The organism is Streptomyces sp. KLMMK (assembly GCF_036961605.1).
GTDB classification, from domain to species: Bacteria; Actinomycetota; Actinomycetes; order Streptomycetales; family Streptomycetaceae; genus Streptomyces; species Streptomyces telluris.
In genome coordinates, this window is sequence record NZ_JBAMDC010000026.1 from 1 (window position 1) to 48,554 (window position 48,554).

Here is a 48,554-nt window from a genome sequence, read left to right on the forward strand (position 1 = left end):
GCGCAAGCCGCGCCGCCAAGGGGCTGCGCGCGAGGAGGCGGGCGAGATGTCGCGCCGGGTGCTCGACCGGACCGGGGACCATCGCCTGGAGCAGGGCGTTGCCGTCGCCGAGCGGGGTGAGGTGGAGCCAGGCGTCGTCGGTGCGCTCCAGGCGGGCGGTGGTGTCGTCCTGCACGGCCACGCAGGGGGCTTCCCCGGCCAGCAGGTGCCGTCGCCCGGCCGTCCTGTACACGCTCTCCCGGGCAGGCGGGGCGGCGGTGACGGTCCACTGCGGGACGGCCGCGTCAGACGGAACGGGCAGCACCGGCACGGCGTCCGGGTAACGGTCCGCGAGGCGGGCCAGCAGCCGCCGGGCGAGCCGGGCGCCGTCCACGACCGCCGCCGGCTGCGGCAGGGGCGGGCCGGAGTCGCGATCGGGGGTCCAGCGGGCGTGCCGGTGGGTGAGGCGGTGGCTGTCGGCGGCCGGCCCGTCCGCCGCCTCGGTGCCCCACAGTGCGTGGAGCAGCGCGAGGGTGTCGTCGCCCAGCAGCAGCGGGCGGGGTCCGCCGGCCGGGCGGGGCCGGAGCCGGACCGGGTGGCCGCGCGCCGCGAGCAGCCAGGCGCAGGTCAGTTCGGCGAGTCCGGATCCGGCGATCGCGACGGTGGCCGGCCTCACGGGGTCCTCACAGGATGAGGTCGGCGATCAGGGCCTCGGTGGTGGCCCGGTGGCGGGTCATCATGCCGCGCAGGTCGGCGCCGTCGAGCGAGGCGATGGTCTCTTGCAGCTGCCGGGCGGCCCGGGCGGCGGCGAGGGTGGCCCGGCCGTCGGCGATCGCGGTGACGACGCCGGGCTGGGGGGTCTGGAAGCGGGGGGAGACCCTGCGGGAGGCGAGGAGGTGGTTGACCTCGTGGAGGTTGGTCATGGCCCGCCGGGCGTGTTCGATCAGCACGCCTCCGGCGCGGTCGCCCAGCGCCAGGGTCTCCTTCATCGTGCCGAGCAGCACGGCGTAGTTGAGGTCCGCGAGTTGCAGGAGCCGCTGGTCCAGTGGGTCCGGGGTCTTGTCGAGCCTGCGCAGGTACTCGTCCTCGGAGAACTCCTCCAGGTGCCCCTTGATCGCTTCGAACCGCTCGAAGTGGTTCACGCCCTCGTCGATGATGAGTTTGATCAGGTGGGAGAGCCGGTCGGACTGCGGGAACAGGTCGGGGCGTTTGACGATGGTGTGGTGGAGGCGGACGTACATGCCGTCGATGCCGTCCGGATTGAGGTCGGCGCTGGTGCTCTCCACCTTGATGAACCAGTCCAGTTGGGCGGCCGTCAGCGGCTTCAGCTCGAAGACCTGCCCGGACTGGGGCTGGATGGGCATGCCGGGCGGCGGTGGGTCGAGCTTGTGCGGCCTGCCGAGCACGCCGAGGATCTCGTTGACCCATCTCAGGTGGCGCATCTCGTCCACCGCGACCGAGAACACCTCGGCCGCGGCGGCGTGGAACTGCGCGATGGGCGACCGGGGGTTCGTGCCGGGGGCGAGTGTGGTCGGGGCGTTCAGCGAGTAGTGCGCGTACAGGTATTCCAGGCACAGGGCGTGCTCGACGCCGGCCAGCCGCTCGAGTTCCTCGATCACCTTCTCGCGGGTCATCTCGTTGAGGTCGAACGGGGTGCCCGGGCCCAGGCTGTCGTCCTCGCGGCCGTTGAGGACGACGGGGAGCACGTTCCAGTTGGTGATCAGTGCGGGGTGGTCGAGTTCGTCGTCCTCCCGTTCGGCGTAGTTCGGGGTGTCCAGCTTGGGCGGGGGCAGGGTGCGGTCCGAGCGCTGGAAGTTGAGGGGGTGGAACCGGCCGTCGGGGCTGGCCGAGATGTCGGGTTTGGAAGCGGCCCAGTAGTAGCAGCCGCATTCGCGGAAGTCGTACTGCCAAGGAGCGCACAGGCTGCGGGTGAGGTCTCCGGGCAGGTAGACCTCGGGGTCGATGACTCCGTCGGGATCCAGGTAGCCGGCCCGGTCGGCGATCAGGACGGCCGCTTCCACCCTCCCGTCGGTGTCGCGCTGCACGGTGGTGTCGTTCCGCATGCGCCAGGCGTTGAGGCCGTCGGGCACGATGTTCGCGCCCGGGGACCGGCTGCCCGGGGTGGGTCCGAGCAGGATGGCGATCCGGCCCGGCAGCAGGTCGTGGACGCGGCGCCAGAGGGCGAGACCGCTGCGGTCGGTGGCGTGGAACACGGGGGCCTGCGACTCCGACTGATCCACTGCGGTCCGCCCGCACACCGCCCACAGGTGGAGCCGCCACGGGTCGTCCGTGACGCCCGCGCCGAGGTCGGCGGCGGTGAGGTCCAGTACGGACGGGGCGCCCTCGGTGACCCCGGTCAGCCGCGATCCCAGGCCGTGGTGGAAGTCGAACAGCAGGCCGGGGAAGAAGGCCTTCTCCAGGTTGCGCTGGTCGAATTCGAGACCCGGGAAGCAATTGTCCACCCCGCTCTCCGGACGGGAGCCGGACGGGTTTCCCGGGACCGCGTAATCGGCCCGGGCGGTGAGGTTGCGGGGGAAGACCTTCCCCTCGGGTACGGGGAGGTCCACGCTGCCGGGGATCGGGTTGTTCACGGTCGGCTCCTTCGTCCGGGTGGGGTCGCAGGCACGGTCAGCGGGCAAGCCCGGCAGGATCGCCGGGCAGGTCGGAGGGAGTCGTCCGGCGGAAGAAATCCGGTGCGCTCTCGGCGAGTTCGACGTACGCACGCAGGCAGAAGGCCAGCCAGCCGCGGATGTAGTCGCAGCCGGGACGGCCTCGCCGGGCGACCTCGTGGTAGCAACCGCCGCCGCACAGGTACCGCGCCCAGCAGGACCGGCAGGGTTCCGCCCGGTCCACGTGGCGGGCCGCGAGGTGCCCGGCCCGCGCGGCCCGGTCGGATCCCCCGGCGACGGAGCCCATCCGGAACGCCGGGTCGTCCACGAGCCGGTGGCAGGCGTACAGGCCGCCCTCCGCGGAGGCACTGAGGTAGCCGGCCCCGGCGCCGCAGGGGTAGGGGCGGTGACCGCCCGTGTGGAGTTCGTACATCGCGGTCTGGAAGTTACCGAAGGGGTACGGCCGGCCCGCGGCGAGCGCGGCCAGCGCCGCCTCGCCGCATTCGGTCATCTGCTCCAGGAACCCGGCGAAGGCGCTCGCGCCGATCTCGTAGGCCGGGTCGGGGGCGCTGACCACCGCGGCGAAGCCGACCTCGTCGAAGCCGAGGCCGATCCCGTGCTCCAGGACCTCCTTCAGCCGCCCGGTGTACGGGGTCACGCTGACCCGGGCCGACAGGTGGCGCGGCCGCCCGTGCGCGTTCAGCACGTCCAGCCCGGCGCGCAGCCGGTCGTACGCGCTGCCCCCGCCGGGCGCCGTGCGCAACGCGTCGTGGCCGGCCCGGTCGCCGTCGAGACTGACGGCCACGGTGAACGGATGCGCGGCGAACAGCTCGGCGTCCTCCGGCCGGACGGTGGTGAGGTTGGTGGTGAGCGCGAAGCGGACCGCGTGCCCGGTGTCGGCACCGGCCCGGGTCGCGTAGCCGGCCACTTCGTGGATCAGTTCGCGGGCGAGGAGCGGTTCGCCTCCCATGAAACCGACGACGACCGAGGCTCCGGGTGCGGCTTCGGCGAGGAGCCGTTCCACGGCGGCGAAGGCGGTCGCGCGGGGCATGGCGCGGGCGGAGCCGCCGAACCGGCCCTCGTCCGCGTAGCAATGCCCGCAGCTGAGGTTGCAGGCCTGCATCACATTGAGCGAGAGGGAGGCGAGCGGGGGCACCGCGGCGGGGGTGCCGTCGATACGAGGGGCGGGGAATCCCGGCCCGCCCCACAGGGGCAGGCCCAGTTCGGCGGCGAGGGCGGTGTCCGCCGCCGGGTCGTGAGCCGCCGCGCCCGCGGCTGCCGTCCATGCCTCCAGCCGGGCGGCGGCGGCCTCGGGCAGGTCGTAGATCCGGCTTCCGTCAGCCACGAACAGGTGGGCTCCGTGGGAGCTGCGGAAGACCCTGGTCTCGGCGGGGAGGCCGGGAGGAGCGCTGCCCGGGCCCGGCTCCGGATCCCGCTCCGGTTCCGGATCCGGAGGGCGGCGGCCGATCTGCAGGAGGACGCTCACGATCCCTCCTGCACGTTGGCGCGCACGGAGCGGGCCCACGCCACGAGCAGGTCGTACTGGCGGCGCGTCACATGCATGGGGAAGGCGTCGGATCCGCGGACGGCCACGGGCATGCGGCGGTCGTACCAGGGGTCCTCGGCGGCCGGCGGCCTGACGAACTGCTGGATGAAGTCGGGCTGCTCGCGGATGAGGTCCTCCAGGACCTCCAGGGCCGGGAAGCGGCGGTGCTTGCGCCGGCCGCGCTCGGTGAGCGCGAGGGTGACCCCGGCCAGGGGCACCGGTGTGGGGAAGGTACGGGCGCGCGCCTCGGCGACCGAACTCCCCTCGTCCTGGGCGGTGCCGATGTTCTCGCTGGTGGCGCGCTGATTCTGGGCGTCCACGTTGACGGAGTCCATGGCCTCCAGGGCGCGTTCGAACAGGTCGCGCACCTCCAGCGCGGTGAGCTGCTGGTTGTCCCCGGTCACGTATGCGGGGTCGCGGACCTCGGCGCGCTTGACCCGGTCGGTCAGGCCGTCGGCCAGGGAGGTGAAGGGCCTGCGGTCGGGGGCGAAGTCGGGCGGGGTGACGACGACGCGGGCCCGGGCGGTGAGCTCGCCGACGGTGACGGTGACCAAGCCGTCGCACACGTCGTCCACGAGCCCGAAGCTGATTCGGCCGTCCTGCCTGGACGCCCCGGCGTAGAGCTCGGACGGCGCGGTCCGCGGGTCGTCGCTGCCATCGGCCCTGAACTCGCACCAGCGGGAGTCCGGGGAGAGAAACAACCGCTCGGCGGGGAGCGGGTACCGGGTGGTGCGCTCGCGCAGGTTCGTGGGGCCGTAGACCAATCCGGCGGCGGGGGTGAAGCGCAGCCGCAGTCCGGGGAAGGCGGCGCTCGGCCGCGGAATCTGGACAGAGCCGAGCGGGACGTGCCGTTCGGGGGGCACCAGAGGCCGAGCCGCCGTCCGGGGGGAGCGTCCTTCCAAGGGTCTCTTCCGGTGCTGGTTCCCGGCGACCTCCACTGTGGCGTCGATGCGGTCGTCCTCGGCCCGGGTGCACTGGTGCGCCTTGAGATTGGCGACCTCCACCTTCCACCGCACGTCGGCGAGGGTGAGGTCCAAGGCGTCCAGCACCTCGGTGGTGATCGGGCCGTCGTCGCGCACCCCGTCGATGACCCACGAGCCGTGCAGCTCGAAGAAGGGGCAGATGGGCCGGAAACCGCGCTCGTCCTTGAACCGGACCCGGTTGCCCTGGGGCGCGCGTTCCGTCAGGGTGCCGTCGGCGGCGACGACGAGCGAGGGCGCGGGCAGGGCCACGGTCTTGCCGGTGCCCCGGGGGGTCAGGTCGTTGGGCCCGTAGCGGTAGTTCTCGCAGGGTTCGGGGGACGGACCCAGCCGGGCGAAGGCCAGCGGCGGGTAGAGCCACATCTTTTCGATCACCGTGCGTCTCCGTTTCCATGGGGGTCCATCGGGGAGGGGGTGGTGTGCACCAGAAGACGTCGGCTCCCGGACAGGGAGCGGCGTCCCGCACAGGCGGGACGACGTAGTGCGCCGCCGGCCCGTACAAGCACGGCCAGGCCGGGGGCGGCGTCGCCGCTCAGGTCCGCCCGGCCGCGAAGTCATCCGCGACCACCGGGTTCCGGCGGCCGAGGACACCGGGAGTGAGCTCGTCGGTGAATCCGGGGGCGGAGAACGATGAGGGCATGTCGGCACCTCCCGGCGGGTCGCGGGACCCGCAGGTGACGTAGGGCACGAACGAGATCGCCACGCACCGTATCGAACAGAATGCGCCACACCGTCACGGGGCGCGCCCGGGACCGCCTGCCGGACGTCCAGGCGTATCTCCGCCCATACCACCTCCCGAACCGGCGGATGCGCCGGTGCCGAGGCCGGCGGACCTGGTCGAGGCTTCACCCCATCGGCACAGCGTGGGATTGAGCCGGTCCAGTGACCACCGCCCCCGGTCGTCGTGGAAGCCGGGCCGGGTACTGCTGCACGCGGGCCGGCGGACCGACCGGCCTGCCCTCGACCCGCCCTCAGCCTGCCTGCCACCGGCCGCTCGTTCGACCGGCAACCGCGGCGGCCTGGCTTCCCGGCGTGTGGCAGCCTGCTCCCCGCCGGCATCCAGGCAGGCCTCGCCTCAGGCTCTTCGGATCTTCGGTGTCACCTCCCCGGTGTCACCTTCTCGGTGTCTCCTCCTGGGATTCGGCCAGCAGCCTCAGGGCCTGTTGCTTGAGTTCGGGGTCGGCCTTCGCGGCGTTGCCGGCGTCGAAGGGCGGGTGCGGGTCGTACTCGACGGCCAGTTGTATCGCCTTCGCCGTGTTCTCCCCGGCGATCAGGGATGCCAGGTAGAGCGCCATGTCCAGTCCTGCCGACACCCCGGCCGCCGTGACGATCTTTCCCGAGCGGACATAGCGTTCGGGCACGTAGGTGACGTCGTAATGGGTCCGGAGATAGTCGGCGGAGGCCCAGTACGTCGTTGCCTGCCGGCCGTCGAGCAGCCCTGCTGCCGCGAGGACGAGCGAGCCGGTGCACACGGAGGTCGTCCACTGGCTGCGCCGGTCGATCCTGCGAATCCAGCGCAGCAGTTCCTGGTTCTCCATCGCCGCGACCGTCCCGCGATTGCCCGCTCCGGGAACGAGCAGAACGTCGAGGTGGTCGATGTCGGCGATGCACCGATCGGCCATGACGGCTACGTCTCGGGTGTCGGTGCGGACAGGCCCTCGCCGCTGGGCGATCATCGTGACAGTGGCGCCCGGCAGCCGGGAAAGGACCTCTGCGGGGCCGGTCGGATCCAGCAAGCTGTAGCCGTCGTACAACAGGATGCCGATGTCCAGGGCCGTGCCGGCTGCCGGCGTGAGCGGCGCGGCCTGGGCCGCCTGCGCGGTTCCGGTTCCGGTTCCGGTGCCTGCCGCACCCACCGTGGCGAGCGTGGCTGTGCCCACGGCCCCGCGGAGCAGATGTCTGCGTGTCGTCATATGGCTCATGGCAGGGAAGTCTTGTGCCCTGAGGCGACGCGTGCCCGCGGCATGTCCGGCATCTTGCGAATCGTGTCCCCGCCCAGCCCGTAGTGGTCCAAGAAGGCCTGGCGCAGCGTCTGCGGTGACTTGAACCCGCAGCGCCGGGCTATGGAGGCCAGTGACAGGCGGCTCGATCGCACCAGATGCGCGGCCGCCTCCGTGCGGGCCTCGCGTACCGCCCGGGCCGGTGTCGTACCGAGGTGCTCGGTGAAGAGCCGCGTCAGGTGCCGGGTGCTCACACCTGCCCGTGCTGCCAGCGTGCCCGGGGTCAGGTCCTCGGCCAGGTGCGCGGCGATATAGCCGGCGAGGTCCCGCACCAACCGGTCGCCGGGCGGCGGTGCAGCCAGGAACATGCTGATCTGAGCCTGGTCAGCGGGCCGGTGGAGATACGAGACCAGCTCCCGGGCCACCGCACGGGCCAGCGTCGGCCCGTGATCGTCCTCGATCAGCGAGAGCGTGAGATCGAGCGCGCTCGTGACCCCGGCCGCGGTGTAGACGTTCCCGTCACGGATGTAAAGGGGCCCCACGTCCACGGCCACATCAGGGTGCCGGGCGGCGAGCTGCTCACCGTACCCCCAGTGCGTCGTGACCCGCCGGTGGTCCACCAGCCCCGCCGCGGCCAGCACGTACGTTCCGGTGCAGACGGAGGCGACGCGACGGCTGCGCCCGGCCAGCCGCCGGACCTGTGCCAGCAACCGCTCGTCCGCCGACGCCTCCTCGAAACCCACGCCACCGACGACGATCAGCGTGTCCAGCCGCCCCGTCACCGTCTCCAGACCATGCCCGGCCCCCAGCACGATGCCCGCCGAACTGCGGGCCGCGCGACGCCCCAGTGTGCCCAGCTCTATGACATACGGCGGGCTTGCTCCATACCGGTTGGCGATGTCCAACGCGCCGCTGGGGCAAGCGATGTCGAGAATCTGCGCGTCGTCGTAGGCAACGATGAGGATGCGCCGCTGATCGTCCATGGCGCCCATCCCACCACGCACCTGAAACGGCCGCGGTCTCGCGCTCAGCAGCCGCGGCAACCCCGGGCCCGCCCCCGCAGTGAGGTGCGGCCGGGGCCCCGTCGTTCTCAGAACCAGTGCAGGCAGTGCGGGAAGCGCTCAGCGCGGAAGAGGGCGTCGGCGAGGGCGGCCGCGCCCGGGCGGTGGGCCCGGATGTGTCCGGCGCGCACGAGCGTGCTCGGAGCGGTGCCGCCGAGGTAGACCGAGCCCAGGTCGCTCACGTCGAGGGACAGGTCGGGCTCCCGGTCCGTAGGGACGCAGCCGGCCTTGCCGTCCCGGACGGTCAGCAGGTAGCGGCCGTGCTCGCCGAGGAAGGGGTCCTCGACGTCGAGGACGAGCTCGCCGTCCGTGAACCAGCCGCGCGCGGTCAGCGCACGCGGGACGTCCAGCAGCCGCACCCAGAGCCAGTCGGTGTCGCCGCTCACCTCGCCTGCGCGGAAGTCCGCGAGCTGCCAGCGCAGCGGGTGCCCGGGCGGGACGTGCTTGAACACGACCTGGGAGACCAGGTCGTGTCCGAGGACGAACCGGGCCAGGGCCGTGAAGACGGCGTCGTCGGTGGCGATGGTCTCGTCGACGGTCAAGGTCCGGGGTTCGCCGACCGAGTAGCTGGCGTACCCGTCCGGGACACCGTCGGCGTCACGGTGCACGGCGATGTAGCGCGGCGCCGGCGAGATCGGGGGCTGCCCGGCGCGCAGGGCCCACCAGCGGTGCGGCCGGGACAGCGCGCCCGGCTGCGCGCGGCGGTACCGGTCGTAGACCTCCTCCAGAATCTCTCCGCACTCGGCACGACGCAGCACCTCGACCGAGTCGTTGTCCGGGCCGGTCGCCGGGGCGCCGGCCACTCCGCGTGCCCGGGGCTCGGCGAGGGTGGCCCGGTGACGCGGCACCGTCAGCTGCGCCGTGTAGGTCGCCGGCCCGTAGCCGAACCTGCCGTAGATCGTGGCTTCAGAGGCCAGCAGCACGGAGAGGAACTCCCCGCGTGCCCGCATTTCGGCCAGCTGATGCCGCATCATGGCGGTGAGCACGCCTTGGCGCCGGTGCGAGGGCAGGACGCCGACGGCGGTCACCCCGGCCGCCGGGACGAGGATCTCACCGGGCAGGGTGAGCTCGAAGGAGTGCGCGGCGGCGGTGCCGACGGGCCGCCCGTCCGCCGTCGAGGCGAGCAGGCAGCGGTCCGCTTCGAGCGCCGACCACCAGGCCCCGCCGCCGTCGGCCGGGGTTTCCGGGAAGCGTCCGAACGCGGCATGGAGTGTGCCGACGAAGACGTCACGGTCCTCATCGGTCGTGGAACGAATCTGCATTGCCGCCGCTGCCTCCTCGGAATACCGGCACCACGACTCATGGTGCCCGGCGACAGTGCAGCGTTTGCCTCATGCCGGAGCAAGCGAATGACGACCCGGCCGGCGGCCGGTCACAGCACGGACTCGCTACTGATATCGCGATGGCACCGTAGCTCGCACATGGCGGCTTGCATGTCGCGGCTTGCACGTGGCGGCTTGCATGTGGCGGAGGGATCAGATCGGTAGCCCGATGAGCCCCCATCTGCGCCGGTCGGCTTCTGCGACGACCTCGGCCCATCCGTGGAGCAGCGTGATGAATTCCTCGAACCTGCCGACCCAATTCCCGGGAGCGGCTGCGTGGATGTTGAACGGTTCGCGCAGCGCTTCGAGCCGGGGCCCGACTGCGCTCCACGCCTGTGCCAGGGCCGGCACATCAGGGGGCGGGCAGTAGACCAACATGGCGTCGTACCAGGGCTCGGCACCGCCGTCGCCCGGGTCGTCGTCTGCGCCGGGCGGGACGTCATCCGCGCCGGGCGGGACCCGGAGCAGCCCGGCGAGGAAGGTGTCCAGTGCGCTGCGCAGGTCGTCCGGGACGTGCTCCCGCATGGCTTCCCACCGCTCGCCCGCCCAGAAGTGCGGCTTGAAGGACCCGAGGGTGCCGGCGAACTCGTACCGTGCACACCAGGACGGGAACGATCCGCCGGCGGGAGGCAGCCAGGCCCAGCCCTCCTCGAGCGCCCCGTCATAGTCGTCCGGGTCCGCGGCCTCGAAGAGCGCGCTCTCGCGCCCGAGGACGGGGATGTTCTCCAGTTCGGCCCAGTCCACTATGACGGCAGTGATGTCCAATCCCATGATCACGAGCCTACGGCCCGGCGCGCCCGACGACGGGGATCCAGGGAGCCGAGGGGCCGAAGAGGCGGGGAGGGGCGAGGCCGGCGCAAATTGCGAGGCATGACCTACTGCACCGTATGTACTCTTCGGTGTGGATTTCATGATGCAACCTCTTGGAACGGCACATATTCCTGCGCTGACCGGCCTTCGCAAGAGAGTCGAGCACGCGGACGGCACCGGTGTGCACGCCGATGAAACCGATGTCCACGAGGAACTCACCGACCCGAAACTCGACAGGGAACTCAACACGACCGGGGTCTGGCGGGACGGGCGGCTGGTGGCGTACGCGATGGTCTACACCCCGGATTGTGTCCGGGACGTGGTGCGCTTCGAGACCGGCGCCGCCGTCGATCCCGGCTGGCGGCGACAAGGCCTGGGGGCGGAACTGGTCCGGTGGATGCGCACGCGAGCGCGGGCCATCCATGCGGAACGTCACGACGATACGCCCGGCGAGCTGCTGCTGTCCGGAGTCGCGACGAACTCCGGTCTGGCGGCACTGGCGGCGGGCACGGGGTTCACTCCCTGCCGGTACTGGTTCGGAATGACGCACGACTTGCACACCGGAGCGATGCGGGACAGCGCCCTTCCCGGAAATCTGCGGCTCGTCCCTTTCGACATGGCACACGACGAGGCGACCCGCCTTGCTCATAACGAGGCCTTCCAGGACCACTGGGACTTCACCGAAGCCGATGAGAGCGAGTGGCGGGTCTGGGGAACAGGAAACCGCTCCTTCAGAAAAGAGCTCTCCGCGCTCATTCTCGACACCGACGACCAGGTTGCGGCCTATCTCTTGGCAGACGAGTACACCGCCGATACCGCCGCCACCGGACAGCGCTCGTGCACCGTGGCCTTCCTGGGCACACGCCGAGCCCATCGCGGGCACGGCGCGGCCCGCGCACTGCTGGCGCACACCCTCGGTGAAGCACGGCGCCACGGGTACGACCAGGCAGAACTCGTCGTGGACACGGCCGGTACGACCGGCGCCCTGAGCCTCTATCAGGACGTGGGCTTCATCGTGAACCGGCGGTACATCACCTACGCCGGCCCGCTCGACTGACCCTCGCGTCCGACAGCCGACGGCCACCCACGGCCGGAATCCGCCTCTTTTCCCACCGGACCCCTGGCTACAAGCTGAGGAGCGTGCAGGGTCGTCCGGGGAGGAACTCCGGTGCCGTTTTGCTCGCACCGCACGGTACGAGGGGCGAATGGAGATGCAGGTGCGTCAGCCAGTCCGTACCACCGTGGTGGGTGGCAGTATTGCCGGCTGTGCCTGTGCGGTGGCACTCGGACGGTGTGGGCACGCAGTGGACGTATACGAGCGCACTCGTAGCAACCTGGCCGAGCGAGGGCAAGGCATCGCCTTACCGCCTTTCCTGGTACGCGAACTCATCGCCCGCGGCTACATCGGGGAGGACTTCCCGGCCCAGGAGAACCGGGAGCGAATATGGCTCGTTCCCGACCAACGGTGTGCGACTGGCCGGGAACTGTGGCGTCAGCCAAGCTCCGTGCTGACCTGCAACTGGGGACTGCTGTGGCGCCAGCTGCGCGCACGGATTCCCGATTCCTGCTATCACGCGGGGCAGGAGGTGGCGGAGACCGGGGATATCCCGGACGGTGCAGCCGGGATCAGCACTGAGGAAGGCCTTTTGCGCCGCGCAGACCTGGTCGTGGGGGCGGACGGGTACCGTTCTCGCCTCCGCCGGCAGGTGGTGCCGGGTGCGGCGCCCCGCTACGCGGGATACGCCCTGTGGCGCGGCGGTGTTCCGGTGCGCCTCCTGGGCGGCTTGGAACAGGCCCTGGACATGATCGGGCAGGCCTACGGCACGGCGGTGTTCCCCGGTGGGGCAGGCCCTCTTCTACCTGATCACGGCGATTGCTCCTGACGGAGGCCTGGAGCCCGCGGTGAGCTGGGTCCTGTACGCCCGGCCGCCGCGGGAGGCGGCGTTCGATCCGTCGCTGTCCTACCCGCCGGGTCGCGTCACACAGACGCTGATCGGCCGTGCACGTGCCTTGGCGCGGGACGCTCTTCCCACCGCTTGGGGCGAAGTAGTCTCTCGAACTGCCGATGAGGACGTCACCGTGCAGCCCGTCCTCGACCTGGAATTGCCCCGGATCCGCCGGGGGCGGGTCCTGCTTGCAGGAGACGCCTCCTCTCTGGTGCGCCCTCACACGGCCGCCGGTGCGACCAAGGCCCTTCTGGATGCACTGTGCCTGGAAGAGGAGATGAGCCGGGCGCAGTCGCTTGCCGAGGCGATGGCCTCCTACGAAGTCCGAAGGCGCGAACAAGGAAACCAGCTGGTGAAGCTGGGCCGGCGGATGGGGCGCGACCAAGTGGAGAAGGCCCCCGTGTGGAGCGAGATGACCCCGCAGCGCATGGGTGCCTGGGCGCGGGCCACACTTGCCGGCCGGTCTCATTACTTGTACGGGAATGCCCCTGGCCCCCGCCCGGGCGGGGTGCCCGCAGGTTGAGGCCGGAGCATTCGACGGGCCCGGTCGCGGACCCTTCGGCCCGGCCCGCTGCGGGCGGGGAGCAGCGGCCCTGCGGTCGGAAGCAGCGGACGGGCGGGGGCGCTCTTTGCGGCAGCGCCTCGAAGTGATGAACCTTGAGGAAAATGGTTGATCGATCCCCACCGATTGATCCATGAACCTAGCCTTCAGGTGGTTTTGCGAAGCTTCTTCCGGATACGCCTCAGAGCCACTTCACTGCAGGCAGACACCCGCAAGACCTGCGACGGGACGGTTGTCCACGCGGGAACATCTGCCGCCCGGAAGCCCGGAATGGTCAGGTCCGCCAGTGGAAGTGACGGCACATGGGTTCGTACTCTTCGTGGCCGATACGCCACTTTCCCCGCGAGCCGGGCGCCACTTCCTCCGCCCGGCCGGATACCGGCGCCCGCGCACACGGTTCCGGTAACTGCCGCCTGTGACATCCTCGGTGAGGTGACGAGCGAACCTGTCAAGGACGAGGAGTCCGGCGTCGCACCCGACGTCGTCGCGCTGGCCAAGATCGTGGCCGCGTTACGCGCCGAAAACGAGCGCCTGCACCACCAGGCGTCCACCGCTGCCGTGCTGGAGCGCGCCAAAGGCCTGCTGATGGCACGGTCGGGATGCTCGGCTGCAGAAGCGCACGAAGAGCTGACGCGGCGGGCGCGAGCCGACGGCCGCACGCTGACCGAGGAGTGCTGGATCGCCCTCGGCGACATCCCGCAGGCGGCCCGCCCGCCCTTCGCCGCCGCCGAGGGCGCCGCCGCCGAGGGCACCGCGGGCGTCCCCGGCGCCTCGGACCAGGGTTCCCCCGGGCCGTCCCGGTCGATGCGCCACGGCCCGGCCCCCGCCGCCGGCCGAGCCGGGCAGGCACCGGAACCGGGCACGGAGCCGCGCCCGCCCTCCCCCACCGCGCTCCTCGGCGAGCTCGGCGTGGCGCTCACCGGCGCCGCCTGCCCGCAGGATGTCGCGGAACGGCTGCTGGACCATCTGGCCGGGCCCCCGGTCCGGGCCGACGCCGTCCTCCTCTTCTCCCGTACCGTGCACGACGCCCTGGAGCTCACCGGGCACGCCGGCGCCGGGGCCGCGGTCGCCGACCAGTGGCGGTCCGTGCCGCCCGTCGGCGGCTTCGCCGCCCTGGAGACCGTCCGCCGCGGCGAAGCCGTATGGCTGGAGGACCCGGTACAGGACGCGCAGCGCTACCACCTGATCGGGCAGCCGCCGCAGAAGTGGCGCACCCGCGCCTGGCTCCCGGTCACCACCGGCGGCAGGGTCACCGCGGCCCTTGGCGTCCTGCGCACGGTGGACGCCCCCTTCGGCGAGGACGTGCGCGAGCTGCTGCGGTCCGTCGCCCGGCTCTGCGCCGGGAGCCTCCGCGCAGGGGATCTGCACCCGGAGCCGCTCCGGCTGAACGGACGCCCCGGGCCGTCCGGGAGGTCCGGGGTCCCGGAGGGCTCCGGATGGTGCGCGCCGACCGGACAGCCCGCGCAGCCCGGCTGCCCGGGAGGGGCCGAACCCGGCACGGCCGCACTCGTCCAGGCCGTCTTCGACGTCCTCCCGGGCCCCGCTGTCCTCCTCACCCCTCTGCGGTCACCAGCAGGTGACGTCGAGGACTTCCGCATCGACGCCGCCGCGCCGGAATCCGTCGACATCGCCGGCCGGCGCGGCCGCCGGCTGGTCGGGCTGCGGGTCCTGGAGTGCTACCCCACCGTGGCCGGCGCCGACGTCTGGCAGGGCTACCTGCGGACACTCACCACGGGGACGCCGTACGAGGGTGGTCCCTTCACCTACGAGGAGGTCGTCGCCGGCCTGCGGCAGCGCTCCGTCTATTCCGTCCGCGCAGCAAAACTCGGTGACGCGCTCGTGGTCACCTGGGCAGGTCACGACGACGTCTCCCGGCAGCAGGCCCTCCTGGCCGACCTGCAGCGGCTCGGCAACCTCGGCTGGACGGACTGGAACCTCGTCACGGGTGCCATCACCTGGTCACCCCAGGTCCACACGATTCTCGACCACGACCCGGAATCGGGCCCGCTGCCCCTCGACGCCTTCCCCGGGGACGTCCTGCCCGAGGACGCCCCGGACTTCACCCGCGCGCTCCAGGGTCTCCTCGGCGCGGGCACCCCGGTCGACCACACGGTCCGGATCACGACGCGGGGCGGTGTCCGGCACCTGCGGGTCGTCGCCGAGGCGGTGCCGGACGCCCACGGCACCCCCGTCGAAGTGCACGGTTTCGTTCAGGACGTCACAGCGCAGCGCACCGCCGAACTGGCACTGACGGAGACCCGGCAGGCCGTCCTGGCCCAGCGCAACGTCCTGCAGGCGGAACGCACGGTCGCCGCCCGTCTGCAGCACGCCCTTCTGCCGCTGCCGGGGCAGTCGCTGAACCTGGGCGATCTGCGCGTCGACGTCGCCTACCTCCCCTCCCACGACGACCTCAATGTGGGCGGCGACTGGTACAGCGCCCTCGAAATGCCCGGCGGCGGCGTGCTCTTCGCGGTCGGCGACGTGGCCGGACACGGCATCGACGCGGTGGCCACGATGGCCCAGCTGCGCTTCACGGCCAAGGGCATGGTCGTCACCGGCTCGTCGCTCACCGGTGCGCTGCACCGGCTCAACACCCTGCTCCTGCACACCCGTGACCACCACGCCACCGCCACCCTCGTGCTCGGCCGCTACGACCCCGCCGACCGCTGCCTGACCTGGGTCCAGGCGGGCCATCCACCGCCCCTGCTCGTGCGCCACGGGAAGGCGCAGTTCCTCTCCCCGCCCGAGGGCATACTGCTCGGCGCCACACTGCGGCCCTCCTTCGGCGAGGCCGTGTGCCGGATCGCCCCCGGCGACCACCTGCTGCTGTACACCGACGGCCTGGTCGAACGCCCCAGGGAACACTTGGACGCGGGACTGGGCCGCCTCGCCCGCGCCGCCGAGACCGAACTGTCCGCAGACGGCCCCGGCTCGCTCGACACCCTGCTGTCCCGTCTCCTCCCGGACGAACAGCGCGACGACGTGTGCCTCCTGGACATCCACCTGCCCGCATGATGAACGCCGTCCTCTGCGCCGACCACACCGGCGTCCCCTGACGCTGCCTGCCCCACAGGCCGCCGGGCGAGGCTCCCAGAGAGCTCCACGGCTCCCACATGTTCACTATGGGCGCCTTGTCGGGTTGTTTCCTGTATTGGTTCACTCGATCCGGTCGGGAGGCACGTTCCTGAGCATGTGGGTTCCGTCCGATGACCATGCTCTGGGTGACTTCTGAAGCTGCAGGTGAATGCCGGGGCACAGGTTCGTGACCGGCCCGGAGAGGTGGGTCCATGACAGGGCCGGATCTACAGGACGGGCAGAGCGGGCCCGGCAGGCTCGTTGCACGACGGGGAGTGCTGGCAGCCGCCGCTCTGGCTCCCCTCGCCGCTGCGACTCCTTCTTCTGCCGCAGCCTCTCCGGAGCCCGGCCACCGCCACGTTCTTCACCCCGTACGAACCACCATCGGAGACTGGCGGGACGTCGGCAAGGAGTTGCTGACGGAAGGCATCATGTGGGGAGAGACCTTCCGTGCCGGCTTCCCACGCCGTGACCTGCGGGTGACCTCCCGGGGAGTCGAGGTGGCCACCAATCTGGCGCTGCGCAGCTATGCCGCCTTCACCCGCTATGGCGACGGGCGCACCATGATCATGGGTGACCTGGCGGTCACCGAGGAGGAGCTGGGGCGCGTGACCGATGTGGTCCAGGCGGCCGGGCTGGAACTGACGTCGGTCCACAAGCACTTGCTCGCCCACGCCCCGGCCCTGCTGTGGTGCCACGTCCACGCCCTTACCGAGGCCCCGGAAGTCGCCGCCCGTCACATTCGTGCCGCGTTGGAGACGACGGGCACGCCGCTGCCTCCGCGGCTTGCCACCCCGGCGGCCGCGGACCTGGACACCGGCCGACTCGATGCGGTGTTGCGCGGCCGGGGTACGGATTACGCAGGGACCTACAAGTTCACATTCGCCAGGCGTGAGACGCTCGTCGACCACCACCGGGTCATCCCCTGGGGGATGGGCGCGGTCACCGGCGTCAACTTCCAGCCGCTGGGCCGAGGAAGGGCCGCAGTCAACGGCGCCCTGGCCCTGACCGCCGGCGAGGTACAGCCCGCGATCAGGGCCTTGCGTCGCGGCGGTATCGACGTCGTCGAGCTGCACAACCACACGCTCACCGAGGAACCACGCCTCTTCTTCGCCCACTACTGGGCCGTCGGCGACGCAGTCGGCCTGGCCCACTGCCTCAGCGCGGCCGTGGCAACGACGAACGTGACCTGGCAGGCCACCCCCGGGGTCGACCGCACGCGTTCCTGAACGCCGCCGCCTCGAACTCCGCCCCCCGAACAGGCAACTGTCCGGGCGTACTTGGGCGTCCTTCAGGCGTGGCACACCCGCGCCCCGCACCGCTCCGATGACCGCACTGCGGTCATGTCAGCACGCCGGAGAGTCCGGTCGGCCGCCGCGGCGTCCCGCCATACCGTTCACCCATGTGGGTGATTCGATAGTGTAAATATCTCGATATCCTCAGAACAGCCTTTTGCATATCTTGCGTGAGATGAGGGAGCTATGGGGGAAATCATCTCAGATGGTACGGCAGTGGTAGACGACCCGTTCGACATCGATCTGCGAGTGCTGCATCCCGATGACGGCCTTGATGTGTGGTTGTCCCGCTGGCCGTCGCAGGGGTGCCCCACCAGGCCGTTGTGCGGGCCGACCGAGTCGCCCACGTGGGCGTCGACGTGCGGTGGTGGTCCGCAGTCCGGGAATCCCTGCAAGTGCTTCTGAGCTCCGGCTCGCCTGGCGTGGTGACAGAGGGGGAAGACCAATGAGGAAGCCTGTGAGGAAGGTGCTCGGAGTGCTCGCCGTGCTGGGGGCGGTCGGCTGGGCATGGTTGTGCGGGCCCGTTGACGTTGCGCCGGCCACGGTGTGCGTCGGCAGTGTGAGCTGCCAGGAGATCAACTGATCGGGGCGGGGCCGCCTTTGTACGTGCCCGGCGCAGTGGCCATGGTGCGGCTGCCCCTCCTGCCCGCCGCCCACCTGTCGAAGACCTGGTCGGGGGCCCCGTCGGCGGCAGCCGACGGGGAGGACGGACGGGACTGGCCGGAGGACTGGCCCCGCGTCCTGGCCGGGCGGCTGTGGAGTGACGCGCGGCTGCGTGAGGCCGTGCGGATCTCCAGCCCGGCTCTGGCCGCCTCCGCCGACCGGCTGCTGTCCGGCCGGATCACCGGGGCTGCTCGCCGTCGGCGCGTGGCACTGGCCCTGACCCGCTACGCGGTACGCGCCGCCGGACGACCCACACCGTTCGGGCTCCTGGCCGGCGTCTGTGCCGCACGCTTCGGTGACACGGCGGACGTACGGATCGGGGAGGACCACCGCCGCGCTGTCCAGCCGGACGGCGCGTGGCTGGCTGCCTTCCTCAGCAGCCTGGAGCGGGACGCCGACATCCTGTGCCGCTTGCGGCTGGTGGTCAACGACCAGTGCCACGTACGGGGAAATCGCCTGGTCCTGCCCACCGGGCGCCGGACTCCGGCCGACGCCGGCTCCGACGCGGGCTCCGAAGCCGGGCCGCTGCCCGCGGGGCCGTCGGGCTTCCGCGAGAAGTCGGTCCGCCTGACCAAGGCTGTGGAGGAGGTGCTTCGGGCGGCCGTCACACCGGTCACCGGCGGAGAGCTGCTGGATGCGCTGGTGCGCTCCTTCGGGGAGCAGCACCGTGACGCGGCCTTGAGCGTGATCCGTGCGCTGACGGCCCAGGAGTTCCTCGTGTCCGGGCTGCGCCCGGCCCTTCTGGCACCTGATCCTCTGTCCCGCCTGGACGAGATGCTCTCGGCCACGGGCAATGCCGCCGCCCGGCAGCGCGAGAACCTGGGGCGCGTACGGGAGCGTGTGACCTCCTACCGGCTCGGCGGACCGGGCAGCGGGGAGGGAAGACTGGAGGCGCTGCTCACGACGCTGCACGCGGTGCAGGACACTCCGACGCGCGACCGTCCCCCCGTCCAGGTGGACATGTTCCTCGATGCGGACGTCACACTGCCCGCAGAGGTCGGCCACGAGGCCGCCCGGGCGCTGGAGGTGCTGTGGCGCGTAGCCGCTCGCCATCCCCGAGCAGTCGGCGCGACGTACCACGCCGCTTTCGTCGAGCGGTACGGCACGCAACGCCTCGTACCGCTGAACGAACTACTCGACCCCGAGCGCGGGCTGGGGCCTCCGGAGCACTTCGCACCAGCAGCCCACCGACCGGGCGTCGCCCGGGCATCTACTGAGGGGCCGGAGGACAGAGCCGGGCGGGAGATGCTGCTCGGCGAGCTCGTGCAGAGCGCCGGTGTGGGTCCGCACCGGGAAGTGGTGCTGACCGACGCCCGGGTCGAGCGGCTGGCATCGCTCGGACAGAGCCGTCCGGTTCCCCCGGCGGCACCGACGGCCGAGATGTGCGCCCGCCTGCTTGCGGCCTCCGTGGCCGACCTGACGGAAGGCCGCTTCCTCCTCGTCCTGTCGGGCACGGGAGGCAGCGCGCAGGCCGGGGCCCACTTCGGGCGCTTCGCCGGTCAGGTGCCGGAGTTCGCCGCAGAACTGGGCCGCATGCTGTCGGCCGGCCGGGAAGACAGTGGCGCAGTGCCCGCGCAGCTGATGTACGCGCCGTCCGACGCACGGCTGACCAACGTCTGCCGCGTCCCCCGGGTGCTGGCCCAAACCGTAGCCGCCGGGGCCCACACCGATCCTGCTGACCCCGGCGCGATCCGCCCCGGCGACCTGCTGATCGGGGCCGACGAGCACAGGATGTACGCGGTCTCCCGTCGCCTCGAACGCGAAGTGACCGCCCTGGTGCCCCACATGCTCAACCCACACGGCTCTGCGCCGCACCAGGCACGATTCCTCCAGGAGCTGGCATTCCAGGGGCACCGCGTGCACTGGGCCTGGTCGTGGGGAGGGCTCGAGGTCCTGCCGTTCCTGCCGCGCGTTCGGCGCCACCGCACTGTGCTCGCCCCCGCCCGCTGGCGGCCGAACGCGGCACTATGCGATGCCGCCGTCCCCCATCGCCGCTGGGCAGCGTCCCTCGACGAATGGCGGGCGACGTGGTACGTCCCCGACCACGTCGTCCTGGTCCGAGGTGACCACCGGCTGGCCGTGCACCTGGGGGACGCCTGGCACCGCAGCCTCGTCCGCGACGAGCTGCGCAGGCACCCCGACACGGTGATCGAGGAAGTCCCGGTGATCGGCGGCGACCCCGGCAGCGGCTGGTCGGCCGGCTTCGCCGCAGAGGTCGTCATCCCCCTGCTCCCGGCACCGTCACCGCCCACCGCGTCACCGTCACCGCGCGCCACCCGGTACCGGCCCCGCATGCCTGTACGGCTCGTACGGCCCGTCACGGCACCGTGCCACCTCCCCGGCGGGGAGTGGCTGTCGGCCAAGCTCTACGCCTCCGCGAACCGGCACGACGACATCCTCGTCGACCAGCTGCGGCCCTTCGTCCGCACGCTGCCCGAGGCAGTGGACCGGTGGTTCTTCCTGCGCTACGCGGACCCTGCGCCTCACCTGCGTCTCCGCTTCCACGCGCCACCCGCGGTGCTCAGCACCACCACATTGCCGGCGCTGCACGACTGGGCGGGAAGGCTCCGGGAGCTCGGCCTGCTTCAGGACCTGACCCTGTGCGCCTACGAGCCGGAGATCGAACGCTACGGCGGCACCGAAGCGATGGCGTCGGCCGAGCAGGTGTTCCACGCCGACAGCCTCGCCGTCCTGGAGACCCTGCACGCACGGGCGGCCGGCCGGTGGCAGGTGTCCGGGCCGGAGCTCGCCGCTGCCGGCATCATGGAACTGGCGCGCCAGTTCGCCGGCGTCCTGGGAGACGGCTATGCCCTCACCCTTGCCATGGGGCAGGGCTACCACCACACGAGCGCGCACCAGCGGGCCCGAGCACGTTCCTTCCTCGACCCGGCAGGCGGCCAGGGAGGTCCGGCCGGGCGGGGGCCGGGCGGGCCCACAGGGCGTAGGTCGAGCGACTCCCTACGCCTCCTGCTCGCCCCGCGCCACCCGGCCGTCAGCGCCTACGGGCGACTCCTGAGGCGCACGGGACCGCAGCAGGGCTCGTCGGCGACCATCCTGCGCAGCCTCGGGCACATGACGGCCAACCGGCTCGGTCTCACGCCCGACGAAGAACTGGCCGCCCACGAGCTGGTCCGTGCGACACTGCTGGCCGACCGCGCCCGCCGCCGCGACCACCGCGCGAGAGGGTCGGCGTGACCGCGCGGAAAGGCATGCGCTGCCGGGCCCCCTCCGCGACGCGCGAACGCGCGGCCGAGGTGGTGGCACACGTGGCTGCCCGGCTCGCCGACCCGGCGGAGGTCGCGGCCCGCTGTTCAGGAGCGGAAGAGCAGCTGTGGCAGCCGCTTTCCTTGTCCGACGGCCACCCGGGCGTTGCCCTGCTCTTCGCCGAGCTGGCGGCCCACGACCCGGCGTTCCTCCGCACGGCTCACGGGCACCTGGCAGCAGCGGCCCGTAGCGCACTGCCTGACGGGGGTCTGTTCAACGGCGTGACGGCCCTGGCCTTCGCGGCGACAGCCTCAGCCGCCGCCCACGCGGACCGCTCTGCCTACCGCACCATGCTGCAGCAACTCGACGAGCGCATCGCCAGGTACTGCGCGCTGCTGTCGGACCACGAACGTGAACGGCGCGCCGGCGGCCCCGCCGCCGGGCCGACAGCCTGGAACGTGTACGACGTGATCACCGGATTGTCCGGGGTGGGGCGGTACTTGCTGCTGCGCGGCGACACGGCCGCTGCAGGCCGGGCGGCTCGTACCCTGGTCTCGGTGTGCGCACCGGCCCAGGGCGGCCGGGGCCCGGTGCCGGGGTGGTGGGCGAACCACGGGCCCGGCTCGGACGCCGACGCCTACCCCGACGGCCACCTCAATCTGGGCCTGGCCCACGGAGCACCGGGGATTCTCGCCTTCCTCGCCCTGGCGTGGCGGCAGGGCTGCCGCGTGGACGGCCAGCGGCGGGTGATGGGCACCATCGTGGACTGGCTGCTGGAGCGGGCCGGGACCGATAGCGCCGGTCCGTACTGGACGTACGCCGTGCCGCCGGGCGACGGCGTATCGCCGGGCGACGCCGTACCGGGCGGTGCGAGCGGTACGGCCGGTCTCCCGGCCCGGACCGCCTGGTGCTACGGCAGCCCCGGGGTCGCGCGCGCCCTGTGGCTCGCCGGCCATGCCCTGGGGGAACCGTCCTGGCGGCAGCAGGGCCTTGCAGCGCTGCTCGCAGCGCTCGAACGTCCGGGCGCCGATTGGGGCGTCCACGACGCTTCCTTGTGCCATGGATGGGCGGGGCTGCTGCAGATCACCACCCGCATGGCACACAGCTGCCCGGACGCGGGGCTCGAACCGGCGGCCGGCCACCTGGCCGTACGAGCCCTCAACGCGTTCGACACGACCGCGCCCTTCGGCTTCCGTCAGCACCTGCCCAGCGGAGGGCCCGTCAGTCGTCCCGGATTCCTGGAAGGGGCTGCGGGCACCGCTCTCGCGCTGCACGGGTACGCGCGGGCAGCACTTCCCCGCATCCCGTGGGACGCAGCGCTCCTGTTGAACTGAGGGACCGGCGTCCGCCCTAATGCAGTCGCTCCGCGAGGTAGCGCTGGAACTGCCACAACGGGCGCTCCAGATGCGAGAACCGTCCGTTGGACGGAGCCGGGTGGGAGGCCAGGCCGCGCTGAACGCCCCGGACGGCCACCAGGTCCTCTTCCTGGATCCGGGCGATCTGCGCACGAATGCCGACCAGTTGCTCTGCGAAGCCGGGTGTGTCCGGCACTCCGGGCGGGACCATGGCCGTGATCCGGGTGTCGTGGCTGGCGGGGCCGGTGGGCAGCCAGCGAATGCTGACCGCGCTGTCGGGCAGGACCGCCAGGACGAACTGCGGGAAGATCCCGGCGATGAGCATCCCCGGCCGCGATCCCTGATCGGATCCCGAATGCCTCCCCAGGCCGGTGCCGCCCTGCTCGGGGTACGACAGCGGCGTGAACATGGTGAACCAGCGACCGTCGCACTCGTGGACTTCTGTGTCCCGGCCCGGCAGCACCGGATCCAGTGTTGCCGCATGCGTACCCATGTGGTGGTAGTTCTCCGAACCGTTTTCCACCGCCACCTTCCAGTTCGCGGGTACGCCCTCCCAGGTCCGGGTGTGGACACTCACCCAGTCGGCGATCCTGTGGCTGCTCAGCCGCAGGTCCAGCTCGTGCAGTCCGGGCGCCGCCGGTGCCGCGCCGGGGTCGAGGTTGAGCATGACGAAGCCGTTCCAGACCTCGACACGGTGCGCCGGGAGCCGGCAGCCGGCCCGGTCGAAGTCGACCCGCTGCATCAACGGAGCACCGGCGAGCTGCCCCGCATACCGGCCGTTCAGCCGGTAGGTCCAGGTGTGATACGGGCAGGTCAGCCGCTTCAGGCAGCCGTGCTCGGGGGAGGTCTCCGGCGGCAGGAGATCCATGAACCGGTGGCGGCACACCCGGGACAAGGCATGCAGCTCGCCCTCCTCGTCCCGGGTGATCACCAGCGGCGTGCCGAGGACGTCCAGCCGCAGATAGCTCCCCGGCTGCGGAATCTCCTCGGCCCGCGCCACGCACAGCCACTCCCGCCGGAAGATCCGTTCGACTTCCCATTCGTACAGCTCCGGGGAGGTGTAGGCCCGGGGTGGCAGCGTCCGCCCGCGTTCGAGCGGGAGCGCGGCCAGACGCTGCAGCTCCGCGAGCATCTCGCGCAGCGCCTCGGGGGCGGAGGACTCGGGGGCGGAGGACTCGGGGGCCGCGGGCCCCTGGGCCTGAGCCTGAGCCTTGGCCTTGGCCTTGGCCTGGTCGGGAGTCATGGTGATCAGCCTTCCCTTCTGGTGATCAGAGGTGCCGAACCGAAGAGGGACAGTGCGTGCCGCCGCCCGTAGCGGCGGCTGTAAGAGACGGTGATGAGGGCGACAGCGCACAGCAGGGCCAGCCCCTTCGCGCGGTTGAGCGCCGGGACCGCCTCCACCGGAAGCAGCAGGGCGACGAGCACTCCGGCACCGCAGTCCAGCAGCTGGGCGCAGCCCCACAGGACCGTCAGCCGGGTCAGTCCGCTGCGCAGCGCCGGCGAGACGCCCCAGGCCGTTTCGCGGTTGCGCGCCGCGGTGGGCACGTGCCAGTACTGACCGACCTGGAACGCGAAGGGCTTCGCCACGAACAGCGAGCCCAGGATCCAGAGCCCGGCGGCCGCTGCGAGTCCGGCGTCCTTGACGAGGATGACTCGTGGACTGCCGGTGAGCAGCGACGTCACAATGCGCACCGCCAGCATGCCGATCATGAACGCTTCGAAGCTGTGCACACGACGCCGTGTGACGGCCTCGACGGCCATACGCACCGCCGGGACCGCCCCGCTGAGCGTCAGTGCCAGCCATTGGCTGATCCCCTGCGACCGCAGAACGTAGAACACGGCCAGCGGAAGAACCACGGCGAACAGGATCGGAGCGGCCGCTGTCCGCCACGCCGGCATGTCTTGTGTTCCGGTCCGACCGTTCGGTGATGCCATACGAAAAACCGTAGGCACCGGTGAAGATCACTTGATCGACGCGAGGGACGATACGGTCGGTACATCCTTTGATGTACAGGTTCATCCCGGTTGCCGATGGTGGACGGCGGGCCGAGGCCCGGATACTCCGGTCCGGCCGGACGCTGCACCTGGGCAACGTGGCCGAGGATGACCTGGCGGTCGGCGGGCGCGTCGGGCCGGGCCTGCCCGGCCCTCGCCCCGGGGGCCCGGTTCGCCGGCCAGGTGCCCGGACCCGTTGCCGCCGGCCAAGGCTTCATCCCGCCAAGTCACGCCGCTCCGCCGTGCGGCGGAGTCGGGTGGTCCGCGCGGGGGATGTGGCCCGGCCCGTCTGTCGCAGAGCCTTTCGTCTGAAAGCACGGCGGACATACGGAGGTTGTGGTGGCTGTTTCCACCGACTCGCGGACACGCGTCCGTGCCGGGCTGCCGCCCGATGCCGGGGCAGGGACGACGTGGTGGCGACGATGGCCTGAGTGGGCGCCCCGCGCTGCCCCCGTGTGGGGCGCAATGTACGCCGGACTTCAGACCGTCTGGGCGGCGATGGGGACCAGCGTTCCCGTAAAGCCGCACGAGACCTACGCCCCGGCGGCCCAGCTCGCGCTCGCCGCCCTCGCCGTCCTGGGCGGCACCGCGGCCCGGGCCACCACCCGGCCGCTCGGCAAGCCCGGCCATGCGATGGTGTCGGCGGCACTCGCCGTCGCCATCCTCGTCTTCGTGCTGGGCGCGCTCGGCGTGACGATGATCGTCGTGACACTCGTGACGCTCTCCGGGATCGAAAGCGCCACCGGGGTGGTCCACACCTTGCTGAACGCGGCCGGCGCCGCCCTCCTGCTGATGGCTGCGGTGGCGTATCGCCGCAGGCGGCGGGACGGCTGTCCGCAGTGTGGGCACCCGCACGCCACCGCCGGCAGCGGCACACTGGTCCACCCGGGCGCCTCCACGGCCTCGGCGCAAACCCAGGTGACGGCGTACGTCCTCATGTGCGGCCTGCTGCCCTGGGCGGGCCTCAAGACCATCTGGACGCTGGGCGGCGACGCGTTGGGCGTGACAGCGGAGGGCTGGCGGAAACTGAACGAGGACGCGGGGGCCGCCAAGGCACTCGCCTCGGCCGGGCTCGACGCGTCGGTGATGGCCGCGCTGCTCGGGGTCTTCCTCCTGACAGGGCTGATGTACCGGTGGGGGATGGTCTTCCCCCGCTGGACACTGTTCCTGTCCGGGCGCCGGGTCCCGCGCCTGCTGCCACTGGTCCCGGCCTGGCTGACCGGCGGCGCCCTGTCGCTGTACGGGGTGGTCCTCAACGTCATGGTTCTGCTCAGCGCCACCGGGGTGACATCACCTTTCGAGCCGAAGCCGCCGTTCCACACCAGCGCGTCCCTGACCTGGATGGTGTGGTTCGGCGGCCTGGCCTTCGGAGGCTTGGGCTTCGCCCTCATCGTGGCGGCCCGTTCCTACGCGGCCCGCACCCGTTACCGCTGCGCGGGGGCGCAGGCGGCGGCCTGAGGGCCATGTGAACCGATCCCGGCTCGGGGCTCAAGCGCACGGCCGAAGTGCCCGCCCCGTGAGAGGCGGGCACGGTCGTACGCCATGGCGTCAGGGCCTGCGGGACTCGCCCTTCGCGGACACGGCCTCGAAGTTGCACTCATCACTGATCGTCTTGGAGCTGCGGGCACCCAGCGACTCCCACGCCGTGGTGTGCCGAACGACCCTCCCCAGGACCCGGCATTCATAGACCATGCGGACCTGGCTGGCGGATCCCTTGCCCTTGCAGGTGACCCATACGGCGGTGTTGGCCCGGTGACCCTGACACTTCGGCGGGGTCCAGGCCTTCTCCGAACCACTCGTTCCGGCTTGCGCGGCGGGGGCCAGGACGAACCCGGCCGCGCCGAGGGAGAGGGCGGCGACGGCGGTGGCTAAGCGTCTGAACACGATGGCTCCTTGTGCCTCAAGTGGAAGGTGAGCTTCGGCCCCGATGGTCCTCGGGGTGGCCCGGGACGAGCTTGTGAGCATCGCCGAAACCGGGTCAATGCCGTGGTCCGTCCCGGACGCGGAAACCGTGTCCGGCCTGGTGTCCGGGCCTTGTCCGGGCTGCGTCCGGGCCTCGTCCGGACAGGTTGGCCGGTTCGCGGATTGCAGCCCCGGGCGACGCCCGGAACCATTCCGGCATGAGGGGGACGGGCATACGGCTGCGCAGAGCACGCGACGCGGGCGAATTCACGGACCGCATGCGGCGGCTCAAGGAGCGATCGGGCCTGACCTACCGGGAGCTGGAACAGCGCGCGCAGGAGCGCGGCGAGGTCCTCCCCCGCAGCACCCTCTCGGACGTACTGCAACGCCGGTCCCTCCCCCGGCCGGAACTGCTCGTCGCGTTCCTCCACGTGTGCGGGGTGGAGGACGAGCGCGAGATCGAGGCCTGGCTGGAGACGCGGACCCGTATAGAGGGCGCGTCGGGCAGCAGGCGACGCCTCCGGTCCAAGCCACTGGCCGCCGTCGTCACCGTGATCGCCGCCCTCCTGCTGGCGGCGGGCGTGTGGATGCTGCTGCCCGACGACGACGAAGGGGAGGCACGTAAGCCTGCCGCCCCGGCGGTACGGGGCTGGGTGGAGATCCGCCCGGCCCGGACCCCACACCTGTGCCTGACGGAGGGGCGCGACCGCAGTGGGGCGTACACCAGCCCGATTGCCGCCCAACGCCCTTGCAAGGACGCTGGGCCGCCGCGCACCTACCTCAAGGCGGTGCACGACGGCCCCGACGCCCCGCACTACATCGAATGGCACCACCCGCAACACGGCAGGGGCTGCCTGACGATCCGGCGCATCGCCCCGGCGAAGGGCATGCTCGAACCGTGGGAGGCGTGCACGCGCTCCAACAAGAACCAGCTGTTCCGCGTGGAGCCTGCCGGCACCGAGGCACGCTACCGCCTGCGCGTGGAGGGCACGTCCCAGTGCATCGGCATCACCGCCGGCGACAGCCGCCCGGAGGCAGAAGCCGTCGAGGAACGGTGCACCGACGGACCGGAACAGCAATTCATGATCAAGAACGTGGCCTGACCGGCCCGGGCACTACGCGAAACGGCCGCTGCTGGCGGCGTTGTCATTCACAGCGGCCACGCACCGGCCAAGTGATTGCGCAACAATCACCCCCAGAGCGTGGATGGTCAGCCGAGAACGGCCTGGGCCCGGTAGTACGGCTCCAGCGCCGCCCGCGCGCCGTCGCCCATGGCCACCGCGATCCTTTGCATCCGGGCCCCCTTCAGGTCGCCAGCCACCAGGACCCGCGGGTGCTGCTCGTCCGGCGGGCAGTATCCGTCCGCTCCGACGACCAGTCCCGGCACGACGGCCGGCTTCGAGCCCATGTTGCCCAGCACGGCGTCGGCGACGAGAGTGTGCGCGCCGCTGCCCCGGCGCCGAGCGGTGATGCTGAAACCCTCCGGGACCGGGGTGACGGTGACGCGTTCGACGAGGTCCAGGCCGAGGCGCGGGTCGTCGGCGACCTCGTCGGTCTTGTACCGGTCAGCCTCAGGGAACAGCACGTCAAAGTGCACCTTCGCCTGCGGATGTGCGCGCAGCCAGGTGCCCAGCGGCCGGTCCGCTCCCAGCACCACCACCCGGCGCCCCTCCAGGTCACCGGCCGCCGCCCGCCACAGCGGCGGCAGCCGCCTGACCTCCCGCGCCTCGACCCAGGAGACGTCCTCGGGCGCGAGCGCCGTCACCCCGGTGGCCACCACCGCGGCCGACGCCGTCAAGACGCGGCCGTCCTCGAGCGCGACCTCGACGCGGTCGTCATGGCCGGCCACCCGTACGACGCAGCCGGACAGAACGCTGACCCGCCCCAGCCCCTGATGCCGGGCCAGGTCGCCCACGAGCGCCCCGGCGAGCGCCGCGCCGGTCGACCAGCCACCCGGCACGTTCTCCAGCGCCCCGATCGCCCGCAGCTTCGCCCCCACCTCCTCGGCCTCAACGACCACGCAGGTCATCCGCAGGCTCGACGCCATCACCGCAGCGGCCACCCCGGCCGGTCCGGCACCGACCACCAGCAGGTCCGCGTCCCTGGTCGGGCTCATGCGCAGGCTCCTTCCGAACCGGGGGGGGCATGTGAAGTGACGGATGCAGGCTCATTGGTTTGAGTCCCCGGAACCGCGCGTCGGCGTCGGCGGCCTGCTACGCGTTCAGCTCACGAATTCTTCGTCACCGTAGCGCACCTCGGCCCTGTTCCAGTCGACGCCGAGGGCCTTCGTGAACTTCCGGGCCAGCGGTAGATCGGCGAGCGGGGCGACCAGGATGAGGTGTCCGTCGAGGGTGACCGAGCCGCCGCCGAGCTTGTCGCGGGCCTCGGGGTTCGCGATCAGTGCGTCGTGGAGCCTGGTCGCGGAGACACCGGGGGCCTGGATCTCGACCGCGTCGGTTTCCGGGGAGGTGCGCGGCAGGCAGCGGAAGGTCAGCACCGACTCCTGGTGGTACTGCTTGGCGATGACGCCGGCGATGTGGTGCAGCCCGTCCCGGCCGACCTTACTGACGTCGAACTCGCGCGAGCGCTCGTAGGTGGCCTTCTTGAGGTCACCGGACCAGAAGACGCCGTCGAGCACCTTCGAGGCGCCGGGCCTCGCACCGTTGGCGCGAATAATCTTGCGTACCTCGTGGTCGAAGCGCGTCAGGCGAGTCCTGAGCCGGGGGTCGGCCGGATCCGTGATGACCGCGGTGTTGTCGGTGGCGAAGATTTCGCCCGCTGGGCAACCTTCCCGCGCCGTGCTCGCCTGAGCGCTTCCCGCGCCCGCAACCCCACCCCCCAGCGTCAGAACTGAGACCATGGCCAGAATACGCAGCTGCCGCCGCACGATGGCATTCTTCATACCGTGGTCAACGAGCCCTTGCGGAGTTCGTTGCGTCTGCCACAGGCATGTTTGCCGTCAGCCCACCCGACACTCGCGTGCCGCACGGGAGACGTCGCCGTGGATGCGGCGCAGAACGTGCTCGAAGTACATCTTGCAGCCCGCGCAGTAGTAGTCCTTCGTCTCCAGAATCTTCGAGTCCTTGAGCGAATGGAACATGCAGCCGCTGTAGCACAAGTCGAAGAAGGCACACTTCGAGCAGGTGGCCAACACCTTGCTCTCCCGGTCCTCGATCCCGCTGAACAACACCGTCCGGGCGACGCCCTCCGGCTCCATGTCGTGGATGTTGCCGTAGCGGAACGCCGGCTCGCCCTGGAACATGCCGCAGGGAAAAAGGTCGCCGTCGGGTGAGATCCCGAGAAAGAAGCGGTGACAGCTCCGGGTGCAGAAGCAGCTGTGGGCCACCGTGCCGCCGAGGATCCGGGCTGGTCGAGGTGGTGACGAAGACGTCGGCGACGTTGTAGAGGTCGGCCAGTTGTGCGGGCGTGGGGTCGGCGACCAGATGGACGCCGGAATCTCCGTCGAGGTGCTGGCGGGCCGCCGCGACATAGTCGTCGACGACGACGTGGCTCGCGATCACCACTTGGAGGTCGGGAAGAGCACGCGCGCTTTCAGCCCCACCCGGAGGAGACGGTACAGGACCTTGTCGGGCTGGGGCCGCCCGGCGAACAGGAGCATGCCGGGGGGAATCGACAGGTCCTCACGGGTCCTCGCGGCCCGGGGCCGCAGGCGGAAGAGCCCGTCGTCGATGCCGTAGGGTTCCCCGACCCGCGCTTGGATGCCTTGCGCCGCGTAGAGCCACGACGGCGGGCAGGCCGACGAAGCCGGAGAGGGCGTCGGTAAGGTGCTCCAGCGGCGGCACCGCAGGGGGCCCGCCGTCGAGGGAGGGTACGCCGGCCGCCAGGCGGACGGTCACCGGCATGTGCTCGCTCAGCCAGTCCGCCTCCGTGCTGCGCGCGGTGTCCGTGTAGGGGAAGTACCCCACGGTGGGCATGCGTGCCATCGCCTCTACTGCTCTGCAGCGGGTGGTTTCCCGGACTCGTCGACAGCGGGCCGGACCGGCACGTCGTAGGAGCGCTCCAGTTCGGGCTGGGACCTGACCAGCACGTCGTAGTCGGGCGAGAGCCCGGAGGAGTGGTCCGCTCCCGCCTCTGCGCGGCCTGATGTCCGGGTTACTGCAAGCGGCCCAGCCGGGCTGCGGCCTGGATTCTGCCTTCGCTCAGCATCAAGCCCGAGGAGCTACCGCATGCTGCCCCTGGCTGTCTGCCCTACTCTGGGGCAGAGGAGCCTTTGCTGGAGGTCGAGATGACCAACGGGAAAGCTTTCAAAGGCGGAGAAAGCTCAAAAGAAGCCAGAAGAAATATCTTCCTCTTCATTCTCCTGTGGGCCGCCTCGCTCATGCTCAGCCGCACATCGAAGCCAAACCAACCGAAGCGCGATCACCTCTACGAGCCGAGCCGACGAAAGAACGTGGCTCAGCTGTCAAAATTTCCCGGAACACTGTTCAGGACTCATAAAACGGCCTGGCGCGAGCGAGCTGCTGCACGCATTCTCCATCTGGAACAGCAGGCCGATCGCGAGAGGTGCAGAGCAGCAAAGGACAGAGCTGAGCAATGCCAGCGAGAAAGGACGCTGGAGGGGATCACGCGGCAACTGGAAGAGGCAGGCAGCGCCATCTCCGCGCGGCGCCGCCTTTTCGCGGGAGCAGCAGCCCTCGAGAGGACCTGGGCCAATGTGCGCGCGACAGACGTGATGCTGCTCAGGCTGTGTTCGAAAGAGGACCTGGTCGGTCGAAGTACGGACGTGCTGAGCCAGGTTGAACGGCATCTCCGCCCCGGAGACCCGCTGCGGGTGAAGGTGGAGGCGGTCGCGGAGCGCATGGAGCTGAAAGGACCGCTGCCGGGAGACCGCAACCTCCTCGCCCTCGCCCTGAGCGCCTCGTACGATGCGTTGGACGCCGAGTTCAGCAGAGTCCGCAGCCTCAGCATCATCCTTCGGATTGCAACCGTCTTCGTTCTCCTCGGTGCGGGTGGGCTCGCAGCCTGGGGCTGGTACTGTCCCGATTCACTGAACATGTGCTTCCTCCCCGAGGGAAAGAATTTCGCCGCTTGCCCCTCCGGGGAGGTTCCCCTCGACCCGAATAATGTTCCCAGTGACTACGCCCAGAACATCGACGTTCTCGTCAGCGAGTCGGCAGGTCTGGCCGGTGCGGCTCTCACGGTTATTTCGTCCCTGCCTCGGATTCAAGGGACGAGCAGCCCCTACATGTTGCCGCTGTCAGCAGCCCTGCTAAAATTCCCCACCGGGGCTCTGACCGCGTTCGTAGGGGTGCTTCTCATCAGGGGAGCGTTCATCCCCGGCCTGAGCGATCTGGATTCCAGTCCACAAATAGTGGCCTGGGCTGTCGTTTTCGGCACTTCCCAGCATCTCGTGACCCGCTTTGTCGACGCACGGGCCCGCGAGACACTGTCGGACGTCGGCCGCCCGCCCACTGATCCGGAACCGGGCGACCCCAAGACCTTGAAGACCTGATGCCGATAGATGATGGCGACGGAGCAGCAGCGGCCGGTTTCCAGGCGCTGACCCCGACCAAGCCAAGCTCGGTTCAGCTACAGCACAGCCTCGGTACGGCCGACCTCGGGCTTCTGCCGATCGGCGACTTGGCCGGACAGCAGGCGTAGCGCGTCGGCCGAAGCCGTGTCGTTGGGCGTGTAGACCTCCAGCCGGTGGTCGGGGCTCTCGGGCTGGAGCCACACTTGATAGTCGACGTCGATGTCGCCGACGGTCGGGTGCTGCAGGTGCATGGTGCCGACGGTGCAGTCCGCGACGTCGCCCTTGGCCCACAGCCTGGCGAAGTCCCGGCTGCGCATGGCCAGTTCGCCGATCAGTTCGGCCAGCCGGGCGTCGGTGGGATGGCGGCCCGCGGTGAGCCTCAGGTAGGCGACATGAATCAGGGCCAGTTCGTCCCAGTTTCGGTGAAGGTCTCGGGTGAGGGGGTCGAGGAAGAACATCCGGGGGACGGACGGCCGTCGCGCGGGATCGTGGGGCGCCTGGAAGTCGACGTGCTCCGCGACCAGGGCATGTCCGGTGCGGTTCCAGGCCAGCACGTCGCCACGGCGGCCGAGCACGACGGCCGGTGTGCCGTCTCCCAGGGACGCCAGGAGTGAGAGCACCCGTTGATGCGGCCGTTCCGGGCGGGGACGGACAAGGTGTGACGTGGTGGGCTGACGGGAGAGGTTGTGCAGGTGGGCTGTCTCGGACGGATCGAGTCGGAGGGCGTTGGCGAGCGCGTCGAGGACCTGTTGGGAGGCAGTACCGGCTTGGCCTTGCTCCAGTCGCGTGTAGTAGCCGACGCTCACGCCGGCGAGCTGGGCGAGCTCCTCGCGGCGCAGGCCCGGTACCCGGCGAGCGGTGCCGTAGGTGCGCAGTCCGACGTCGGCGGGTGTGACCCGGTCGCGGCGGGTCTTGAGATATGCCCCGAGGCTCTCCAGTTCCATGACTCCGAGCCTAGGTGCCGCGGTCCGTGTCCGGGTGTCCCTGCGAGGTGTACCCATGGCGCGGGGATGGTTGCCGGGCGGACGGCATCGCACCGTCGGATGCATGAATGCACAGCGTAATTCTCACTCACCCGGTCTGCGGGCGTGGCTCGGCCTGCTGGTGGTACTCGGCCCGGTACTGCTGGTCGCGATGGATGGCTCGGTCCTGTTTCTGGCGATGCCCAAGATCTCCGAGGCGCTGTCGCCCACTGCCGGTCAGGCGTTGTGGATCCTGGATGTCTACGGATTCGCCGTCGGGTCCTTGCTCATCGCGTTCGGGAACATCGGCGACCGGTACGGGCGGCTCAAGCTTCTGATGACCGGCACGGCAGTGTTCGGCGCGGCCTCGGCGGGAGCAGCCTTCGCCCCCGGGCCGGAACTACTGATCGCCTTCCGGGCGCTCATGGGTGTGGCCGGTGCCACGCTGCTGCCGTCGGCGCTGGCGGTGCTCAGCGAACTGTTCACAGACCCTCACCGGCGGGCGAGAGCGATCGGGATCTTCGCAGCCACCTTTGCCGCCGGCTTCGCGATCGGCCCGGTCGTCGGCGGGCAGCTGCTGAGCAGCTTCTGGTGGGGGTCGGTCTTCCTGATCAATCTCCCCGTCGTCGTACTCTTCCTGGTCCTGGCCCCGGCCCTGCTCCGCGAGGTACGTGCCGCACGTACCGGCCGCATCGACGTCCTGAGCGTCCTGCTGTCCGCCGCGGGCATCTTGCTGACCGTCTACGCGATCAAGTGCGCTGCCGCGGAGGGGCTGACCGCGACCCCGGTGGCCACGGGGATCACCGGCATCGTCACCCTGGGGTGGTTCGCCCGGCGGCAACTCCGCCTCGAGCACCCGCTGATCGACTTCAGTCTCTTCCGTGACCGGGTGTTCACGATCGCGGTCATCACCGGGCTTCTGCCTCTGGCCGCATGGTCGGCAACGGCCTACCTCGGCGGCGTCTACCTCCAGTCCGTCCTTGGACTGACGGTCCTGGACTCGGCTCTCGTCGCGCTCCCGGGCGCGGTGGTACTCACCGTCACCTGCATCGTCACACCGGTACTGGTCGCGCGTACCGGCACACGGGCAGCACTCGTCACCTGCCACTTCCTCATCGCCGCAGGTCTGCTCCTGCTGCTGGCCACGAGCGTCTCCAGCGGTATCGGCTGGTACGTGGCGTCCACCGTCGTCGCCGGCCTCGGCTACGGCATCTCCTTCAGCGTTGTCGCCGATACCGCCGTGGCCGCGGTTCCGGCAGAACGTGCCGGCTCCGCGGCAGCGATCGCGGAGACCAGCAACGAAATCGGCAACGCCCTCGGCATCGCGCTCCTCGGCTCGCTGGCCGCCCTGATCTTCCGGCTCCAGGGGCCCGGCGTCGCCGGTACGCTCAACGAAACATTGGAGGTCCCCGGCCTCACGGCCGCAGTCATCCACGATGCGAATTCAGCCTTCGTCACCGGTCTGCACATCGCCGCCGTCATCGCCGGCATCCTCCACGCAGCACTCGGCGCCTTCGCCCTGCGACCGACCTCCGCCGCCCGGCCCCCGAAGCACTTCCTACGGACAGGGCGGTAGCCCCCGGGACCCGGGGCTCCGGGGGCTCCGGCCGACACTCACGTGGTCAGGCCCACGCGCTGCACTTCACCACCTTGTTGCTGCTGTTGACGGTGCAAGCCCGTACCTTCAAACCCTTGACATTCACTCCGGGCCTGGAATGCGCGCTGCTGGACTTGGAGTCCCCGTTGCCGCCCTCGGCCTTGCCGAGGATACGAGTGGTCCACTCCCAGGCGGCACCGTTCTGCCAGTTGTAGCCGACCTCCATACGTACGGTGTAGCCGTCAGCGGCACGGTCCCAGACGGTGCCCGAGAGGCTCACCTTGTAGCCTTCCCACTCCACGCCGACCGTAGCGACGGCGCCAAGTGTGGCGTCCGTCTGAGCCAACCGGCTGTTGGCGTACGGGACGTATCCGTTGTCCCAATGATCCGGGCGCTGGCGCTCCTCCGCCGAGGCCGGGGAGACAGCCAGCGCGAGGGAGAGTGCCGCGCCGAGGGCAGTGCCGGTAATCGTCTTGGCCAAGCGGGGTGTCAAGGGGCATTCCTTTCGCAGAGGACCGTGATGAGGAGTCCGCGTCGGCGGCGCTCAGATGTCGAGGAGCCGAGCCTTGTAGATCCACTTGTCCTTCGTCTCCCCGGACGCCCTCTCGGCTGTGACGGGGTCCGTCATGGAAGACCACAGGAACCTGACCTTGTCGTCGCCGTACGCGTTCCCCTTCGTGTCCGACGTCCAGACGGCGCTGCCCGAGCGGTCACGGGAGAAGGACTTCGCCGACCTCGCCGGGATCGACCACTGGATTCGTGGGTACCCGCCGGCTTTGTTGATCTGGATGATCTCCTTGGAGCTCGTCGCCCACAGATACTGTGGTTCCAGCGGGTCGGGCTGGAGATCGTGGCCGTTTTCGAAAAGGCTGCTGACGAGTTCGATGTCCTTGCCTTTCTTGTCCTTGGCTCTCTTGAGACGGGTATGCTCCCGCTTCCCGGTCACCGTGTACGCACGGATCTTGTTTCCGCCGAAGATCCACAAGAACTGTTTGGTTTCGTCCCAGACCACACCGTGCGCCTGCCTGAAGGCTCGGTCCTCGTCCTGGACGGGGATCTTTCGGAGCGGGCCTGCACTCCCCCTAGTGGGAGCCAGGTACAGCTCGTAGCAGCCGCCTGACCTGCTGGCCTCCGGGGGCTTCGGATCCAGTGAGTCCAGTCCCTGTGTGCCCACCACTATGATCACGTCCGGCGTCGAGAGGTATTCCAGGGAGTGCGGGAAATTCGTCAGCCCGCTCACCCAGCCGAGTGGTGCGCCGTCGCTGTTGCGGTGGATGGTCATGTGCCCCTCGGTGCGGTCTCCACCGCAGATGAGGAAGGCGGTCTCCCCGCTCTGGAGTTTGCGGACCTTGAGCTCCAGAGGATCCCAGGCCTTAGCACCTTGGCCCGTGCGGAACGTCGCCCATGGTTTTCCGAATTTCCCGTTCCGGATATCCCCGGTGTGGTGATTCGTAATGATCTGATTGTTCGCGTCCAGTAGGGCCAGGCTGAAGCCCGCCCGCGGAACCTGTGCCTGCGGTTGCCGTACGATGCCGTGCGCCGGGGCGGCCAGCGCCCCGAAGGGCACGGCAGCGGCACCGATCGCAAGCGACCCGCGCAGTAACTGCCTTCGGTCCAAGCTCATGATGTGCCTCCTCAACGAATGCTGCGCCTTGTGGGCGTCCCGTGTTCCTGAGCGGTGCCCGAGGCGGCAACCTGTCACAGCCGAGAACTGCGAAGCACCGTAACGAGACAGCCTTGACAGAGCATCAGGGCAGACCCTGACAACTACAGGCAGTCCGAAAATCACCCATCAATCGGCCGCGTGCGCCACCTGGCCTCACCGGCATGGGTGCGCTGCACTGGGCCGGAGCGGCGGAACCTACGCCCGATGCCGAGACAACTGACCTCGATGTCGACGCCTACCCTGAACGTGGGCCGGGCACAGCGCGGCAGCACCCATCAGCTACCGCCGACACGCTTCGACAACGCAGGCGACAGCGGCTACGATCCACGGCGACATCGCGTGCCGGTCACCGGCTGGGTGAGGCATGGAGGTGTCAGGAGATGCCCTCGGAGGCATTCCTTGACAGTTGAGTTGAACCACACAATCGTCCACGCCCGGGACAACCGGGAATCCGCAGAGTTCTTCACGGATCTGCTGGGCCTTGAGATCACCGACGAGTGGGGCCCGTTCATCGCGGTCGGCCTGAGCAACGGCGTCACACTGGACTTCGCCACGATCCCTGCGGACCGGATCACTCCCCAGCACTACGCCTTCTTGATCTCTGAAGAGGAGTTCGACGCGGCGTACGCGCAGATCAGGCAGCGCGGCATCGAGCACTACGCCGATCCGCGCCGGCAAGAGCCCGGCACGATCAACCACAACGACGGCGGCCGCGGCGTGTACTTCATGGACCCGGCGGGCCACGCCATGGAACTCATCACCGTGCCGTACGGCGGCTGGACCTCGTAAGCACCTGCACATGCACATGCACTGAGGGCCGCACCCCGCGCGGGGCGCGGCCCTCAACCGCTGCCGTCGCCTTCTATCGGGCAAATGAACACCCCCATCGTCGGCAAGGCCGATACGGCACAGTGCCTTCGTGTGACGAGCGGGCGCGGGTGGGTGGGGCTGCTGGGCCGGGCGTTCCGGAGGGGCCCGGCTCAGCCCGGCCCGGTGCAGGTACCGATGCAGGTACCGGGCGCCTCACGAACCTCCCAGGTAACTGAGGCTAGCGTTCCGCAAGATGACTGGTATTACTGATGCATGCAGGAAGAGACCGCGCAGTGTGCGATCGATACATTCATCTCCGCATTCAACGCCTCGGACGACACCTATGTGACCACTCTGCTGGCCCAGGCCCTGACCTCGGACGTGATCCTCTGGGGACCGTTGGGGCGCAGCGAGGGGATCGAGGCAGTCGAGCGCTTCGTACAGGACATTCGGCGTCATCCGGCAGGAACCGGCACGATGACCCGTTGCTCAGAAGTGGACATGCCGGACGAGTGGGCCCGGTATCAGTGGGTTTTCACCACACCTGACGAGGGCCCCCGCCTGACGGGAACGGACGTCGTCCACCTGCGGCGAAACCTCATCGATCAGATCATCGTCTTCGCAGGGGACACTCAGCCTCTCGCCTGAACACCCCACGCGCCTCTTCCTTCGTCGCCATCGGCACGGGCCGAAAGCCCCTCGCCGTGCCAATGGCCGGTTTCTTCGTAGTGGGATGGTTCGGACTCAGGTGGGATGTGAGCCGTACCGGGGTTCGGCATGGGCCCCTGTCATGTGCTCTGGCCGTTCAGTCACCGTCGAAGCGACCATCGAGGAGTGCCCGTGGGCCGCTCGTCCGCGCTACGTCTGCGTTCCACCGCCGTGGCCCTTGCCGCCTCGGCGTGTCTCATAGGAGGTGTCTCGTCCGCCCAGGCGGCCCAGGCCGGCTCCGAAGCCGTCCCCCTGGGGCCCGTCTCGCCGGAGGTGAGGACGTTCACTGGCAACGGGATCGGCACCTCGCCGTCCCAGGCGGTGGACGGCGCGGTCCGCATCGCGTACACGATCGCCCAGTCGGCCGGATGGCAGGCGAACCAGTGCCATGTCCGCGCCACCGACGTCAGGTGGGTCGGCGGCGGCGTGTACGCCGCGGTCGCCGGCCTGTTCTGCCAGCGCTGAATCACAATGTTTTCCATCAAGAGGGGGAATACCGACATGACCTCGATGCTCATCCGGGGTGGGGTTGCCATTGCTCTCGCGGGCCTCGCCGCGCTCGCGCCGACCGTTGCGCGCGCCGACGCCGGCGTCCAGGAGACGCAGGTTTTCACGGGCTCCGCGTACGAGAACAGCCCCAAGGAAGCGAAGCGGGAAGCCGAGAAGATGGCTCGCCAGAGCGCGCTGATCAGCGGCTTCCTCAATGAGCAGTGTGTGCTGCTCTACGCCAATTCCTACCGGCTCGCACCCGGCTACTACGGAGCCAACGCCGCGATCAACTGCACGCGCTGATTCGCCATTCGGCTGAACGACTGAACGACTGAACGACTGAACGTGAACGGCTGAACATCCCGCTGGGGCGACCCGGTTCGCCCCGGCGGGGGCCGCCGTCCTGCGCGCATCGGATCCGAATGGCGAAACCGAGCACTTCAACCGGCCACTGAGTGCCGGAGTCGGCCAGTTGGGCAACACGCTGGCGGGATATACACCCCTGACCTCACATCAAACGCGCGCATAGTGGCCATGTGTCACTTTCAGATGTGGCTCCTGGCGAAAGGTTTGTCATGAGGTTCGCGGTCATCGGCGGAACCGGCCTGATCGGGTCGCAGGTCGTCGACAATCTGAACGCCGCCGGGCACGAGGCGGTACCCCACTCTCAGTCCACCGGAACCGACGTCATCAGCGGCCTGGGGCTGGACGAGGCGGTGGCGGGGGCCGACGTCCTGGTCAACCTGACGAATTCCCCGACCTTCGACGAAGCTTCCCCAGCCTTCTTCCAGACCTCCATGGACAATCTTCTGGCCGCGGGCCAGAAGGGTGGTATCCGGCACTTCGTCATTCTCTCGATCGTCGGCGTAGACCAGGTACCCGAGCTGGACTACTACCGGGCCAAGGCGCTCCAGGAGGACATCCTCGCCGCCGGACCGATCCCCTACTCGGTCCTCCGCGCGACGCAGTTCATGGAATTCATCGACGCGATCCTGTCCTGGACCGCCGACGGCGACACCGTCCGGCTACCCGCCACACCGATCCAGCCGATCGCCGCCAAAGACGTGGCCGCCGCCGTGGCGGAAGTCGCCGCCGGCGCCCCGCTCGGAGGCATTCGCAACATCGCCGGACCCGAAATCTTTCCCCTGGACGAGCTGGGCCGGATCACCCTGTCCCACAAGTCCGACAGCCGCACCGTTGTCACCGACCCCACCGCCGGCATGTTCGCCGCCGTCAAGGGCGACGTCCTCACCGACAAGAACGCCCACCTCGCCCCCACCCGCTACTCCGACTGGCTCTCCTGAGCCGCTCTCGCACCTCACACGCACAACCGGCGGGCGCACACGCCGCCTGCCGCGGCGATGGGTAAGGTTTCACTCGGCTGAATCCGTCGCTGTTGGCGCAGGCTTCCATGTCCTGGTAGAAAACGCAGACTTCGCCATGCGCGGGCATAACCTCGGACGGCATCATGGGTGTGCGCATGCTGCCGATGCCCGGCCAGGCGATATGCCAGGCTCGCGAGGCCCGCGAGGCCCGCGACGGCAAGGATCACCACCGCGCCGACGATCACAGCAGGCTTCCGCAGTCGGGTCCGCCACCACGGGTGTATGCGCGGCGGCCTCGTGAACTGCGGTGCGTTCAGCTGTCCCGTCCCCCCGCTACCGGTCGGAGCCGGCTCAGGGGTGCAGGCCGCCTCCGATGCTCCTCCACCGCCGGGCAGGGCGCCGGCAGCGCCCCGGTCCCGGGCCTCCAGCCAGGCTTCGCCATGCCGTTTCTCCCCGCAGGCGCAGAGGAATACGGCACATGCCGTTTCCGGTTCAATCCGAAGGCCTTCGGGGAGCGTGGCCCCCGGAGGGTAGTTGCTGCGCGCCCCCGCCTTGAGCGATTCATGCCGGAGAAAAACATGGAAAGGAGTACAGAAGTGAGCGAAGGACCGCCGGCCTTCTACAATTTCCTGGCGCCGGGACACAACACCCGCGCCCGGATGCGCGTCGCCCTGGCGGAGGTCTTCGATTTGCCGGCCCATGACGTCGAGCTGTACGACGGCGACGACGTGACAGGCACGTACGACTGCCGGTGGGACGCCCCCGTGCTCTGCGGCTTTCAACGGCGAAGGGGGGATCTGGACTGGGCCTTCGACGTCGGTCTCGCGGCGGAGCGGTCCTACCGTCCCGCGGAGCGGGATCTGGCCGTGCTCCTCGCCCGCGCCATGGGCACTTCCCTTCTCTTCCCCGGAAACGTGCACCTGCCCTGGATCTGGGAGGTCGCGACGCCGAAGGGCGAGGTGAGCTACGTATGTCTCGACGAGCCCGAGGAGGAGGGCGGCGAGCTGACGGTCCCGGCAGTGGAGATCGCGGTTCCGGAATTCCCGAACGCCGACGTCTTCGCCTTCCCGGAACTGGACGGCAGGCGACCAGCCGGAAAAGGTCCCGAAGCGCTCCACTGATGCGGGCCGTGGCCACCCGTCTGCCTCGCAGCGCTCGGCACTGCCCGTCCCAGGGATGCAAAATCACCTCAGGTGGATCAAGCAGATCAATAGATCAGCAGATCAGGTACATCAGGTAGACCAAGCAGGCCGGACAGCCCAAGAACACACATTCCCGCAGGCAGAGCAGCCGCCCCGTGAGCGTGCCCGTCCCCTCCCTCCCCCGCGCCACTGCCACGAGAAGGCGTCACGTTCGGAAAGAAGCAACGATGCATGAGGCCGGGCAGTACGAACGCTACGCCGGTGGCTCCCCCGAGGCTGAGCGAGCTCTCGTCGAGCGGCTCGTCCGCGATCTGATGCGGGTACAGATCAAGGTCAAGAAGCGCAGCGGAGCCGCCGGCATCGCGCGAGCCTTCCATGCCAAGGCGGCCCTCGGTGTCGAGAACGCCCGGCTGACGATCCGCGACGACCTCCCCGACGACCTCCGGACCGGATTCGTACTGCCCGGAGCGGAGTACCCCGTCACCGTCCGCCTGTCCAACGCGAGCGGCGCCCGGCAGCCCGATCACGCTCCTGACCTGCGGGGGGCCGCGCTGCGGATCCGGACCGGCCCGGACGACGCCCACGACCTCCTCATGACGAGTTTCCCGGTCTCCCACGCCCGCAACGCATATGAGTTCGTCGCGTTCGCGAAGGCCATGGCCGGTGCCGGCTCGACGCCCCGCAAGGCATTCGCGCTGTTCGTCAAGCTTCCCCTGGCCGTGGGCCGGCCCACGGCCGGGCGCATGCGCCGCAACGTACGCACCGGAAGCCGGCAGACCGTGCGCAGTCTCGCGCTCGCGACGTACTGGAGCCGTGGCGCCGTCCTCTGGGGCGACGCGGGGCCCGTGCGCTATCAGCTCCGCCCCGCCCCGGACGCGCCCTCGGCCCCTCCCCCGTCCCGCACCGACCCCGACCACCTGCGCCACGAGCTCGCCCAGCGCCTTCGCACGGCGGACGTCGTCCTCGAGCTGTGCGTGCAGCGCTACGTGGACAGCGGGCGCACGCCCATCGAGGACGGCGCAGCCGAGTGGAAGGAGGCCGACACGCCGGTGATCCCCGTGGCGACACTGGTCGTCCCGCGCCAGGACCTGGACGCCGCACCGGCACGTGCCGCCGCCTCCCGGATCGAGCAGCTCGCCTTCAACCCGTGGAACACGACGGAGGGCTTCCGCCCCCTGGGCAACCTCAACCGGGCCCGCAAAGCCGCCTACGAGGCCAGCAGCGCCCTGCGCCTGGGGCATCGCTTCGTCACCGGGGAACCCCGCCGCAACGCCGTACTCGGCGTCCCGCTGCGCGCGGGGTTCGGCGCCCTCAACCGGTTCGTCCCCTGGCACCGGCTGCCGACACGGCTGGGCCTGCTCAACCTCGTGGCCCTGCGCCAGACGCTGCGTCGCGAGAACCTGATTGACACGGAGATCCACGAGGCACCTCCGAAGGTGCAGCGGGTGCCGCCGCCCGTCGAGGAACAGCTACGGGTGGAGCGCAGCTACGACGGTTCGTACAACGACCTGTCCGCTCCGAAGATGGGCGCCGTCGGCGCCACGTTCGGCCGCAACCTCGCGCCGGTCTACCGGCCCGACCTGTTCGACAGCCCCAACCCCGTCACCGTGAGCAGGCAGTTGCTCCACCGTGACGCCTTCCTCCCCGCCCGGTCGCTGAACATCCTCGCCGCCGCGTGGATCCAGTTCCAGGTGCACGACTGGGTCAACCACCAGCGCTACCCCACCGGCACACTGAGTGTGGAGGTCCCGCTCCCGCCCGGCATGACCTGGCGCAACTCCCCCGGCGGGCCGCCCGAGAACGTCATGCGCTTCGCCGAGAACAAGGGCGTGCAGCCGCCCGGCGGCCTCGCACCGCCCGCCCTCTTCGCCAATATCGCCTCCCACTGGTGGGACGGTTCGGAGGTCTACGGCGGTGACCAGCAGACCGCGATGTCGCTGCGCGAGCCGGACGGCGGCGCGGCACTGCGCCTGGAGGACGGGCACCTGCCGATCGGCCCCGACGGCATCCCGCTGACCGGGTTCAGGGAGAGCTGGTGGCTCGGCCTCAGCGCCATGCACACCGTCTTCGCACGCGAACACAACGTCATCTGTGAAGCACTGCGGCGGGAATACCCTCACCTGGACCAGAAGCGCGTGTACCACACGGCGCGCCTCATCGTCTCCGCTCTCATCGCCAAGATCCACACCGTGGAGTGGACGCCCGCGATCCTGGCGACGGAGACGATCGACATCTCCTTGAAGACCAACTGGCAGGGACCCCCGAAGAACTGGCTCACCGAGCTGGGCCTCTGGCTGTTCGAGGCGCACTCGCTCACCGGCATCCCCAAGACCCTCCCGGATCACCATGCCGCGCCGTACTCCCTCACCGAGGACTTCGTCACCGTCTACCGGATGCACCCGCTGATTCCGGACGACTTCGAGATCGTCGACCACAGGTTCGGTCACCGGATCGACACCTTGGACTTCAACGCCGTGCAGGGCGCCGCCGCGGAGCCCCTCATGCGCAAGACGGGGCTGGCGAACGCTCTGTACTCACTCGGAATCGCCCACCCGGGGGCGATCACCCTGCACAACTTCCCCCGCGCCCTGCAAGCCTTCGAGCGGGACGGCGAGGTGATCGACCTGTCCGTGGTCGATCTGGTCCGCGCCCGGCGCCGTGGCGTTCCCCGCTACAACGACTTCCGCGCGGGCCTGCACAAGCCGCGCATCAAGCGGTTCGAGGAGCTGACAACCGAGCCGGAGACCCTCGCCCGGCTCAAGGACGTGTACCGCACCGTCGACGACATCGACACGATGATCGGTCTCTTCGCCGAGAATCCACCCGAGGGCTTCGGTTTCAGCGACACGGCCTTCCGCATCTTCATCGTGATGGCCAGCAGGCGGTTGCAGAGCGACCGCTTCCTCACCGTCGACTTCCGTCCCGAGGTGTACACGCCGCTCGGCATGGACTGGATCGAACGCAACGGCATGACGAGTCTCCTGCTGCGGCACTGCCCGGAGCTTGCGGGCTTCCTGCCCCGCTCGGCCAACGTGTTCGCACCCTGGCGCCCGGTCGAACCCGCCCGGAACAACTCCGGGCCCGGCAGCCTCTGAGGGAGGCCCGGCCAGGGCCACGGCCACGGCCACGGCGACCGCGTGCCTTCACCCGGTCTTCGGTCACCCGGCCGTGTGCCACCGCTCATCGTGCAGCTGGTGGGCCTCCGTCAGCCCGTTGCGGAAGAAGCGCTCGTAGTAGTCGTTCTCGACGTGGTGCGCCTGCAGCCAGACCCCCGGTGCGTGAATGGTGTCGCAGTGTGCGGGAAACCGCCCATGGGTCTCGTGGATGTAGGTGCAGATGTCGCGTGTGCACGCGATGACGTCGGCGGAGTAGTTGCTGGCCTGGCGCAGGTACTGGGCGCCGAACTCGCCCTGGTAGATCCGGGCGAACAGGCCCTCGTCGGAGTAGATGCCCTCCGGCCCGAACTTGTCCGCCACGACCTCGTCGACCGCATCGGCCATCGATGCGTAGTTCGGCGGGCACATCGCTTTGATCAGGTGCTCCCCGTCGTGGCGCAAGCCGACGGTGGTCGCTCGCAGGTTCGCGAAGCGGGGCAGCGGCACCTGCCAGCGGAGCAGGTCCGCGGGCTTCCAGCGAGGGGTGGCCCAGTCGAAGCCGAGCATCGCACCGTAGGTCTTACGGAACTTCGGGTCGCCGAGCATGATCGGCGGAGCGAGCGAGGCGTGGATCCACGCCCCCAGGCCCATGGCGTCGGCCGTGAGCATGAGGTTCTGCAGCAGCAGGTCCGCCTCGATCTGTGTGCGCATCGCCCAGATGGCGCCGAGGGGGAGCTTGATGTCCTTGTTCAGGAATCCCGACTTCACCCACTTCTTCACACCCGCGGGGCGGTAGAAGTTGCGGTCGTCGACGATGGCCGGCCGTGCCCCCTCGGGCTGGGTCAGCAGGTACATCATCCCGTTGATGTACTGCCGGGAGAGGTCCACCACCGGGAACAGGATGGTGGTGCCCGGCAGGTTCGACAAGAACCGGTTGGAGTCGAGGTAGGCCGGGAAGTCGCGGTTCCCGTGCGGGACATCGATGCGGTGGTCGAGCAGCCGCACCTTCGCCTCGGCCGCCCGCGCGCACAGGGTCTCGGCGTCGAACACCGCTGGTGAGCCGTCTGCGGGAGGCGGGAGCCTGCGCAGGAAGTAGGTGCCGGTGTCGTTGATCAGGAAGAAGTACGTGCCCTGGGCGTTGTCGGGACTGCCCGCGGTCCGCCCGGCCATGTTGAGGTTCGGCTTGGCCATGATCGGCTTACCGTCGCGGGGGTCGGCGAACGGGCGGTCCGGCATGGTGAGGCCGGTACATCCCGTCATGGCGATCAGGACGGCCTCTTCGAGTTCCGTCAGGGGTGCGCGCGGCCGGGTGGACGTCCAGCTCATCGAGCCGGCCTCGACGGAGCTGCCGCGGCTGACCCGGTGGGTGCGACGGTGCCAGACCGACGTGAGCAGCGGGCGGGTCATGAGGGCGTCGAGGCCGACATGGTCGTGTGTGGGCATGGGGACGGGTCTCCCTGGTAGGGAAGGCGCATTGCGAGGCGCGGGATGTGGGGTGTGAGGTGCGAGGTGTGAGGGCAGGTCGTGGGGCGCGGACCGGAGGCCGGGGGGCCGGAGGCCGGAGGCCGATGGCGGACGTACGGGAACCGCGAGGCGTCGGCCGGCTACCGGTCGCGGAAACGTGCTTCGACGGTCTCGACGAGACCGGCGATCACACCGTCGGGTGAGGGGCTGTAGTGCGGGACCGCCCATCGCGTGATCCTGGCGTCGATGAGGGTGGGCCAGCCGGTGGACAATGCGGCGCGGAAGGCGTCCTCGAACTCCTCGAGCGTCTCCACCCGGTAGCCGTCGGCACCGCACGCCCGCGCGTAGGAGGCGAAGTCCGGGTTCTGGAACTCGACCAGCGCCGTCTCCGCGTACGTCACGAGCTGGAAGAGCTTGATCAGCTTGAATTCCTGGTCATCGAAGATGACCCAGATGACCGGGATCTCGTGCTCGACGGCAGTCATCAGCTCGAAACCGGACAGCGAATAACATCCGTCGCCGCAGCCGACGACGACTGTCCGCTCCGGGTGCGCCATTTTCAGACCGATGGCGCCGTTGACGTGTCCGGCCATAGGGCCACGACCTTGCGCCGCCTCGCCAGGCATCCGCCAGGACCGCCACGATCTCCTCCACCTGTGCCGGGTCGGGCAGGACGGGTGCGACGTCGAGCCGGATGTCCCGGAAATTCGGGACCGCGACGCCGCGGTGCGTCAGGTCTTCGGGAACGTGGATGTGGACGGTCCCGGGCCTGCCCTCGAAGGCGATGTTGACCGCTTCCTCCAGCACTTCGCACGTGTTGGCGGCATCGTCGAGCAGGAAGGACTTCTTCGTCGTGGCGGCGAACATGGCCCCGGCGGCGTTCTCGCCGGCACCACCGAATGCGGCATCTACGGCGATGCGTTCCAGCCCCCTGACCATGGCCTCGTAAACCCTCATCGGCGCTCCTTGTCCATGTCCTGGAGGCCCTGCCGGTCGCACATCGAGCCCTAGCTCGACCCAATGGGAGGATCCCGACCATATTCGACCACATGGGCGCTTTCGCGCGGAACTCTATGCGATACGCAGGATGATGTCGCCGGAACACGTCGGCCCGGACTGCATCCGACGCAACACGATCAAGCGCGTTCCCCTGCCGGCCGGTGGCCCGAGTTCCGGTACGGACGGTTGAACACCCCCTGGTGTTGTTGATCCACTTCGTGATTTTCTCTCCCTCAAGCCTTTTAGGAGAAAAGGAACGACCATGAGACGCTTTGTCCGCACCCTTGCCCTGACCGGAGCGACCGCTGCCGCCGGCGCCCTGACTCTGCTGACCGCTCCCACCGCCCAGGCCGCGCCGTCCGACGGGCCGGCGTGCGTCACGGCCGCCGGGACGAAGTCCTTCGGGCGCGGCGAGATATCGATGTGCCCGCAGAGCGACGGCACCACGCGTGTCACCGGCTGGGTCGAGGACCTGCTGCCGGGCAAGGGCTGGGGAGGCGCGCCGGACGGGCGCTGCGCAGGCTGGTGGATCGAGATGGGTGCGAAGGGCGGGATGGTGGGCCCACTGGTGTGCCCGCACTTCACGAGCTCGCACGAGACGACGTACAAGTTCGACTACACGTTCAAGCCGCAGGCTCCGGTGACCGGTGCGAAGCTGAACGCTTTCTCGGCCTGATCCGGCCTGACACGGTGTGAGGGCAGTCAGGAAGTGCAGCCCATGGCTCAGCAGTCCGGACGACAGCCGGTCGGCCCACGATGGCGTGCTGAACGACACCAAGCCCTCGACTCTCAGCGGTGAGTGTTGCAGCGGGCCGCTCAAGCCGCTGCAACACTGACCACTGGTGTCACTGAGTCAGTGATCCGTCCGTGTCGTGAGCCGCGCAACCGCCGCGTCGGACCGTGCCTGGAGTCCCGCGTCCGCCGACACCCGCAGCAGCACGCCGAGCTCCCGTACCGCCGGATGCCCTCGGGCTCGTCCCCGGGCTCGTCCCCGGGACTTCCAGCAGCGCCTCTCCCGTCGCCGTGAACAGCAGCACCCGGGGCGCAACCAGGGTGCCGGGGAAGTCCTCGAAGGCGAGGGCCTCGGCCGCCGTCTCGAAAGCCGCCTGCCACTGCCGGTGTCCGGCCGGTACCGGGCGAGGTGATACAGGGCCAGTCGCTCGATGTACCGGTCGTCCGCTTGCGGGCCACCTCCACCGCCCGTGCACATCCCTCCGCGGCCTCCCCCAGGTCTCCCAGCACGCCCTGCGCCCAGCCCAGGACAGGACGACCAGGCCGGTCACCTCGCCGCGCAGGTCGCCTGCCGGGGCGGAGAGTCCCGGCGCGGTTTCCGTGACGAGGTGCGAAGCGACCAGGCGTTCCATCATGGCCTCTACAGTGGCCAGGTCCGTTGGTGTCAGGGCTGCGGTCGCGTACCGGTCGAAGCGTGTATCAGGGTGGCGGCCGAGACAGGCGAAGTGACGGGCGACGTGCTCGGGGAGCTGCCCCACGGTCAGTCGCAGGGCCGCGCGTACACCGGTGTCCTCGATGTCCAGCAGGCTCAGCCTGCGGGTCGAATCGAGCATTTCGGCGTTCATCTCGCTCAACGCCCGGCCCGGCCGGTCCGCCAGGCTGGCGGCCGCCACCCGCAGAGCGAGCAGCAGCCCTCCGCACAGCTCGGCCGGCCGCCGCGCGGCCGTCGGCTCCGCGAACACCCGCTCCTTGCCGAGCACCCCGGCGAGGAGCGCCGTACCGTCCTCCGGCGTGAGGACGTCCACGAGGACGGACCGGGCGGCGTCGGTGACGGCCAGCCCCGACAGCCGGTACCGGCTGGTCACGACGGTGACGCAGCGGGGACCGCCCGACAGGAGCGACCTGATTTGTTCGGAGTCGCGCGCGTTGTCCAGGACGACGAGGAGCTCCCGGTCGGCGGCCAGGGATCGGAACAGCGCGGCCGCGCCGTTCGCCGACTCCGGCATCCGGTGCGGCGCGACACCCAGGGCCGGCAGGAACTCGCGCAGTACTTCGGCGGGGGTCGGCTCGCCTGTCTCGCCGAAGCCACGCAGGTCGGCGTAGAGCCGGCCGCCGGAAAGCCGGCGCGATTACAGGGGGCCCGCTGCACCACCAGCGCGGTCTTCCCTACCCCTGCGGGTCCGGTGACCAGGCAGACGAGCAGGCGCCGGGTGCGGTGGAACCAGTCGAGCGCCTCCGACCGGCGGCCCGCCCCGTGGAGCGCCGTCGTGAGGGCGGCGGCGAGGGATTCACGCAGCGGGTGGCCAACCGCCTCGGCGTGCAGGACAGTAGCGGCCCGGGCATGCTCGCCCAGCTGCAGGTAGCTCGCGGCCAGCCGCTCCACCGGGGCCAGCCGGAGCTCCTCCAGCGCCTGCGCGGCAGCCTGCAGCGGTGGACTTGGACAGACGTCGGCCAGTGCGGGCCCCTGCCACAGGGACAATGCCTACCGCTACATCGTCACGGCCTCGGCCGGGCCGCACTGATCACGGGCCTGTGCCACCAGAATCTGCAGACCAAGGGGTGACTGACACTCTCCAGCGCCCTGGGTCAGCTATCTCAGGGCTGTGA

40 protein-coding genes and 1 pseudogene are annotated in these 48,554 nt (G+C 70.1%); 20 read left to right on the plus strand and 21 right to left on the minus strand.

Annotation, left to right across the window (positions count from 1 at the left end):
* The 9 genes from V7793_RS07745 to V7793_RS07785 all read right to left on the minus strand — a co-directional run.
* Window positions 1–655 (minus strand): NAD(P)-binding protein (locus V7793_RS07745; protein WP_336003586.1); only part of this gene is annotated, 655 nt, incomplete at its 3' end.
* Between the two features lie 7 nt (window positions 656–662).
* On the minus strand, window positions 663–2,570 hold the full coding sequence (locus V7793_RS07750) for a ferritin-like domain-containing protein (RefSeq protein ID WP_336003587.1): 1,908 nt from the start codon (window positions 2,568–2,570) through the stop codon (window positions 663–665).
* Between the two features lie 37 nt (window positions 2,571–2,607).
* Window positions 2,608–4,074, minus strand: coding sequence for a radical SAM/SPASM domain-containing protein (locus tag V7793_RS07755; RefSeq protein WP_336003588.1), 1,467 nt, complete (start codon window positions 4,072–4,074; stop codon window positions 2,608–2,610).
* Complete coding sequence (locus V7793_RS07760; protein WP_336003590.1) at window positions 4,071–5,489, minus strand: hypothetical protein; 1,419 nt, start codon at window positions 5,487–5,489, stop codon at window positions 4,071–4,073. The genes V7793_RS07755 and V7793_RS07760 overlap by 4 nt, the downstream gene beginning before the upstream one ends.
* A 157-nt stretch (window positions 5,490–5,646) precedes the next feature.
* Window positions 5,647–5,817, minus strand: coding sequence for a hypothetical protein (locus tag V7793_RS07765; RefSeq protein WP_336003592.1), 171 nt, complete (start codon window positions 5,815–5,817; stop codon window positions 5,647–5,649).
* A gap of 409 nt (window positions 5,818–6,226) precedes the next feature.
* Window positions 6,227–7,036, minus strand: a complete 810-nt coding sequence (locus V7793_RS07770) for a DJ-1/PfpI family protein (RefSeq protein WP_336003593.1) — start codon at window positions 7,034–7,036, stop codon at window positions 6,227–6,229.
* Window positions 7,033–8,019 (minus strand): GlxA family transcriptional regulator, encoded by a 987-nt coding sequence (locus V7793_RS07775; RefSeq protein WP_443057863.1) that lies wholly within the window; start codon window positions 8,017–8,019, stop codon window positions 7,033–7,035. Before V7793_RS07775 ends, V7793_RS07770 begins: the two co-directional genes overlap by 4 nt.
* A 125-nt stretch (window positions 8,020–8,144) precedes the next feature.
* The gene (locus V7793_RS07780) at window positions 8,145–9,377 is read right to left on the minus strand and encodes a GNAT family N-acetyltransferase (protein ID WP_336003596.1); all 1,233 of its coding nucleotides are present in this window, start codon (window positions 9,375–9,377) and stop codon (window positions 8,145–8,147) included.
* Window positions 9,378–9,590: 213 nt separating this feature from the next.
* Window positions 9,591–10,208, minus strand: coding sequence for a hypothetical protein (locus V7793_RS07785; RefSeq protein WP_336003598.1), 618 nt, complete (start codon window positions 10,206–10,208; stop codon window positions 9,591–9,593).
* 139 nt (window positions 10,209–10,347) lie between these two features.
* On the opposite strand from V7793_RS07785, the gene V7793_RS07790 reads away from it, so the two are divergent.
* From V7793_RS07790 to V7793_RS07820, 7 genes are all read left to right on the plus strand, one after another.
* Complete coding sequence (locus V7793_RS07790) at window positions 10,348–11,304, plus strand: GNAT family N-acetyltransferase (RefSeq protein ID WP_336003651.1); 957 nt, start codon at window positions 10,348–10,350, stop codon at window positions 11,302–11,304.
* 247 nt (window positions 11,305–11,551) lie between these two features.
* Complete coding sequence (locus tag V7793_RS07795) at window positions 11,552–12,130, plus strand: hypothetical protein (RefSeq protein WP_336003599.1); 579 nt, start codon at window positions 11,552–11,554, stop codon at window positions 12,128–12,130.
* A complete protein-coding gene (locus tag V7793_RS07800; protein ID WP_336003601.1) occupies window positions 12,087–12,716 on the plus strand; it encodes an FAD-dependent monooxygenase in 630 nt (209 codons plus the stop codon). Before V7793_RS07795 ends, V7793_RS07800 begins: the two co-directional genes overlap by 44 nt.
* Window positions 12,717–13,187: 471 nt before the next feature.
* Window positions 13,188–15,770: a SpoIIE family protein phosphatase gene (locus tag V7793_RS07805; RefSeq protein ID WP_336003603.1), complete on the plus strand. Its 2,583-nt coding sequence runs from the start codon at window positions 13,188–13,190 to the stop codon at window positions 15,768–15,770.
* A 272-nt stretch (window positions 15,771–16,042) separates the two neighbouring features.
* On the plus strand, window positions 16,043–17,059 hold the full coding sequence (locus V7793_RS07810; RefSeq protein ID WP_336003605.1) for an LppY/LpqO family protein: 1,017 nt from the start codon (window positions 16,043–16,045) through the stop codon (window positions 17,057–17,059).
* Between the two features lie 672 nt (window positions 17,060–17,731).
* Window positions 17,732–20,983: a lantibiotic dehydratase gene (locus tag V7793_RS07815; protein WP_336003607.1), complete on the plus strand. Its 3,252-nt coding sequence runs from the start codon at window positions 17,732–17,734 to the stop codon at window positions 20,981–20,983.
* Window positions 20,980–22,326: a lanthionine synthetase C family protein gene (locus tag V7793_RS07820; protein WP_336003609.1), complete on the plus strand. Its 1,347-nt coding sequence runs from the start codon at window positions 20,980–20,982 to the stop codon at window positions 22,324–22,326. The genes V7793_RS07815 and V7793_RS07820 overlap by 4 nt, the downstream gene beginning before the upstream one ends.
* A 16-nt stretch (window positions 22,327–22,342) precedes the next feature.
* On the opposite strand, the gene V7793_RS07825 is transcribed toward V7793_RS07820, so the two are convergent.
* Together V7793_RS07825 and V7793_RS07830 are read right to left on the minus strand one after the other, a co-directional pair.
* A complete protein-coding gene (locus V7793_RS07825; RefSeq protein ID WP_336003611.1) occupies window positions 22,343–23,590 on the minus strand; it encodes an aromatic ring-hydroxylating oxygenase subunit alpha in 1,248 nt (415 codons plus the stop codon).
* Between the two features lie 5 nt (window positions 23,591–23,595).
* The gene (locus V7793_RS07830; RefSeq protein ID WP_336003613.1) at window positions 23,596–24,282 is read right to left on the minus strand and encodes a VC0807 family protein; all 687 of its coding nucleotides are present in this window, start codon (window positions 24,280–24,282) and stop codon (window positions 23,596–23,598) included.
* A 558-nt stretch (window positions 24,283–24,840) separates the two neighbouring features.
* Here V7793_RS07830 and V7793_RS07835 point away from each other — a divergent pair.
* Entirely contained in the window at window positions 24,841–25,800 is a 960-nt protein-coding gene (locus V7793_RS07835) for a hypothetical protein (protein ID WP_336003614.1), read from the plus strand.
* A gap of 90 nt (window positions 25,801–25,890) precedes the next feature.
* On the opposite strand, the gene V7793_RS07840 is transcribed toward V7793_RS07835, so the two are convergent.
* Entirely contained in the window at window positions 25,891–26,226 is a 336-nt protein-coding gene (locus tag V7793_RS07840) for a hypothetical protein (protein ID WP_336003615.1), read from the minus strand.
* Between the two features lie 236 nt (window positions 26,227–26,462).
* On the opposite strand from V7793_RS07840, the gene V7793_RS07845 reads away from it, so the two are divergent.
* Window positions 26,463–27,347 (plus strand): XRE family transcriptional regulator, encoded by an 885-nt coding sequence (locus V7793_RS07845; RefSeq protein WP_336003617.1) that lies wholly within the window; start codon window positions 26,463–26,465, stop codon window positions 27,345–27,347.
* Between the two features lie 107 nt (window positions 27,348–27,454).
* On the opposite strand, the gene V7793_RS07850 is transcribed toward V7793_RS07845, so the two are convergent.
* From V7793_RS07850 to V7793_RS07860, 3 genes are all read right to left on the minus strand, one after another.
* On the minus strand, window positions 27,455–28,360 hold the full coding sequence (locus tag V7793_RS07850; protein ID WP_336003619.1) for an oxidoreductase: 906 nt from the start codon (window positions 28,358–28,360) through the stop codon (window positions 27,455–27,457).
* 105 nt (window positions 28,361–28,465) lie between these two features.
* Window positions 28,466–29,104: a hypothetical protein gene (locus tag V7793_RS07855; protein ID WP_336003621.1), complete on the minus strand. Its 639-nt coding sequence runs from the start codon at window positions 29,102–29,104 to the stop codon at window positions 28,466–28,468.
* A gap of 99 nt (window positions 29,105–29,203) precedes the next feature.
* Window positions 29,204–29,590, minus strand: coding sequence for an SPASM domain-containing protein (locus V7793_RS07860; protein WP_336003623.1), 387 nt, complete (start codon window positions 29,588–29,590; stop codon window positions 29,204–29,206).
* On the opposite strand from V7793_RS07860, the gene V7793_RS07865 reads away from it, so the two are divergent.
* Both V7793_RS07865 and V7793_RS07870 read left to right on the plus strand, forming a co-directional pair.
* Window positions 29,568–29,942, plus strand: coding sequence for a hypothetical protein (locus tag V7793_RS07865; RefSeq protein WP_336003653.1), 375 nt, complete (start codon window positions 29,568–29,570; stop codon window positions 29,940–29,942). The two genes, V7793_RS07860 and V7793_RS07865, sit on opposite strands and share 23 nt — an antisense overlap.
* 533 nt (window positions 29,943–30,475) lie before the next feature.
* Window positions 30,476–31,717, plus strand: coding sequence for a hypothetical protein (locus V7793_RS07870; protein WP_336003624.1), 1,242 nt, complete (start codon window positions 30,476–30,478; stop codon window positions 31,715–31,717).
* A gap of 77 nt (window positions 31,718–31,794) precedes the next feature.
* On the opposite strand, the gene V7793_RS07875 is transcribed toward V7793_RS07870, so the two are convergent.
* Entirely contained in the window at window positions 31,795–32,682 is an 888-nt protein-coding gene (locus V7793_RS07875) for a helix-turn-helix domain-containing protein (RefSeq protein ID WP_336003626.1), read from the minus strand.
* Window positions 32,683–32,785: 103 nt separating this feature from the next.
* Between V7793_RS07875 and V7793_RS07880 the strand changes: the two genes are divergently transcribed.
* A complete protein-coding gene (locus V7793_RS07880) occupies window positions 32,786–34,276 on the plus strand; it encodes an MFS transporter (protein ID WP_336003627.1) in 1,491 nt (496 codons plus the stop codon).
* Window positions 34,277–34,322: 46 nt separating this feature from the next.
* Here the strand turns inward: V7793_RS07880 and V7793_RS07885 are convergent, their stop codons facing one another.
* Window positions 34,323–34,778 (minus strand): hypothetical protein, encoded by a 456-nt coding sequence (locus tag V7793_RS07885; RefSeq protein WP_336003629.1) that lies wholly within the window; start codon window positions 34,776–34,778, stop codon window positions 34,323–34,325.
* Window positions 34,779–34,841: 63 nt separating this feature from the next.
* A complete protein-coding gene (locus V7793_RS07890; protein WP_336003630.1) occupies window positions 34,842–35,921 on the minus strand; it encodes a hypothetical protein in 1,080 nt (359 codons plus the stop codon).
* A 441-nt stretch (window positions 35,922–36,362) separates the two neighbouring features.
* Between V7793_RS07890 and V7793_RS07895 the strand changes: the two genes are divergently transcribed.
* The 7 genes from V7793_RS07895 (at window position 36,363) to V7793_RS07925 (ending at window position 43,532) form a co-directional block, all read left to right on the plus strand.
* Window positions 36,363–36,752, plus strand: coding sequence for a VOC family protein (locus tag V7793_RS07895; RefSeq protein WP_336003632.1), 390 nt, complete (start codon window positions 36,363–36,365; stop codon window positions 36,750–36,752).
* Between the two features lie 294 nt (window positions 36,753–37,046).
* Window positions 37,047–37,421 carry a nuclear transport factor 2 family protein gene (locus tag V7793_RS07900; RefSeq protein WP_336003633.1) on the plus strand — a complete coding sequence of 125 codons (375 nt, stop codon included), beginning with the start codon at window positions 37,047–37,049 and terminating at the stop codon, window positions 37,419–37,421.
* A 192-nt stretch (window positions 37,422–37,613) separates the two neighbouring features.
* Window positions 37,614–37,946: a hypothetical protein gene (locus V7793_RS07905; RefSeq protein ID WP_336003635.1), complete on the plus strand. Its 333-nt coding sequence runs from the start codon at window positions 37,614–37,616 to the stop codon at window positions 37,944–37,946.
* A gap of 36 nt (window positions 37,947–37,982) precedes the next feature.
* Window positions 37,983–38,273, plus strand: a complete 291-nt coding sequence (locus V7793_RS07910; protein ID WP_336003637.1) for a hypothetical protein — start codon at window positions 37,983–37,985, stop codon at window positions 38,271–38,273.
* A 272-nt stretch (window positions 38,274–38,545) separates the two neighbouring features.
* The gene (locus V7793_RS07915) at window positions 38,546–39,274 is read left to right on the plus strand and encodes an SDR family oxidoreductase (protein WP_336003639.1); all 729 of its coding nucleotides are present in this window, start codon (window positions 38,546–38,548) and stop codon (window positions 39,272–39,274) included.
* A 617-nt stretch (window positions 39,275–39,891) separates the two neighbouring features.
* Window positions 39,892–40,416, plus strand: coding sequence for a hypothetical protein (locus V7793_RS07920; RefSeq protein ID WP_336003641.1), 525 nt, complete (start codon window positions 39,892–39,894; stop codon window positions 40,414–40,416).
* 248 nt (window positions 40,417–40,664) lie between these two features.
* Window positions 40,665–43,532: a peroxidase family protein gene (locus tag V7793_RS07925; protein WP_336003643.1), complete on the plus strand. Its 2,868-nt coding sequence runs from the start codon at window positions 40,665–40,667 to the stop codon at window positions 43,530–43,532.
* A 63-nt stretch (window positions 43,533–43,595) separates the two neighbouring features.
* On the opposite strand, the gene V7793_RS07930 is transcribed toward V7793_RS07925, so the two are convergent.
* Complete coding sequence (locus V7793_RS07930; protein ID WP_336003645.1) at window positions 43,596–44,975, minus strand: hypothetical protein; 1,380 nt, start codon at window positions 44,973–44,975, stop codon at window positions 43,596–43,598.
* A 161-nt stretch (window positions 44,976–45,136) separates the two neighbouring features.
* A complete protein-coding gene (locus V7793_RS07935) occupies window positions 45,137–45,622 on the minus strand; it encodes a thiamine pyrophosphate-dependent enzyme (protein WP_336003647.1) in 486 nt (161 codons plus the stop codon).
* Window positions 45,623–46,257: 635 nt separating this feature from the next.
* Here V7793_RS07935 and V7793_RS07940 point away from each other — a divergent pair.
* Window positions 46,258–46,671 (plus strand): hypothetical protein, encoded by a 414-nt coding sequence (locus V7793_RS07940; protein ID WP_336003649.1) that lies wholly within the window; start codon window positions 46,258–46,260, stop codon window positions 46,669–46,671.
* A 640-nt stretch (window positions 46,672–47,311) separates the two neighbouring features.
* Here V7793_RS07940 and V7793_RS07945 read toward each other — a convergent pair.
* A pseudogene (locus V7793_RS07945) lies at window positions 47,312–48,429 on the minus strand (BTAD domain-containing putative transcriptional regulator); the annotation flags it as partial.
* Window positions 48,430–48,554 lie beyond the last annotated feature (125 nt).

Bases quoted from the DNA above. Each gene is read 5' to 3' on its own strand.
- V7793_RS07930 (WP_336003645.1), bottom strand. From the start codon at position 44,975: ATGCCCACACACGACCATGTCGGCCTCGACGCCCTCATGACCCGCCCG.
- V7793_RS07915 (WP_336003639.1), top strand. From the start codon at position 38,546: ATGAGGTTCGCGGTCATCGGCGGAACCGGCCTGATCGGGTCGCAGGTC.
- V7793_RS07875 (WP_336003626.1), bottom strand. From the start codon at position 32,682: ATGGAACTGGAGAGCCTCGGGGCATATCTCAAGACCCGCCGCGACCGG.
- V7793_RS07825 (WP_336003611.1), bottom strand. From the start codon at position 23,590: ATGACTCCCGACCAGGCCAAGGCCAAGGCCAAGGCTCAGGCTCAGGCC.
- V7793_RS07770 (WP_336003593.1), bottom strand. From the start codon at position 7,036: ATGAGCCATATGACGACACGCAGACATCTGCTCCGCGGGGCCGTGGGC.
- V7793_RS07810 (WP_336003605.1), top strand. From the start codon at position 16,043: ATGACAGGGCCGGATCTACAGGACGGGCAGAGCGGGCCCGGCAGGCTC.
- V7793_RS07785 (WP_336003598.1), bottom strand. From the start codon at position 10,208: ATGGGATTGGACATCACTGCCGTCATAGTGGACTGGGCCGAACTGGAG.
- V7793_RS07845 (WP_336003617.1), top strand. From the start codon at position 26,463: ATGAGGGGGACGGGCATACGGCTGCGCAGAGCACGCGACGCGGGCGAA.
- V7793_RS07780 (WP_336003596.1), bottom strand. From the start codon at position 9,377: ATGCAGATTCGTTCCACGACCGATGAGGACCGTGACGTCTTCGTCGGC.
- V7793_RS07790 (WP_336003651.1), top strand. From the start codon at position 10,348: ATGATGCAACCTCTTGGAACGGCACATATTCCTGCGCTGACCGGCCTT.
- V7793_RS07910 (WP_336003637.1), top strand. From the start codon at position 37,983: ATGACCTCGATGCTCATCCGGGGTGGGGTTGCCATTGCTCTCGCGGGC.
- V7793_RS07830 (WP_336003613.1), bottom strand. From the start codon at position 24,282: ATGGCATCACCGAACGGTCGGACCGGAACACAAGACATGCCGGCGTGG.
- V7793_RS07900 (WP_336003633.1), top strand. From the start codon at position 37,047: ATGCAGGAAGAGACCGCGCAGTGTGCGATCGATACATTCATCTCCGCA.
- V7793_RS07935 (WP_336003647.1), bottom strand. From the start codon at position 45,622: ATGCCTGGCGAGGCGGCGCAAGGTCGTGGCCCTATGGCCGGACACGTC.
- V7793_RS07850 (WP_336003619.1), bottom strand. From the start codon at position 28,360: ATGAGCCCGACCAGGGACGCGGACCTGCTGGTGGTCGGTGCCGGACCG.
- V7793_RS07855 (WP_336003621.1), bottom strand. From the start codon at position 29,104: ATGGTCTCAGTTCTGACGCTGGGGGGTGGGGTTGCGGGCGCGGGAAGC.
- V7793_RS07835 (WP_336003614.1), top strand. From the start codon at position 24,841: ATGGGGACCAGCGTTCCCGTAAAGCCGCACGAGACCTACGCCCCGGCG.
- V7793_RS07890 (WP_336003630.1), bottom strand. From the start codon at position 35,921: ATGAGCTTGGACCGAAGGCAGTTACTGCGCGGGTCGCTTGCGATCGGT.
- V7793_RS07940 (WP_336003649.1), top strand. From the start codon at position 46,258: ATGAGACGCTTTGTCCGCACCCTTGCCCTGACCGGAGCGACCGCTGCC.
- V7793_RS07880 (WP_336003627.1), top strand. From the start codon at position 32,786: ATGAATGCACAGCGTAATTCTCACTCACCCGGTCTGCGGGCGTGGCTC.
- V7793_RS07925 (WP_336003643.1), top strand. From the start codon at position 40,665: ATGCATGAGGCCGGGCAGTACGAACGCTACGCCGGTGGCTCCCCCGAG.